At 44.7% G+C, this 57671-nt stretch carries 35 protein-coding genes and 1 riboswitch (2 of these 36 running past the window's edge); of the genes, 7 read left to right on the top strand and 28 right to left on the bottom strand.

Translation table 11 applies throughout. The features are described from left to right. The 14 genes from idi to fbp all read right to left on the bottom strand — a co-directional run. Nucleotides 1-148, bottom strand: partial view of an isopentenyl-diphosphate Delta-isomerase gene (gene idi / locus FHW88_RS02930; protein WP_317171306.1) — the beginning only. It extends 395 nt beyond the left edge of the window; only the first 148 of its 543 coding nucleotides appear in the window; the start codon lies at nt 146-148; its stop codon lies beyond the left edge, outside the window. Nucleotides 149-327: 179 nt separating this feature from the next. Beyond that, the gene (locus tag FHW88_RS02925; RefSeq protein ID WP_090531377.1) at nt 328-1764 is read right to left on the bottom strand and encodes a SusD/RagB family nutrient-binding outer membrane lipoprotein; all 1437 of its coding nucleotides are present in this window, start codon (nt 1762-1764) and stop codon (nt 328-330) included. 5 nt (nt 1765-1769) lie between these two features. Next, a complete protein-coding gene (locus tag FHW88_RS02920) occupies nt 1770-4952 on the bottom strand; it encodes a SusC/RagA family TonB-linked outer membrane protein (RefSeq protein WP_176623035.1) in 3183 nt (1060 codons plus the stop codon). A 335-nt stretch (nt 4953-5287) separates the two neighbouring features. Further along, nucleotides 5288-5857 (bottom strand): TlpA disulfide reductase family protein, encoded by a 570-nt coding sequence (locus FHW88_RS02915; protein ID WP_176623033.1) that lies wholly within the window; start codon nt 5855-5857, stop codon nt 5288-5290. Nucleotides 5858-5978: 121 nt separating this feature from the next. Continuing rightward, nucleotides 5979-6092: riboswitch (SAM riboswitch) on the bottom strand. 304 nt (nt 6093-6396) lie between these two features. Continuing rightward, entirely contained in the window at nt 6397-7185 is a 789-nt protein-coding gene (locus FHW88_RS02910) for an isocitrate lyase/phosphoenolpyruvate mutase family protein (protein WP_176623031.1), read from the bottom strand. 136 nt (nt 7186-7321) lie between these two features. Further along, nucleotides 7322-7702, bottom strand: a complete 381-nt coding sequence (locus FHW88_RS02905; RefSeq protein WP_176623029.1) for a YybH family protein — start codon at nt 7700-7702, stop codon at nt 7322-7324. A 71-nt stretch (nt 7703-7773) separates the two neighbouring features. Then, nucleotides 7774-8589, bottom strand: a complete 816-nt coding sequence (locus FHW88_RS02900; protein WP_176623027.1) for a helix-turn-helix domain-containing protein — start codon at nt 8587-8589, stop codon at nt 7774-7776. Between the two features lie 186 nt (nt 8590-8775). Next, the gene (locus tag FHW88_RS02895; protein WP_176623025.1) at nt 8776-10917 is read right to left on the bottom strand and encodes a family 43 glycosylhydrolase; all 2142 of its coding nucleotides are present in this window, start codon (nt 10915-10917) and stop codon (nt 8776-8778) included. A 37-nt stretch (nt 10918-10954) separates the two neighbouring features. Further along, nucleotides 10955-12937 (bottom strand): alpha-L-arabinofuranosidase C-terminal domain-containing protein, encoded by a 1983-nt coding sequence (locus FHW88_RS02890; RefSeq protein WP_176623023.1) that lies wholly within the window; start codon nt 12935-12937, stop codon nt 10955-10957. 14 nt (nt 12938-12951) lie between these two features. After that, on the bottom strand, nt 12952-13911 hold the full coding sequence (locus FHW88_RS02885) for a family 43 glycosylhydrolase (RefSeq protein ID WP_176623021.1): 960 nt from the start codon (nt 13909-13911) through the stop codon (nt 12952-12954). Nucleotides 13912-14467: 556 nt separating this feature from the next. Further along, nucleotides 14468-15640, bottom strand: coding sequence for an acyltransferase family protein (locus FHW88_RS02880; RefSeq protein ID WP_176623019.1), 1173 nt, complete (start codon nt 15638-15640; stop codon nt 14468-14470). After that, a complete protein-coding gene (locus FHW88_RS02875; RefSeq protein ID WP_255485203.1) occupies nt 15640-17853 on the bottom strand; it encodes an alpha-N-acetylglucosaminidase in 2214 nt (737 codons plus the stop codon). Before FHW88_RS02875 ends, FHW88_RS02880 begins: the two co-directional genes overlap by 1 nt. A gap of 138 nt (nt 17854-17991) precedes the next feature. Next, nucleotides 17992-20469 carry a TonB-dependent receptor gene (locus tag FHW88_RS02870; RefSeq protein WP_255485202.1) on the bottom strand — a complete coding sequence of 826 codons (2478 nt, stop codon included), beginning with the start codon at nt 20467-20469 and terminating at the stop codon, nt 17992-17994. Nucleotides 20470-20595: 126 nt separating this feature from the next. Continuing rightward, entirely contained in the window at nt 20596-21639 is a 1044-nt protein-coding gene (fbp, locus tag FHW88_RS02865; protein WP_176623017.1) for a class 1 fructose-bisphosphatase, read from the bottom strand. 419 nt (nt 21640-22058) lie between these two features. On the opposite strand from fbp, the gene FHW88_RS02860 reads away from it, so the two are divergent. From FHW88_RS02860 to FHW88_RS02830, 7 genes are read left to right on the top strand one after another with little or no spacing between them, the layout of a single operon-like run. Beyond that, complete coding sequence (locus FHW88_RS02860; protein ID WP_176623015.1) at nt 22059-23225, top strand: iron-containing alcohol dehydrogenase; 1167 nt, start codon at nt 22059-22061, stop codon at nt 23223-23225. 9 nt (nt 23226-23234) lie between these two features. Further along, nucleotides 23235-24167: a dihydrodipicolinate synthase family protein gene (locus tag FHW88_RS02855; protein WP_176623013.1), complete on the top strand. Its 933-nt coding sequence runs from the start codon at nt 23235-23237 to the stop codon at nt 24165-24167. After that, a complete protein-coding gene (gene pdxA, locus FHW88_RS02850; protein ID WP_218117120.1) occupies nt 24164-25204 on the top strand; it encodes a 4-hydroxythreonine-4-phosphate dehydrogenase PdxA in 1041 nt (346 codons plus the stop codon). Before FHW88_RS02855 ends, pdxA begins: the two co-directional genes overlap by 4 nt. A 4-nt stretch (nt 25205-25208) precedes the next feature. Continuing rightward, nucleotides 25209-26375: a four-carbon acid sugar kinase family protein gene (locus FHW88_RS02845; RefSeq protein WP_176623011.1), complete on the top strand. Its 1167-nt coding sequence runs from the start codon at nt 25209-25211 to the stop codon at nt 26373-26375. Next, nucleotides 26372-27937, top strand: coding sequence for a sodium:solute symporter (locus tag FHW88_RS02840; RefSeq protein ID WP_176623009.1), 1566 nt, complete (start codon nt 26372-26374; stop codon nt 27935-27937). Before FHW88_RS02845 ends, FHW88_RS02840 begins: the two co-directional genes overlap by 4 nt. Before the next feature lie 9 nt (nt 27938-27946). Beyond that, nucleotides 27947-29368, top strand: coding sequence for a sialate O-acetylesterase (locus tag FHW88_RS02835; protein ID WP_176623007.1), 1422 nt, complete (start codon nt 27947-27949; stop codon nt 29366-29368). Nucleotides 29369-29370: 2 nt separating this feature from the next. Beyond that, entirely contained in the window at nt 29371-31683 is a 2313-nt protein-coding gene (locus tag FHW88_RS02830; protein WP_176623005.1) for a DUF5703 domain-containing protein, read from the top strand. 211 nt (nt 31684-31894) lie between these two features. Here the strand turns inward: FHW88_RS02830 and FHW88_RS02825 are convergent, their stop codons facing one another. The 14 genes from FHW88_RS02825 to FHW88_RS02760 all read right to left on the bottom strand — a co-directional run. After that, nucleotides 31895-33937 carry a glycoside hydrolase family 127 protein gene (locus FHW88_RS02825; RefSeq protein ID WP_176623003.1) on the bottom strand — a complete coding sequence of 681 codons (2043 nt, stop codon included), beginning with the start codon at nt 33935-33937 and terminating at the stop codon, nt 31895-31897. Nucleotides 33938-33941: 4 nt separating this feature from the next. Beyond that, nucleotides 33942-37283, bottom strand: coding sequence for a glycosyl hydrolase (locus FHW88_RS02820; protein ID WP_176623001.1), 3342 nt, complete (start codon nt 37281-37283; stop codon nt 33942-33944). Further along, the gene (locus FHW88_RS02815; protein WP_218117119.1) at nt 37280-40588 is read right to left on the bottom strand and encodes a glycoside hydrolase family 2 TIM barrel-domain containing protein; all 3309 of its coding nucleotides are present in this window, start codon (nt 40586-40588) and stop codon (nt 37280-37282) included. Before FHW88_RS02815 ends, FHW88_RS02820 begins: the two co-directional genes overlap by 4 nt. After that, nucleotides 40585-42783 (bottom strand): alpha-L-rhamnosidase C-terminal domain-containing protein, encoded by a 2199-nt coding sequence (locus tag FHW88_RS02810; RefSeq protein WP_218117118.1) that lies wholly within the window; start codon nt 42781-42783, stop codon nt 40585-40587. The genes FHW88_RS02815 and FHW88_RS02810 overlap by 4 nt, the downstream gene beginning before the upstream one ends. Before the next feature lies 1 nt (nt 42784). Further along, the gene (locus FHW88_RS02805) at nt 42785-44374 is read right to left on the bottom strand and encodes a sodium:solute symporter family transporter (RefSeq protein WP_176622999.1); all 1590 of its coding nucleotides are present in this window, start codon (nt 44372-44374) and stop codon (nt 42785-42787) included. 8 nt (nt 44375-44382) lie between these two features. After that, nucleotides 44383-45462: a Gfo/Idh/MocA family protein gene (locus FHW88_RS02800; protein WP_176622997.1), complete on the bottom strand. Its 1080-nt coding sequence runs from the start codon at nt 45460-45462 to the stop codon at nt 44383-44385. Between the two features lie 2 nt (nt 45463-45464). Continuing rightward, nucleotides 45465-46178 (bottom strand): L-rhamnose mutarotase, encoded by a 714-nt coding sequence (locus tag FHW88_RS02795; RefSeq protein ID WP_176622995.1) that lies wholly within the window; start codon nt 46176-46178, stop codon nt 45465-45467. Beyond that, nucleotides 46175-48097 carry a hypothetical protein gene (locus FHW88_RS02790; protein ID WP_255485201.1) on the bottom strand — a complete coding sequence of 641 codons (1923 nt, stop codon included), beginning with the start codon at nt 48095-48097 and terminating at the stop codon, nt 46175-46177. Before FHW88_RS02790 ends, FHW88_RS02795 begins: the two co-directional genes overlap by 4 nt. 9 nt (nt 48098-48106) lie before the next feature. Next, nucleotides 48107-48991: a sugar phosphate isomerase/epimerase family protein gene (locus FHW88_RS02785; RefSeq protein ID WP_176622993.1), complete on the bottom strand. Its 885-nt coding sequence runs from the start codon at nt 48989-48991 to the stop codon at nt 48107-48109. Further along, nucleotides 48988-50394, bottom strand: a complete 1407-nt coding sequence (locus FHW88_RS02780) for an alpha/beta hydrolase family protein (protein WP_176622991.1) — start codon at nt 50392-50394, stop codon at nt 48988-48990. Before FHW88_RS02780 ends, FHW88_RS02785 begins: the two co-directional genes overlap by 4 nt. Before the next feature lie 283 nt (nt 50395-50677). Further along, nucleotides 50678-51811: a sialidase family protein gene (locus FHW88_RS02775; protein ID WP_176622989.1), complete on the bottom strand. Its 1134-nt coding sequence runs from the start codon at nt 51809-51811 to the stop codon at nt 50678-50680. A gap of 4 nt (nt 51812-51815) precedes the next feature. Continuing rightward, nucleotides 51816-52541, bottom strand: a complete 726-nt coding sequence (locus tag FHW88_RS02770) for a DUF3826 domain-containing protein (protein ID WP_255485200.1) — start codon at nt 52539-52541, stop codon at nt 51816-51818. 12 nt (nt 52542-52553) lie between these two features. After that, nucleotides 52554-55307 (bottom strand): alpha-L-rhamnosidase, encoded by a 2754-nt coding sequence (locus FHW88_RS02765; protein ID WP_176622987.1) that lies wholly within the window; start codon nt 55305-55307, stop codon nt 52554-52556. A 3-nt stretch (nt 55308-55310) separates the two neighbouring features. After that, nucleotides 55311-57671, bottom strand: partial view of a glycoside hydrolase family 2 protein gene (locus FHW88_RS02760; protein WP_176622985.1) — the 3' portion only. The gene runs 426 nt beyond the window's last position; the window shows 2361 of its 2787 coding nt (coding positions 427-2787); its start codon lies beyond the right edge, outside the window; it ends in the stop codon at nt 55311-55313.

The following is a 57671-nucleotide window of genomic DNA, read 5'->3' as shown; positions in this document are numbered from 1 at the left end:
GCTGTAATAGCAGCTCTCCTTTTTTATTAAAAATAAAAACTGAAAAGGCACGGTGCAGGCTCCCCTGAAGATGCGCTTCCATTTTTTCCATAGTACCTATTTCCTGATCATCGCGATCAACCAAAATCACGGTTTCTTCTATCTTCACTCGCTATAATTTGTTGTTAACTTCCTGATGAGAAACGCCGATCTCCGGAATTTTGTATTATTTTTTTATTAATCCTGTAACAAGGTCATATTGCAAATTTCAGTTTTATTTTCAATAAAAAACGGATTTCCTTTTAAAGAAATCCGTTCGCGGTTTTATTATATAAATTATACCCGTATCTAATTTACATCAAACCAAAGCTTGGTGGTAAGCGCATCAGCTCCCTGTGCTGCCACCGCCGATTGGTAGTTAGTTTTGTTGAGCGATTGTTCGGTTCCCGGATAAATAAACCTTACAGGTATTTTACCATTCAGGGTGCCGGCGACTGCAGGTTGTAATTGCGGATAATCAAGCCTGCGCCATTCGGTCCAGCCTTCCAATCCCTGGCCAAACAAGGCTAACCATTTTTGCTCGCCAATTGATTTTTTATAATTAGAGGCATCATATTGCACTGCCGGTTGCGCTATATAAGTAGCGATATCAGCGGAAGCAATACTGTATTGTGTCAATGCAGCAGTAATCGCCTGACTGTATAATGAAGCGGCATCTTCGGTAGTAAAACCGCGAGCGGCAGCTTCAGCCCTATCAAACAAGCTTTCGGCATAGCTTAATATTACAGCAGGGGCATGTGGTGCACGAAAATAAGTGCCTGGTTTAGAAGTTTTGGTGAAGCCGTAATTGCTGGCATCGCCCACCAACAAACCGTTTGGCAAGCCAACATAAGTTTGAGGTGTGGGGTCCTGCGTTTTGGCTGCGTATATAGATAAGCGTGGATCATTAAGTGCAAACAGCTTATCAACTATTGTTTTGCTGATACGGTAATCATCGCGCGTATCAAATAGGTTGCTCACGGGATTTTGGTTAGGCGAGTCGACATAAGTGAATTGTGCTGTTTCAGCATTCGAACTGATGTATGAACCGCCTTCGGCCTTGATATCGTCCAATACTTGCTTAGCTTTTGCCGGCTCTCTGTCGGCAATACGCAAGGCGATACGAAACCTTAAGGAATTGGCAAATTTTTTCCAAGAAGCAATATTATTGCTGTAGATCACATCGCCCGCTATGGCTTTGCCCGAAGGATCGAGCGCTGTTTGAGCTGCTTTCAAGTCATCCAGCAAAGCAAAATAAACGTCCTTCTGAGTATCATAAGCCGGGGTAAGATACTGATCGATATTGGTGGCCTGCTTGTAAGGAATATTCCCATAAGCCTCTGTTAATAAACTGAATGTCCACGAACGTAGCACCAGTGCGACACCTTTATAGTTAGTATTACCCTGAGCATCGCCAATTTTAATGATCTCATTGAGATTTACAATGCTTTTTGAATAGCCCGTACTCCAGAGTTCTTCAAAGGCGGTACTGGCATAAATATACCGGTCTGGGTCAGTATACTGAATTTTAGACCAGTATTGAACAAAAAGTAAGCTGGCATCCATGTTATTGGCAACTCCCCAATAAGTATCAGAAGTGGCTTTGGTGGCAGCAGTCAACAGGTAGTTGGGCTGTGCTGTTTGTGAGCCGTTAGGGTTTTGATTGATCCTGGCAAGTTCCTTTTTGCATGATGTTATCGATAATAAGACCACGCCGGATAATATGCTGATATATTTAAGTTTCATGATGTTTAAAATTTAAGGTTTACGTTAAAACCGATGTTACGTACGGTTGGCAGAGTGAGATCTTCCAGGCCCTGGCCATTGCCTGCGTTAAAGGCTGTCTCCGGATCGATGTTCGGCGCGTTTTTATGAATGATCCAAAGGTTACGGCCAACTACCGAAAATGTAGCGCCCTGAAAACCTATTTTATTCACCCATTTAGCCGGTAAAGAGTATCCCAGCTTTACTTCACGAAGCTTGATATATGAGGCATCATAAACAAATGCTTCGTCAATATTGGTAAAGCCTTTGTAGTATGATTGCGCGGGGATAATGGTGGTATTCGGAGAACCATCGGCCTTAACCCCTTTAAAAATCATCCCATCATTATAAACGGTTACACCCGCCGGAGCTGCGCCGGTTACCTGCACCGCCGGATTTGTTGTTTTATTATCCGGATAGTAATAGCTTAAACCACCATTAGCAGCACCGCGCCCCGGTAAGGTAGAGGCCAGTACGCCGGTATAGGTACCAGTACGGTTGGTGTTTGAGTAGATGGATCCACCGAAACGCGCGTCAACCAGGAAACTCAGGTTAATGCCTTTGTAGGTAAAGCTGTTATTGATGCTTCCTAACCAATTTGGAGTGAATTTGCCAAGGTAACGTTTGGTTGTGTTGAATACAGGTGTACCGTTAGCATCGATAACGATTTGCCCGGAAGCGTTACGCGTATAAGCTGTACCATAAAGTGCGCCATAAGGTTGGCCAAGTGCCGCGGTTACCTGTACAGTTCGGTCAGACCCAATTGGCAGACTTTGCAAACGGCCTTCGGCATCAAGCGAAGCAACCTTACTGCGGTTTAACGAATAGTTAGTAGTGATATCCCAGGTAAACTCCTTTGATTTAATTGGCGTTATCCCCAATTGTATCTCAAGACCTTTATTATTAAGGCGCCCCCCATTGATGATTTTTTGACCAAAACCCGTGGCCGAACTAACCTGAACCGCAAGTATCTGATTGGTACTATTGGTATTGTATGCACTTACATCCAGATGTAACCTGTCCTGAAAAAAGCCTAATTCAAAGCCAGCCTCTGCCGATGTTGTACTTTCTGGTTTCAGTGTGTTATTGGCATCTGTAGCCGGTAAACTTTGCTGTGGATTAGCATTGAAAAGGATTGATGAGGCAAATACATTCCTTAACTGGTAAGGATCGGTAGCCTTACCCACTTTAGACCAGCCACCTCTTAATTTAGCATAGGTAAGCACATCGCTTTTAATGCCCAGCGCTTCGGATAGTATTAAGCTTCCGTTTACTGAGGGATAAAAGTATGACATGTTATCAATTGGCAATGATGAAGACCAATCATTACGTGCCGTTACGTTAACGAAGGCATAATTCCTGAACCCAACCTGTGCCGATCCGAACACACTGTTAGTTTTAAGTTTAGAATAAAAGTTTGTTGAAACCAGTGGATCACGCGAATTACCCATGTTATATAGTCCCGGAATTGCAAGTTTAGGTGCTAACTGATCATTTTGTTCGAGTGTTTTTACCGAGATATTACCACCAACAAATGCATCAAGCGAAAAATCATTGTTTAGTTTTTTGGTATACTGCAACCTGCCTTCCGTATTATTTTCATTTACGCTGTAAGCATCTTCCTCATATGAGCCAAACGGTGTTCCATTAGTGCCATAAGCAACCTTGATTTTACGGCGGTCATTATAATAATCGGTACCGGTACGGAAGTTTGCCGATAGGCCATCGATGATCTTATAATTCAATTCAACGCTTCCGATCAGGTGATTTTTGTGCTGACCAACCGTGTTTTCATAAGCCAGCCAGTATGGGTTGCTATAGTAACTGTTATTCCAGTTAAAAGTGTTTCCATTGGCATCCTTGTAGTTTTTAAGCTTGTTGATATCAACCTGGCGCCCAAACCAGGTAAACTGCAGCATGGTACTGGTTGCGCGTTTTCCATAAGCGCCCGGCAGGTTATCAGCATCATCTTTAATATAATTAACAGTGGTATTTACTGTTAATTTAGGATTGAAACGGTAGCTTGAATTTAAAGCGAATGAGTTACGTCCCTGCGATGTATTTGGGACAATACCGGTTTGATGCAGGTTATTGTAAGATACCCGGAAATCACTCTTTTCGTTACTGCCCGCTAATGCTATACCATTATTAAGCGTCACGCCAGTCCTAAAAAAGTCTTTTACGTTATCGGGATGGGCGATAAATGGCACAGCCTGTCCATTGGAATAAAACTGCGGGATCAATGAGCCATCCAATGCAGGCCCCCAGCTTTCGTCAACACCATCGTTAACGCCACCGCCCTTACCGTCAACATAACTGAATTTACCATTTGAACCCTGGCCGTATTCATTTTGATATTTGGGTAATACCTGCACATTTGAAAAGCTGGTATTAGAGTTAATGGTAACCCCAAGCCCTTTTGCTCCTTTACCTGTTTTGGTACGAATAAGGATAACGCCTGCTGCCGCGCGTGAACCGTATAAGGCTGCAGCATTCGGGCCTTTTAACACGCTTAGCGACTCTATGTCTTCAGAATTGAGATCAGAGAGGGCATTAGCGAAATCCCTTGAACCACCAGATCCTAAAAACTGGGTATTATCAACAATAACCCCGTCAACTACAAACAAAGGCTGATTATCTTTAGTGATAGAAGTTTCACCACGGATAACGATACGTGATGAACCCATATCGCCCTGGCTGTTGGTAACCTGCACACCGGCAATTTTACCGGCCAGCGCGTTTACAAAGTTGGTTTCCTTTGCCTCAGAAATATCTTTCGATTTAAGCCCTTGTACCGCATATCCCAGCGATTTTTTATCCTTTGAGATATTGAGGGCCGTTATCACTACCTCATTCAGAGAATTTGGTGCTTCAACCAAAACCACGTTTAAGGTAGTTATTCCTTGCGTAATCGGGATCTCCTGGGTTGTAAAGCCAATGTAGCTAACCCTAAGCACATCATTAACATTGGCGTTGATGATAAACTTACCATCAACATTGGTTTGTGCGCCCGTGGTTTTACCTTTAACAGATACGCTGACACCCGGCAACGGCAACCCATCGGATTTGGCGGTTACCTCCCCGCTTATTTTAACGGATTGCCCCGCAACCGTCTGGACGAGAATAAAAGGCAATATAATTGCCAGTAATAGCTTGTAAATTTTTAACATGATAATTAATAATTGAGATTAATTTTTGATGCCTTTACCGGTACAAAAGACATGGCTATCGCCTTAGCGGGCATAATTTGCCCGGCTCATAAGCCTATCGTAACTGTAAAGAATTGATTAGGGGATGGTAATTATTAAGCTAAGACAAACTGCAGCAAGCCCGCATTTAAACACCATGCATGCTGTAAATGATTAACAGCAACAATGCATGCTTTGCATATTGAGACAGAAGGATTTGCAGATTGACTGGCTTTCCGAAACGAAAGTTTTCTTGTGTAAAAAAGTAGATTCTGTTTTCATAAAACGGGTATTAAATAAGTACTGATAGATTCTTTTTAATTGATGGACGCTGTTTTGTTGTTTACCAAAGCGTCCACAGCTTTTAACATGGACGCAAATTCCTGTTTATCGTACAAGCGGGTGAGGTAAACAATTTTCCCATCCCGACCGATAACCACATTGCGGGTAACACCGCTCTTTTTGCTGGCAAACCGGCCAAAAATCTCAGCACCAGGATCGAGTGCCAACGGATAGCTTATATTCATGACCTGGTGAAAACTTTTTACTTTGTTGAGCGGTTCATCGCGGTCAACGCCTATTAACACAAGGCCTTTATCTTTATAAGCCTGCCAGATCTCTTTTTCCAAATGCGGCATTTCTTCTCTGTATACGCTGCACCAGCTTGCGGTAAACTGCAGGATAACCACCTTACCATGCAACTTCGTTAAAGAAGTTTTTGTACCATTGGTCAATACGAGCTCAAAATCGGCAGGAGCAAGATCACCGGTTTTTATGATATAACCGCGGTCGTCAGCTGTCGGATCAATTGCCTTGGTGATCTGCGCAACAGCCGGCAATGTTGTTATGAAAAGCAAACAGGTAAAAAGTAATTGTTTAATGTTCATTGCTATACAGGTTAAACCGTAATATCATCCCGGTGATATTTTCAATATTTTAATTAGCAAGAAAAATGAAGAGGGAAAAGAAGTATACAACACCTTGCACTATACAAGGCCATAGCGTATTACATTATCTTTTCTACCCTATTTTGGGCAGACAGGAATTAGCACCTTTATAACAGTGGGCTTACAGGTTGCTAAGACATCACAGGGCCTTTCCCTCAGTCTTTCTTGATAATTAAAATATTCAAAGAACCGATTTGACGATGCAAATATATATAAATTCTACTAAAACCATAGACTTTATATAATTATTGCAATAAAATGAATTAACACTTTAAAATTCTGCAGGCTTATTTACAGAATTTGTTTACTGATTGGAGTAGCTGAAACTTTTTGAAGATAAATTCCATAACAACAAAAAGTCCCTAACGTTCGCTGCCGGGACTTTAACCTAAACTTATTTTGTAGATTATTAAACTACCTTATAATAAGGTAAAACAAGGCAATTAGGTTTTTAATTATTTAGCACTTTTATTCGCCTGTTAACTGGCAGTCCCGTTAAAAAGGGCTGCAAAGCTATTTTCGGCTGTTATTTTTTCGATCAAATTTTCCAGTGACCGGTAGATGTTCATATTCAAAAATGGGCCTGCGCTAATCCTTTTAATGCCCGCATTTTGCAACGCTTTAAAATCCGGAAGGCCAGGCATACACATTACGCTAACCGGGAGGCGCGATAAGGCCGTTATTTTTTCAATATCTGCTATTTGGGTAATGCACGGAAAAAACAAACCATGCACACCTGCACCCTGGTAAAGTTTAGTACGGGTCAAAGCGTCTTCCAGTGCGTTAGATAAACCAAGCAGAAAGGAATCGGTCCTTACATTTATAAATACCTCTACCCCTGTGGCGGTTAACAATGCAGTTATCTGTTTAAGTTTTGTGGCAAAGCCTTCGGCACCAACAATACTTCGCTGGCCATTCACCACTATCGAATCCTCTATATTGATACCCACAACACCAATATTATATAGTTTTGTGATGTTACTGCAGATAGCCTCCGGTGTTTCACCATAACCACCTTCAAGGTCGACTGTTAGCATGGCTGATGTTGTTGCAGCTATGCGTTTAACAACAAAAAGGTAATCCTCAAAACTCATCTCTTCGCCATCTGCAAAGCCTAATGAGCTGGCAACAGCCGCGCTTGATGTGCCGATTGCTTTAAAATTTAATTTATCATAAACCTGGGCGCTTTGTGCATTCCATACATTGCCAACTTGTAAAGGTTCGGTTTGATGATGCAGGGCTAAAAATTCATTGAATCTATTTTTCATGTTCTTGTTTTTATTTTATTCTCAAAATTAGGCTGGGCGCTTTTCTAAAAATTGTATAAAACGGAAGAGATTAGTGAAAGGTGAAACAAAAAATGGCCGGATAAATCCGGTCATTTTTTGTTTCAGATAGAGAAAATCAGGCTACGAGATTAGCCTCAGCTCCGAATGCATGATCGATGACAATTTTCCAGCTGCCGTCGGGTTGTTGTTTCATTAACTCTATCCCTTTTGCGGCAATCTGTGTTTTGCCATTGTCGGTGACGCTCCACTCCGACCGGCCTACCGCTACATCGCCCGATTGCAGACAGTAAACGGTTTTGATTTCCATTACTCCCGGAACCGCACAGATGCTTTTAACGGCCTGTTCAAATTGAGCCTTGCCTGATACTTCTTTTCCCGGCTCGGGAAAAATAATACCGTTGGCATCATACACATTCATAACTACATTTACATCTTTGGTGTTAAAAGCGGCTGCAAGTACCGCGTGCACCTCCTGTGGTGTTTTTGCTGATTTCATTTTGTTGTTTTTTTTATATCAGCAAAACTATGTGGCTCGAATAGCCCAAAATTGTATAAAACGGAAGAGTATTAACTGCCCGCTAACGCCTGGTTTATAGGCGACGCCTGAGCAGCAAATGAGTTAGGTGTAAAACCTGTAAAAAGCTTAAATTCCTTTATAAAATGTGCCTGGTCAAAATAACCGGCGCTGTAGGCTACATTCGTTAGCTTTTCTTCATTAGCGCTAACCAGGTTAAGGCTATGCTGAAAGCGGTTTATTTTGTAAAATAATTTTGGCGGTAAACCTGTATACTGCGAAAAAAGGGTATTAAGGTGCCGTGAGGAAATGTTATAACGGCTGGAAATAGACAGGATATTATCGTTGCTGTAATTCTTTTTAAGACTACTGACAATATCCCCGATAAATTTGATCTTCGAATGCTTTTTTTCGGTTGCCGATAAACGGCTCCGCAAATAATCTTCAATCATGGCCACCTTCGCATTCAGGTCGGCGGTCTCCAATAATTTTAAATAAAGCGTTCTTAATTTAGGTCCGAATACGTGCGTGGCATCAACAATTTCGTTGTTAAATTCTGATACATTTTCATCAAAAAAGTAAGCAGCCGAATGCGGGTAAAAACGGAAGCCGAGCATAATATTGCGCCCTACAGATTGAATGGGCAAAGGTTTAGTGATCTGGCCCCAAAGTTCAACTGGAGGAGTGGTAAAAAATGTATCACCTTTCTTTGATTTCCAATTTCCGGCACCGAGGTTAAAGATTACCTCCATGGTACCGCTCGGGAACACAATATCATCGTAGCTTCTGTCCGAATCAGATTCATACAGATAGAAGCACTTGATGTAAGGCTGCAGCCTTGGCTCCGGAAGCATCTCTTTGAAAACCATGATTACAAATATAGGATACAACGAAGTCGTCAAATTGTAAAAAACGGAACATATTTTTAGTAGCTTAAAGCGGAAGGCGCAAAGCTTAAAGCTAATACGTGTTTAATTTTATATAAAACAAAAGCTGCCATGTGAACCTTCAATACGTTCACATAGCAGCTATACCATTATTTATATAAACCGAGGTTACTTTTTAACCTGTACAGGTTTTATACCTTCATGTGTAGGGGGTATCTGTTTGATCAATCCATTGCCATCAAATTCCATTTTATCAATACATACCTCACGGTTGTATCCTGCGGCATCCCCCATGGTAATCCCTTTGGGATAGTTGAACCTGTGATAAACAATATACCATTCATCTGTACCAGGGATCTGGATCACCGAGTTATGGCCGGTACCGTAAATACCTTTTGCTGCATCTTTGGCAATAACCGTGTTTTGCTGAGGAATCTCTATTGGCCCCAGCGGAGATTTTGCAGTGCCGTAATGCACACTATAATTAGGACTCCGGGTATCATTTTCAGACCACATGAAGTAATAAATTCCATTGCGATAAAACACATAGGTGCCTTCGTTATAATGCGAGTAAGGAGTAAGGATTTTGGTAGTACCCGGTTTTAATGAAATCATATCATCGTTTAACTCGGCCACTGCCATATAGCCATTGCCCCAGTACAAATAGTTTTTACCTGTTTGCGGATCGGCAAAAACATCGGCGTCAATCTGCTGTCCGCCTTTAACACCTTCGGGCAATTGCGCCACCAATGGTTTACCTGAATCTGTAAACGGACCCGCCGGATCATTTGCCGTTGCAACCCCTATCTTTTGTGCAGCAGCGAAATAGTAGAAGTATTTATAATCGTCACCAATCTTTTTTTCGATAATACAGGGTGCCCAGGCATTCTTCTTCGCCCAGCTTACATCCTGCGGCAAATCAAGAATTTTGCCCTCATCTTTCCAGTTAACCATATCATCCGAAGAAAAAGCCTTGAAATACTTGCCCGACCAGCCATCAAAGCCGTCGCTGGTTGGATAGATATAAAACTTGCCTGTTTTTTCGGCGTACAGGATCTCCGGATCGGCATAATATCCTGCTATAGCCGGGTTATGGGTTTCCTGGGCGGTAACTTCAAAAACCTGTGCTTTTTTACCGTTTATCGTTACCGAATATTTAACCGGCCCCTTCGTAAAATCCTGCGGTTTCAACGGGCTGACAGTAACGCCGGGAAACAAGGTAAATCGTGGATTAAATAATTTTAAACTCGTACCCGGCTTTACAGGCAGGCGAACTTTATGGCTCGCCGAATCTAAAACGATATTGATGGTTTTAATTTGCTTGTTTATCGGTGAAAGTATGACATCTTCCGGCGTTTCCCATTTAGCAGTCAGTGCAGCGGCTTCCTTTGAAGTTATTGGCATCACCGTACCGTGGCGCGGATGGAAATTCATGGATACCTCATCGTCAATCAGTTTGAAATTTTCAAGATCGGTCGTCCTGGTAAACTGGTATTTACCTTGGGTATACATATCATACATCAAAATATAACCGCTGCCATCGTTTAATTTAAAAGTACCCGCCCCTTCTACCGGGTCTTTGGTTTGCTGTACGTATTTATCACGCAATACATAGCCAGAAGTTAGCTTATTCGATACGGCTATTTTTATACCTGCACCTGATCCCTCTGTTTTGAAAAACAGGTAGTATTTATTGTTTTTATAAACAATATCCCCGTCTATACAGGCACCGCCATCCGGCTTAAAGAAAAGCTGTTTAGGCTCGGTTGTAAGGCCTGTAAAATCTTTATTGGCATAAGCATAATAGATCTTGTCTGCCTCTTCGCCAAAACGCATCGACCAGTAGATCATATACTGTTTCTTCTGCGGATCATAAATGGTTTGCGGTGCCCATACCCTGTTCACACCCGCAAATTTTTCATAAAGTTTGGTGATATCAATTGTTTTCGAACTCCAGTGTACCAAGTCGGTTGATTTGAGCAATACCATGGAATAATCCGGTCCCCAGCCATATTTTTCGGTGTTCATGTCTGTGGCAACCATATAAAATGTTTTACCGTCGGCAGCACGCATGATATGCGGATCGCGAACACCGCCGGTAGCGCTGATATCGGCCGAATTCAAAACCGGGCGATTGTTATTCAGCGCACGGAAATGATAACCATCGTTACTCAAAGCAAAACGAATTTCTTCGCCACCTTTGCTCCCTGTGAAATAAGTAAACAGGTAGGCGCTGAATTTTTGCTGCGATTGTGCCATGACCGCCGTGTAAAAGCTGACCAAAACGCCCAGTAAAACTATTTTTTTCATGTATAATTGGTTTGTTTTTTTCGAATATTCAGGATAATTATTTGTGCTTTTCTATCTCTCTGCCGCTAATTCTGACAACCGTCAATGAATAGGCAGGTACGGTGAAAGCCCACTTCTTTTGCAATTTTATTACTGATGATTGTGGGACGATGGCTTGCGAATTATCGGCAGAATTCTTCACGTCCGGATTGCCTGTAATAACAGTGACTGTTGCCGATTTGGGTAGCTGACCAATTTTTGACAGATCTGCCTCTCCCGAAACAGGAGCATTACCGGCATTGGCAATTTTCAGGATCAGATCCCCAGTCACAGAGTCGCGCACGGTTGAAACACCTGCCGTGGTGTCAAGAGCCGCTTTTTCGCCTTTCAATTTTATTACATCCGGTAAATACTCATTACCCGAATTGGCAGCAAACTGCTGCTGAACATAATAGTTTACCGTTGGGAAAACCTTGCTACCATTAAAATATATCAAATTGGGGTTCCATGAAGTATGGCCTATCCGGGCAATAAGCGGTGCATATGACGCCATTCTAACCACGTCTCCGTTACGTTCTAAACTGGTCATATAAACCGCTTCTGATAAGGCATTAAACAAGGTATTACCCCAGGAAGCATATTCTCCTATATAAACTTTTGACCTGAGCCTGTTGTATGCATCATAACGCTGGGTATTTTTTAAAAACCATTGCGGCTTTTCATAATAATGCTCATCAACAATACCAACCGAAAGCTGATCGGCCAATTTCCAGCCTTTATCAAAATCTTCGCCCTTCGGACTTGGCCCAACCGTACCGATGATTTTAATTTCGGGATGGGCTTTGTGCACTGCATCATAGATCATCCTAAACCGTTCTTCAAATACGCCGGTGATCTTATCTTCATTACCGATGCCGAGGTACTCCAGGTTAAAAGGTGCCGGGTGCCCTGCTGCAGCACGTTTTGCGCCCCATGTAGATGTAATGGGCCCGTTAGCATATTCTACCAGATCGAGTACATCCTGTACATAAGCTTTCATTTCTTCCATCGGGATACCTTTTTGCCCTGTAGAACCTATTCTCCATGTACCGCCAGAGTTTTGACAGCTCACTCCTGCCGCAAGTACAGGAACAGGCTTTGCACCGATATCCTCACAAAACTGAAAATATTCAAAATAACCTAAACCTGCTGTTTGATGATAGTTCCAGATATTACGTTGCTCTACCCTTTGTTCAACCGGTCCTATGGTATTTTTCCAACGGTAAATGTTGGCGACGCCATCACCATGGGTAAGGCAGCCACCGGGAAAACGCATAAACTTTGGTTTTATATCGGCAATAACCTGCGCCAGGTCTGCCCGTAATCCATTTTTATGATTCTTAAAAGTTTCCTCCGGGAACAATGATACCATATCTATCCCGATCTTTCCTTTCGCTTTAATCAATAATACCAGTTTGGCACTATCATTATCAAAATTCACATGAATTTGTTCCGCATATTTTTTCCAGCCTTTATCAGATGTCGTAAATGAAGAAGAGCCTAATTCTTTACCCTTGCGGTCAACCAGAGCGACCTTTACGGGTAAAGACTGATCTGAAATCACATTTAAAAAAACGGAAAAATCATAGTTTTTACCCGCCTTTACAGGGATCCCATCAAACCCTGAATTTTCGAGCCCCACTCCTTTTTGCCCTTCATCCTGAATATCAAGTAAAATGTAGTGCGGGTTATTGGGATGTACCGGGGCAGCCGTTTCTACAGAAATGGTACCATAACCAAACCCATCTGTTTGGTATTTCCAGGCGGTCATCGAATTCCAGTCGCGGTTATCGGCCGGGTTATATTCAAATGAGCGGTTCTGGATAAGTTCGGCATAAAGGCCTCCATCGGCGGCATAACTTAAATCCTCAAAAAAGATCCCGAAAAGGTCAGGACTGATCTTCTTAGGTTTTGTGACATCGGCTTTTTGTTGCGCCAAAGCGCCAAACCAGCTAAATGCCGGTATTAATAACAACGCGGCACGGCCTATTTTTTTTATCATAACAGGTTATAAGGTTAATTGAACTTTTGTACTCCTTTTGTGCTTACTTTTTTGATATTACCATCCGCGTCAAAATTTAAACTGTCAAGACACAACTGCCTTAATACAAATGATTCCTTTTGCGGAAAAATGCGGTGATATAAAATATAGCGCTGTCCTTTTTCTGAAAATGTGGTATGATGGCCGGGGCCAATTACGGTACTGTCGGCAGAAGTACTTAATATAACCCGGTGCTCATTCTCCTGAAAAGGCCCAAGCGGACTGTTTCCTTTGGCATAACCCACCTGGTAAGTGGCATCAATGGCTTTACCTTCTGAAAACATAAGGTAATAGGTTTGATTGCGTTTAACCATATGTGTACCTTCAAAAAAATGAGGCGTGGTGATGTCTTTAGGCGCTCCATCAAACGAAACCATGTCATCCTTTAGCTTTACAGCCATGCAGTGCCCGTTGATCCATTTATATCCCGATCCCCAATACAAATAAACGCTGCCATCGGTATCAATAAAGCAATCCGGGTCGATATTATGCACCTGCGAATAATCTGTGGATTTTACCATGGGCGTATTATCGGTCTTTAAGTTTTCCCAGGGTCCAAGGGGCGTATTGCTCACGCCTCCCCAAACCTCGCCGCCTACAGCTACATACATGTAAAATTTATTGTCCTTTCCTTTTACTACAGATGGTGCCCAAACCATTTCGTTGAGCGAGGTTGGGCTGGTACAGGCCTGTTTGGTTGGCCAGTTGATATGATGGCGCGTGAATTTTATAAAGTCGGCAGTTTCCAGCACGGCCAGTTCTTTATCGCCCCAGGGATCTATTGTGGTATAAATGAAATAGCGGCCTTTATCTTTCACAATAGTAGGATCGGCGAAGTATCCCCTGGTTATTGGATTTGGGATCATTTGTTTTTGCGCGCGTGAAGCTGTGCCAATCAAAACAAGTGTAAACAAGAAAAGTATGCGCCTGGTCATAATAAAGGTAAAAACAATTCAATATTAAGTGTTATTTTAACAATTAACTAATTTAATACGATTTTATCTTAATTATTTTTCTGATTTCGTCACTCGCAGACTCAAGTTAGCTTACAAATTAATAGTCAAATGGCTATAGCTAATTGAGTAACCAGCGTAAGTTGAACCCCTCTGGGGTTCGGATAAGAGGTTGAAAATTGTCTACTACAACCCTTTTCCCCTTCTGGGGGATTTTTATAAACTGATAAACGATACTAATTGAAATGTACTTAAGGACAGGTGCACCAGAGGGGGATTTTTATAATTTGACAAATGATATTAATTGAGATGTTCTTAAGGACAAGTGCACCAGAGGTGCAAAAGGTTTGTAGCATAAAAAATTATAGAAATATCCTTTGCCCCAGAGGAGCAAAACAACACGCATTGCAGATTAAACAACAATGCATCTTTAAGGGAAAATTTAAACCTACGAGAGCCGTTGAAAGAATTCAAACTACTTTGACCTTGCATGCGGGAGACGCAATTATGTGTCTCTACATTCAAACAGCTTCTTAGTTTATATTTTCAGGAAAATCTTATTTCGGTATAAAAAGTACAACAAAGCAAGCTGTACAAATACAATAGATATAGCGGCCCACACCGGTTGCCAGCTTTGAGCAAGATGACTTATTATTCCCCCGAACAAAAAATTAGCTGTATGCTGAAAATCAACCATCCCTTCAGATGCCAGGTAGATCAGGATAGAGTTTACCCCGATGAGCACAAAAGGGAATGCCCATTTTTTGTATCCGGCAACGTCAATCACGAGGTAAAATACAGACAGGAAAATCAGGCTCCATCCACCTACAAACATTACAAACGAACTTGTCCATAAACGTTTATTGATGGGGAAAGCAAGATTCCAAAGCATCCCTAACCCGATAAATAAAATACCGGCTGCTAATAAACAAACACCCTTTTTCCACATTGGCCATTTTGCAGATTCCAGCTTCAGGAACTGGCCTGTAAAAATCCCCAGCATGGCGGTACCAATAGCGGGAATGGTAGATAAGATACCTTCAGGGTCATGCACCTTATCATGCAGGCGACCGGGAAGTAATAAACGGTCGATGTAAGATTCCAGGCTGCCGTTCATGGTTAAAACCCCTGCCCCGTAACCAGGTACGGGGATCAGTTCCATGGCAGCCCAATAGCCCAACAGTAAAATGCCAAACCATAAAATTTGCCCCCGGGTACCAAAATTCAGATAAATTACACCCGCAAAAAACCAGGCCAGGCCGATACGTCCAAGCACACTCGCAAAGCGTGTATTCTCTAAACCGTTAAACTTAAACAAGCCGTTAACAACCACCCCTAAAAACAACAGGATAATGGTACGCCTGATCATGGAGCGATAAATTTCGCCTTTGGCTGAGGACGGCAACAGATATGGGTGAGCTACCCCATGTTTAGCAACTTTGTTGCCCATTGAATAAGGCATGGAAACCCCGGCAATAAACAAAAACAATGGAAAGATCATATCATAAAAGGTGATCCCATTCCATTCGGTATGATGTAGCTGTCCCGACATCCATACCAACAGCGGCCAGCCGGTAGCTTTAGCAAGCGCATGCACTACCCCTTCCCCACTCATGATCCAAAACATATCAAACCCACGAAGGGCGTCTAACGATAATAACCTTGCGGGCTTTGCCACGGTAGTTGCAGATTTAGCTGTCGATGTATCCATTACTTAAGATCGTTACCCATGTTTGTTCTGTATTTTTCATAAAGCTGCTTTGCAACAATGGTGCTACTGCCGGCAGGAGCAACGGGATAAGTTTTGGATGAATTAACCCATTGCCATTCCCAGTTGCTTATCGATTTATCAAATTGTTTAAAATCGGGTTCTTTACCTGTTTTAAATGATCCCTTCAATAAATCAAAGAATTTTTGCCAGCGTACTTTATAAAAGTCATTGAGCAAACCGCTCCACTGCCTGCACGAGTATTCATGCAATGGACTATCAGCATCGCCCCAAAGAGTCACCAGGTTACGGGCATTTTTTTCATAAAGCGCTTTTTCGTTCGGATTTGTTCCCCAGTTCCGGGCATCGGCTATCCAGGGGCCCAGCATAAAATCTTTACGAGTGGCAAGCAACCTGTCCATATCGGTTATCAGGTTAAGGTATTCGGCCGTATACTTGTCAAAAGCCTTTTCATCCTTATCCTTGTAGGCTTTGATCCATTTTAGCTGCAGCGGCCTGCCGTAATTAGCTAATATCTGCCGGGTTACATCTACCAGATCGTAGTTAAAACCACTGCTTTGTTTACATGCTGGGATGGCGGCGATTATTTTATCCCAGGCGGGCAGCAGATCTTTCCGGTTGTAGTTTAAACGGGTACGTGTCCATATAGCAGCCGAATCAAGCGTTGGCCGGCCGGTAATGATCGATTCGGCACCGTCACGAATATCCTTGCCGTTAAAAACGGTAGTTCTAAGTGTTTGCCAGGCATCAAGCGCATCCTGGCTTTTTACGCCATAGCGGTTAAATAAATACTCCGGCAGCCATTGATCAAGATCAATGGATTTGTTTTGCCAGGTATGTTGCGTCATTAACTCATAAAGTACAGGGGTTTGTTCAATAGCTTCCATGGTTAAGCCAATCCCCACCATTTTCCCCGATTTAGGATCATTAAGGGCCTGCGCCGGCTGCGTAGCTACTGCCTCTATCCTGCCAAACAAACTATTGTTCCCGCCGTAGTTATGCAGCATGTTCCAGATCCAGGGTTTGCCGTAAAATGCTTCAGTCCGTTTCCATATCGGTTCATAATCGGTATTGAGGTCAAGTACGATCATATGATCATCAGGTACAGCATTCAGTAGCGCTTTGATCTGTTCGTTTTGCCAGAATTTGCGGTCGCTAAAAAATAACCAGCCCTGCATTACCCAAACAGCTTTCGGATCAGCCCCTTTCATACCGTCATAAACTCTCGCGCTTAGTTCCGAAAGAAATTTAGGATCGTTTGATGGCGGCTCATTCTCGTTAAAAGTATCGGCAGAGTACAAATGATCGGTACCATAAACCCTGGTTTGTTCCTGTATAAATTTCTTTCCGATCTCCGCAAATAGCGGGTCTTCCGAATCCAGGATATATGTATCGGCAAAGCCGTTGTTCCAGTTGGTTTGCTTTAGCTTAGCGTTGGGGAAATGTTTTTTAAACGATGCCGGCACGTGCCCTGTAAATGCGGGCAGTACCGGTTTTATACCCAGTTCGCGTTCGCGGTGCAATATTTTGAGCTGCAAATCCCTGTGGCCGGTTATCCAGCTTGAGGGCAGCGGGCCGTCCCATTTATCGATATTGCCCATATAAAACCAGCCAAAATATGCTGGTCCGGTAAAAAAGTCCTGCATATCTTTATTGCTAAAGCCCATCCCTTTATAAACTTTATCCCATACATACTCCTGCCCGGTTATCGCCAGCGGCATATTGATTCCGTGCAGGGCCATCCAGTCAATTTCTTTTTCCCACCGTTTCCAGTCCCACCAGCTCATACTGTAACTATAGGTGCAATAGTTAAGATAGTACCGATACTGGTATGGTGTAGTTTTATGAACCTTTTGAGCTGGTATGGGCAACTTTACAGGAAGGTTCAGATTTGTACCGTTCCATGTAATTTGGCAATGTGCGTATTCGGTAAGGTAATAATATAAGGCCGATGCTACCGCGATACCATTATTGCCCCTCAGTACAATTTTACCTTTGGCACCTTCTACTTCAAAAACATCTTTGGCCTCATTTTCAGGAAGCGATTGAACAATAAAATTTTGTGCATAACCGGGTACCACACGTTTAATTAAAGCATAAGAAGCCGGTACATGAAGTTGTGCCCTACCGCTGACCGTTTCACCGCATATGCCACACAATAGCATACAAATGAAAACCTTTGTTTTATATATCATTTACTTTAGATGTTTTTATGATTGTTGAGTTTTAAGCATGTCCACCGATAAATTTTGACATCATCATTGGACACTCACACGATGTACAGAATCTCAGGGCAATAAAAACAAAAAAAGCCATATTTTATCGAAAATAAATCAAAAAGGGAAAACAGCTTTAAAACTGATATTTCGCCCGATATTGTAAATGCCGAGATTGCCATTTGGCGACGACCGGTAATACTCAAAATACTTTAAACGGTTAAGATTAGATTGATAGGCTTTATCAAACAAATTATCCACCTGTAAAAAAAATTCGCAAACAGGTTTGTCCGATTTATTTTTGATAGTAACGCCTGCTCCAATATTAAACAAGGCGTAGCCGGGTGTAGCCGTCTCCGTATTATCCAAAGCATAAAATCGGTTCTGCGTGGTGTAAGCATCCATTTCAGCCTTAAAGTAAATCTTCGAAAAAGCACCATACGCTTTCTGCAAACTGGCCTTAAACTCCGACCGGATATGCAGTGGCGGGATAAATGGCAGATATTTAGCTGCGCCGTTAGATTCATCAATAAGCTGTTTATTGCCGTTGATTCCCGTTACATAAGCCAGGCTGTTGTTAAAAGCCAGCCATTTAACATTTTGGGGATGCACATTTAGCGTAAACTCGGCCCCATACAAGCGGGCACTGCTTTGCTGGTATTGATAAGTGCTGTTACCCGGTACAATCACCACAGGATTGCCATTGGCATCAGTAAGTTTAGCCTGGTAAATGTAATTGTTGATATGATTATTGAATAACTCGGCGATCAAGTCAACATCTTTCAGGTAGGCGATGAAGCCCAGATCTTCCTGTAAACTAAATTCAGGGTTGAAGCTGCGGTTGCCTAAATACACGATATGTGCACCCGGGTCGAGCCCGTTTGAACCTATCTCGGTGATATTAGGGGCACGGTATCCGCGCGCGATGTTGGCTTTAAACAATAAGCGTTCGCTGATATTATAGGTTATTCCCAAACTACCCGAAACACCCTGGTAAACATGTCTAAAAGCCGGAAACTGTAAATGGGCGCTTGCGGTATCCGGTAATTTCACATGCTGCTCAAACCCGTTTTTGGAGTTTGGCCCCACATAAAAATCGTTCCAGCGGATGTGCCTGTTATCATACCTGATGCCACCCGAGATATCAACTTTCCCAATAGTCTTTTTGGCGAACAGAAAAGCCCCGGCATCAAACAGGTTATAATCCGGGATCGGAAAATCTGTCGCAGCCTTGCTGCGGTTGGCCTGGTACATACCATTTAAGCCGAGGCTACTTTCTATACCTGCAATAGCCGGCAGGTTATATTTAAAATCGTAATTAAGAGTATTGAGCATCACATACAAACCCGGCTGATCAGGCAATGTAGGGTGGTTATATTCCCTGCGGATGCTTTTTTGTAAACCAAGCGAAGCGTTGATGCTACTACCTTCGCCCAATTTAAATTCATTATGCGAATAAATCCGGTAATGCTGAATACGCTGGTGCAGCGGAGTTATACTGTATGATCTTAACTCGCCATCACTTACAATTGGCCTGTTCCTAATATTGTCGGTACTACTTTCGGCTACTTGCTTAGTAAACTGCCTTGTAAGCGAGTCCCTGCTGCCATCGGGAATCTCCTGTCGGTTGTCGTAAACAGTTGCAGCAATTTGCGAGTACCCCCAATTTTTATCAACCCTGGCCATACCCGATAAATTGAACTCCCGGAAACCTGTGTTATACACATAACCATCAACACTATTATGATAATCATGCGCTGCTTTCGCAGTTGCCCGGAAGGCGTACCGCCAGTCGTTCTTCTTATAAGATAAACCCAATGAGGTACCGATCATTCCATTGTTGGTATGGTAATCGGCAGTATAGTCACCTTTCAAAACATTGTTTTCGCCAGCCGGCAGATAAGGGATCATGTTGATCACTCCCGCCAGTGCATCCGAGCCGTAGGTTAAACTTGCCGGTCCTTTCACTACTTCTGCGCGACCAATACCGTACTGGTCTATCTCAATACCGTGTTCATCGCCCCATTGCTGTCCTTCCTGTCGCACACCATCATACAAAGTTAAAACTCGATTGTAGCCCAATCCCCTGATAAATGGCTTGGAGATATTAGGTCCGGTAGTAACCGCATTAACCCCCGGCACCCCTTTAACTATAGCATCAATAATGTTGTTATTTACATTCTGATCCATCTCTTTCCGGGTCATTACCGCGATAGGTATGGGATTACTTCTTAATTCTGTTTTCCTGGATACTCCAGTCACAGTTACTTCATTCAATTTAGAACTGCTTTCCTGGAGATTACCATTCAATACGGTAGCTTCCTCCGGTTTTACGCTTACATTGTAACGCCCGGTTACATACCCGACATTAGAAAACACAACCGTGTATGTACCTGCCGGAACGTTTTTCAAATGGTAATAACCCTTATCATTTGTTGTACCCCCAATAGAAGTTCCGAAAAGGGCAACGGTAGCAAAAGAAAGCGGTTCACTACCCGCGGTAAGCTTTCCCCTGAGGGAACCATGCTGGGCAAAAACCACTACCGGCATTAACAAAAGAGACAGTAAAAACAACACCTTCATTCGCTTTGGCATATTGTAAACAATATATAAAACAAATAAAAAAAATTAGTCTTACCTAATTTTTATATCAAAGCGCATAAAATAACTTCATTTATCAGCCCGATAATAACCAAACTGTAAACAGAAGCTCTTTGCTAACTAAATAACCTGTTTATGTTGGGTTATGGCTGACTGTTGCGAAGAAAAGGCCAGCATAAAATCTTCGGCCCGCTTAACCATATTTTCTGAACCGATAAAAATAGCCGAGCGCTGGTGAAGTTCATTAACATCCAAATCAAGGATCCGCTCATAACCTGTAGACGCTAAACCACCCGCCTGCTCAATAATAAAGGCCATCGGATTGCATTCATAAACCAGTCTTAGTTTGCCATTTGGATATTGCGCGGTAGTTGGATATAAAAAGATTCCGCCTTTAATCACGTTGCGATGGATATCCGCAATCATTGAACCTGTGTACCTTGAAGTGTACGGACGGTTGGTAGCGATATCTTCAACCTGGCAATATTTAATATATTTTTTTACGCCTAAAGGGAAATGGGTATAATACCCCTCATTAATAGAATAAATATAGCCATCCTTAGGCATTTTAATATCAGCGTGCGACAGGCAAAACTCGCCTATTGATGGATCAAGTGTAAAGCCGTTGACTCCTTTGCCAGTTGTATAAACCAGCATTGTTGATGAGCCGTAAATTACATAACCGGCCGCTACCTGCTCAGTACCTTTTTGCAATACATCTTCCAGTTTAGCTGCACCTTCGGTTGATTTACGGCGATAGATAGAAAATATGGTGCCCACACTTACATTCACATCAATATTTGATGAGCCATCAAGCGGGTCAATCGCCACAATATATTTGGCATGTTTTGAGATCTCCGATTCTATCAGGATATGTTCATCATTCTCTTCAGAAGCCACAACGCAGCATTCACCACCACTGCGCAATGCCGAAATGAATTGTTCATTGGCATAAACATCCATCTTTTTCTGACGTTCACCATGGGAGTTCACAGAATCGGTTTCGCCTATGATATCGATAAGTCCTGCTTTACTAATCTCGCGGTTAACAATTTTAGCGGCAATGCCTATATCCCGCAAAAGCCTTGACAGTTCGCCTTTGGCAAAAGGGAAATCTGCTTGTTTCTCTATAATAAATTGTCCTAACGTTTTTACTACTTTCATGGAGATATGTATTTAATTGGTTAACAGAAATATTAAAAAATACCGGAGTTTAGCCGGATGATTTATAATTAGGAGATGGCGGTTTGACCACCGATGAATATAAGCATTAAAAGATAAACGACCTTTATAAACTGGGCCCTTTATCCTTATATTCAACTTTTTGCTAAGTTACCGGCCTTTAGTTGCCGAACTGTCATGCCCCGTCTCCTTATATTTTAGCGATTATTTACTACTCCAACTACCTGTTAAAGCAAATTACAGGCAGATCATATCATAATAACTTACCGGCAGATATCCCTTTTGATAATATCGTATAATAATTGGATAACGGTTGGATAAAAATGGGAGGCGGCATTATCCATCTTTGTTTTATATCAAAACCAATTAACCAGGGCCAGCTATTATTAATATATAAGTATATGCCGCAAACTGTACATCCTTATCGCGACATCACTATCCGGTTTCCGGGCCAGGTAATTGTTGGCAAAAACTCGCTTTTTAAATTAACCGGTGATGTTATCAGCGGCGGGTATAAATCAGCTTTAATTATTACCATCAGTCCGCTATTAAATAAACTTAAACCACTTTTGGCTCAATTTAAAGAAGCAGGGATTAACGCTCGTGTTGATACCTCCATAGTACGGGAGCCTTCGTTCAAGGATTTTGGAGATTTGCTTGCATCTGTAAAACATACTGAAGCCGATGTGATCATAGGCATTGGCGGCGGCAGTGTGCTTGATGTGGCTAAGCTCATAGCTGCGCAGATTGACAATAATCAAACATTGGCAGATATAACAGGAATCGGTTTGCTTAAAAATCGCAATAAAAAACTCATTTGTGTACCTACAACAGCGGGTACAGGCAGCGAAGCATCACCCAACGCTATATTGATAGATGATGCGGATAACCAGAAGAAAGGCATTATAAGCCCTCACCTGGTTCCGGATGTGGTGATCATTGATCCGGCATTGATGATAAGTCTCCCAACAGAGGTTACTGCGGCCACAGGTCTTGATGCATTAACCCATTGCCTTGAAGCTTATACCAATCTATACGCACATCCTTTTATTGATATGTATGCGCTTGAAGGGATCAGGCTTATAGCTGATAACCTGGTTAAAGCAGTAAATGACGGCACTGATGAAGATGCCCGTACACAATTGGCTATTGGCAGTTTAATGGGTGGCTTTTGTTTAGGGCCGGTTAACACTGCAGGCGTACATGCGCTCTCCTATCCGTTAGGCAGCATGTACCATATTGCCCATGGTTTATCAAACGCGTTGTTACTGCCGTTTGTAATGGAATACAACATTCCGGCAGCACCTGAGCGATATGCTGCCGTTGCCCGTGCATTGGGTTGTAACAGCAGCATCAACGATTTTGAAACGGCTCATGCCGGTGTTGAAAAGATCAGGCAGCTGATTAAGGACTGCGGAATCCCCGCAAGCTTGAAAGAAATAGACATAGATAAAAACACCATACCCCAAATGGCCGCCGATGCCATGAAAATTACGCGCTTGCTTAAAAACAATCCGCGCCCAATAAATATAGATGACGCTGTTAGCATTTACGAGGCTGCTTATTAAAACATACTAATGAAACTAAAAAAGAAATATAATGGCCTGGTAGTGCCATCAATTACGCCACTTACCAATAACTACAAACTTGACCACGAAGCGGTTGAAAAAATATTCGACAATATTTTCAACTACGGCGGTGTGCCTTTCATATTGGGTACTACAGGTGAATCAGCTTCGCTATCATACGAGCTTAAGCTTGATTTCATTAAACTTGCTGCCTCAATAAGGCAGCCCGGCCGACTGCTGTATGCCGGTATCTCATCAAACTGCCTGGGTGATTCAATTGACTTGGCCAAACGTTGCGCCGATGAAGGCATTGACGTTGCGGTAGCCCATTTACCAGCCTATTTTACCTTAACCGAATACGAAATCAAAACGTACTTTGAAACGCTGGCAAACGAAGTACCTATCCCGCTGATAGTTTACAACATCCCCGCTACAACCAATGTATCGATAAACCTGAACCTTCTTGATGAACTAAGCCACCACGAAAATATTGTTGGCACCAAAGATTCGGAACGAAATCACGAGCGTTTAAAGGATTCGCTGAAGTTATGGGCGCACAGACAAGATTTCAGCCACTTTTTAGGTTGGGGTGCGCAATCTGCCCACGCGCTTTTTACCGGCAGCGACGGCCTGGTGCCAAGTACAGGAAACCTGTTCCCGGATATTTATTACAAAATGATAGTTGCTGCCGACAATAACGACGAAGCCGCCGCGCTGCAACTACAAAGGCATTCCAACCTTATCGGTGATATTTACCAGGGCAAACGCCTGCTGGGCGAGTCGTTGGCAGCATTAAAATCACTAATGCAAAGCGCAGGATTGTGCCGTACTTACATGATGCCGCCTTTATTGCAAGTTACTGAAGCCGAAGCTGAAGACCTGCAAAGAAAACTACAGCGTATGCTTAATGTTGAAAATCTTAGCTTACCGATTTACCAATGACAGCCGAAAAACCGATCATAGCCATAACCATGGGCGATCCGGCCAGTATTGGCCCTGAAATAGCCGTTAAAGCATTATTGACAGAAAGGCTGTATGAGATCTGTCGTCCCGTAATCATTGGTGATACCGGTGTTTTTTTTGACATCGTAAAGCGGTTGGGCTTCGATGCGCGCATCAATTCGATAAAAGATATCCGCAACGCAAACTTTGAGTTTGGCAAGCCTGATGTATTTGATCTGCAAAATGTGGATATGGAACAGTTGCGGTTTGGTGAGATATCGGCAATGGCAGGCAATGCCTCATTTGAAGCAGTAAAAAAAGCGATTGAACTGGCTCTTGACGGAGAGGTTGACGCAACGGTAACCGGGCCTATCAACAAAAAATCAATTAACGAAGCCGGGCATCATTTTGCCGGACATACCGAAATTTATGCCCATTATACCGGTACAAAAAAATATGCCATGCTACTAGTTGAGCATAACATGAAGGTGATCCATGTATCCACCCACGTATCACTAAGGCAGGCCTGTGATCTGGTTAAGAAAGACCGCATTATTGAAGTAATCGAACTTTTACAGGATGGCCTTATTTCCCTTGGAGAAAAAAACCTGAAGATAGGTGTAGCCGGACTTAACCCCCATGCAGGTGACTCAGGTTTGTTTGGTACCGAAGATGATTTTGAGATCCTCCCTGCTGTTCAGGAAGCAATAAAATTAGGTTACGATGCAGAAGGTCCTGTACCTGCCGATACTTTATTTTCCAAAGCATCAACCGGGTATTATGGTGGTGTGGTAGCTATGTACCACGACCAGGGCCACATCCCCTTTAAGCTTACCGGTTTTAAATGGAACGCCGAAAAGCAGCAAATGGACAGCGTGAAAGGCGTTAACATCACTATGGGACTGCCTATTATCCGCACCTCGGTTGATCATGGGACAGCCTTTGAAATTGCAGGCAAAGGCGTGGCCAGCAGCGATGCTATGATACTGGCAATTGAATCGGCGGTACAGTTGAGCAAAAACCGGATAAAAGTATAAGTATATGATCGCTGTAATTGCAGATGATTTAACAGGAGCCGCCGAGCTGGCGGGCATAGGTCTTAACCACGGGTTAAGAACCGAGGTGAGCACTACTGTTGATGAATACTGCGATGCCGACCTGCTTGTTATCGCTACCGATACCCGTTCACTGGCTGTAAATGAAGCGAAGAATATTGTTCATGATCTTACCATCCGATTACAGCGGTTAAAACCCCGGTTTCTTTTCAAGAAGATAGATTCCGTTTTACGGGGGAACATTATTGAGGAACTGCAAAGCCAGTTGACGGCATCAGGTTTAAAAAGAGCTCTGATTGTGCCCGGCAATCCTCACCATTCAAAAAAAGTCATAGGCGATACATTTCACTACAATGGCCAACCTATTCACCTGAGTGATTTCGCCAACGACCCAACCTTCCCCGCCTTAAGCTCAAATATTGTTGAATTATTGAGAGCTGATCAAAGTATCTCATTAATAAAAAAAGAAGACAAATTTCCATCTACGGGAATTATTATAGGAGCAGCTGAAAATGAAAATGACCTTAAATACTGGATCAGCCAAACAGATAACAATACGCTTTTGGCGGGTTCAGCAAATTTGTTTACCACGCTACTTGAATACTTAACATCACCGCAAAAGATCGAAACCCCTGACCCGGAAACCACAGGCAGGCGGCTGTTTGTATTTGGCAGCACCTTTTACCAGGGTAAGCTGAATCTTCTTGATGGTAAACACAATAATATCCCGGTACACTATGTACCTGCGGCCACCATTTGTGCCGAAACCAGCGGCGATAATGTGCATGGCCTTTTTGCCAGTCATGTAGCATCGAGCGTTGTAGCAGGCAACAATGCCATCATCGCCATAAATCCCGATTTTATAAAGGATATAAAGGTAGACCCGATATTGCTGAGCCACAAAATGGCCGCTATTGTAAAACAGGTTATTGACCACACGGATCTTCACGAATTGCTGATTGAGGGCGGCGCAACGGCCTGGGCCATACTTGAACGTTTAAACATCAAAAAATTATATCCCTCAAAACTAATAGCTCCGGGAGTTATTCATATGCGCATAGCGGGCAATAACCAATTATGTTTAACTTTAAAACCCGGCAGCTACCCCTGGCCTGCCCCCGTTTGGGCAACCAATAATTATACCTGCATATGAAACATGAAACCCTGCACCTGGCAGATTATATCATCATAGCCCTGGCACTGGCCATTTCATTAACCATCGGTCTTAAGTTTTCAAAAGGACAAAATTCAACCAAAAAATATTTCGTATCACGCGGTTCCATCCCGGCATGGGCAATAGGCATGTCGTTAATGGCAACACTCATCAGCAGTGTAACCTTTTTAGCCTACCCGGGTGAGGGCTTTGCCTCTAACTGGATCCTGCTTGTTCAGGGTTTAATGGTACCTATTGTATTGCTGTTGATGGTATGGTTTATCGTCCCCCTTTACCGCGAGGTTATAGGCGTAAGCACCTACGAGTACTTTGAAAAACGCTTTGGTTTGTTTGCGCGTTTTTACAGCTCTATCAGTTTTGTATTAACCCATTTTTCAAAAATGGGTACTGTGTTTTTTCTGCTGGCACTGGCACTATCCAACATGACCAACACCAACACATTCGCCATTATCTGGGTGATAGGCTTTGTGATCATCGTTATCACGCTTATTGGCGGCATTGAGGCCGTGATCTGGGCCGATGTTGTACAGGGCTTTTTATTGATAGGCGGCGGCATTGCATCATTCATCATTCTCATCTATTCGATAAAAGGTGGCTTTCACGAGCTTTGGCATATCGCCAGCGTAAACCATAAAAACAACTTCGGCCCCTACTCCTGGAATTTCAAGAAACTCACATTTATCGTGATGGCTATAAATGGGGTATTTTACGCCATCCAGAAATACGGTACTGATCAAACCATGGTGCAACGTTACCTTACGGCTAAAACCGATAAGGCGGCTATCAGGGCATCGATATTAGGTGTAGCACTCACCGTACCGCTATGGGCATTATTCATGTTTATCGGCACCGCGTTATTTGCCTATTATCAGCAAAACCCATTACCGGCGGGTATTAAGGCAGATGCTGTTTTCCCCTATTTCATTATGAGCAAACTGCCTACCGGTGTTGTAGGATTGATATTGGCGGCGTTAATTTCAGCGGCTATCTCCAGCCTCGGCGCTGATCTGAATTGCCTTTCGGCCATTGGCGTAGAAGACTACTACAAAAAATTCAGGCCCAATAAATCGGATAAAGAATACCTAAAAGCAGGACGATGGATAGTAGTACTGGCCGGATTTGGCGCGATGGGCATAGCTACCCTTTACCTGCTTGCGGGCGACGAAGGTGCATTAGGCATTGTATTTACTTTGTACGCTATATTTTCGGGCGGTATTGCGGGGATCTTTTTATTGGGGCTGTTCAGCAGCCGGGCCAATCGCCAGGGGGTGAACATCGGCATTATTGCCTGCATCCTGTTTACGGGCTATGCTTTTTTAACATCAACTAAAATTGGTTTGGGTACGGACAAACACATCTTGCTTGATTTAGGCAGGTACAATTTCAATCAGCATAAATACATGCTCGGGGTGTATAGTCACCTGGTGGTAATCATATTAGGCTATGTGGCCAGCTTGTTTTTCCCTAAACCTGAGTTGAATAAAAACCTCCTTTTCAGCGGATGGCTTGAGGCCAAGCGCGCCGGAAAGCTCACTAAATAATTTACAGCAATGAAAAAATTACTGGCGTTGGGCCTGGGTTTGTTCGTGTTTATATCGTTGCAGGCTCAGGTAAAATCGGCATCCATTTTTACCGATAACATGGTGTTGCAGCAACAAAGCGAGGCGCCAATCTGGGGCTGGGACAAGGCAGGCTCAACGGTTACCGTTAACACCTCATGGAACAAAAAGAGTTACAAAGCTAAAGTAAATGCCAATGGCAAATGGCTTGTTAAAGTAAGCACCCCGGTTTACGGCGGCCCGTACACCGTTACTATCAGCGATGGTAATACCATCAAACTAAACAACGTGCTTATTGGCGAAGTTTGGCTTTGCACCGGGCAATCAAATATGGAGATCCCTATGAAGGGGTATAAAAGCCAACCAATAAGCGGTTCTGTTGATGCTATACTTAAATCATCTAACGCCAACATCCATATTTACACCGTTCCCCACTCATCAGTAACCGAAGTACAGGACAATAGCAAACCATCAGAATGGCATGTCGCCTCCCCCGAATTTGTCTCCAACTTTAGTGCTACAGGTTATTATTTCGGCAGATTATTAAATGAGGTACTTCATGTACCTATAGGTTTAATCAGCGATTGTTACGCAGGGTCAAGTGCCGAAGCCTGGATGGATCCCGATGGGTTGAAAGATTTTCCCGAGATCAAAATCCCGGCCAAAACAGACTCCATCAAAGCTGTATCACGCACGCCTACTACCCTGTTCAATGGTATGCTGAACCCGGTAATTGGTTACGGCATTAAAGGCTGCATCTGGTACCAGGGTGAATCGAACTACGACCGTCCCGATCAGTATGAGAAGCTATTCCCGACCCTGGTAAAACGCTGGCGCGAGCTTTGGCATCAAGGTGATTTCCCTTTTTATTATGTGCAGATAGCCCCGTATGATTATCCACAGCTTCCACCTTACAATAGCGGAGGTAAATACAATTCAGCCTATCTGCGCGATGCTCAACGGAAATCACTAAAAACGATACCTAACAGCGGTATGGCCGTTTCGCTTGATGTAGGCGAGCAGGCACTCATCCATCCTCCGCGCAAAGAACCTATCGGCACAAGGTTGGCTTACCTGGCGTTAGCTCAAACCTACGGCATTAAAGGCTTTGATTATGCGAGTCCGTTATATAAAGAAATGACGGTTGACGGCAACCGGGCTACCATCAAGTTTGAACATGCAGAAAATGGATTGACCTCATTCAACAAGCCCATTCAAAATTTTGAGATAGCCGGTAAAGACAAAATGTTCTATCCCGCCCAAGCCATGATATCGGGCAGTGTAATTATTGTATCTTCACCTTTGGTAAAAGAACCTGTGGCTGTACGATACGCCTTTAAAGATTTTGTTGTAGGCGATCTGTTCGGCACTAACGGGCTCCCCGTTTCCTCATTCAGAACCGACGACTGGTAATTATGAAAAAACTCCTGCTGCTCTGCTTCCTGTACTGTAATATCGCGTTAGCTCAAAACAAAAGCATCGAACAATACAATGAAGTGTGGAGCAGCCAAAGCCAAAACTCAGGCCAGTCGATGCCCTGCGGAGGCGGCGATATAGGGCTGAATGTATGGGTTGAAAAAGGCGAGCTGCTTTTTTATATCGCCCGGAGTGGCACCTTTGACGAAAATAATGCCATGCTCAAACCCGGCCGGGTAAGGATTAAACTATCGCCCAATCCTTTTGATGGCAACGATTTTAAACAGGAGCTCAAACTTCAAAATGGGTCGGTACTCATCAACGGAAAAAACGGCGATTTAAAAGCTGAAATAAAGCTTTGGGTTGATGTTTACCGCCCGGTGATCCACCTTAACATCAGCAGCAATAAAGCCATTAAAACCGAAGCTATTTTTGAAAACTGGCGTTATCGTGACCGGGAAGTGAAAGGTCTCGAAAAAAATGAAGGCTCATGGAAATTTGCCCCGCGCAATGATGTAAAAACGCTGAAGGATAATATCGCGTTTAAAGGCAATGCCATTCAATTCTGCCACCACAACCTTGATTCCACCATATTTGATGTTACGGTAAAGCAACAGGGGATGGATGGGGTTAAGGATCAGATGTACAATCCGCTTAAAAACTTAACCTTTGGCGGGTTGATGCAAGGCAAAAACCTGAAAGCAGCCGGGAATACCAAAGGCCAATACCTCAACACCGATTTTGAAGGCTGGAAACTGGAGAGCATTAAACCGGCAACCAACCAGGATATCGAGATCTATCTCAATACCCAACAAACTACATCTGTAAATGAATGGCAGCAAAGCCTTGAAAAGGTAGTTAAAGAAGCTGAAAGCAATAACAAAACCGCGTGGCAAAAAACAGCCGACTGGTGGAAACAGTATTGGGATAGAAGTTTTGTTTACATCAATACAGCTAAGCCCGACAATGATACCACAGCCTGGCAAACCGGTAAAAACTATCAGCTTTTCAGGTATATGCTGGGCTGCAATGCTTACGGGCAGGCACCCACTAAATTTAACGGCGGGTTGTTTACCTACGATCCCGTATTCGTCAATCCTCAATATGCTTTTACGCCCGATTTCCGCAACTGGGGCGGTGGCCTGATGACTGCCCAAAACCAGCGGCTGGTTTATTTCCCGATGCTCAAAAGCGGCGATATTGATATGATGAAACCGGAATTTGACTTTTATCTCCGTTCCCTTAAAAATGCCGAGCTACGCAGCAAGGTTTATTGGGGACACAATGGGGCCTGCTTTACCGAACAGGTGGAAAATTTCGGTCTGCCCAACAGCGCCGAGTATACCTGGAAGCGTCCTGCCGATTTTGACAAAGGGCTTGAGTACAACGCCTGGCTTGAATATACTTGGGACACGGTATTTGAGTTTTGCCTCATGATGCTGGAAACGGAACGGTATAAAGGCGATGACATCCACCAATATATTCCTTTTATTGAAAGCTGCTTAACCTTTTTCGACGAGCATTACCAATACCTCTCCCGCAAGCGCAGCGCCAAAGCATTGGACGGCAAGGGGCACCTTGTGCTCTATCCCGGCTCATCTGCCGAGACTTTCAAAATGGCCTATAACTCCAACTCAACCATCGCTGCCCTGCAAACCATCACCAAGCGGATGCTGGCCTTGCCGGATAGCTATATAAATAAAGAAGAGCGCATTAAACTGGAAAGCTTGCTGAAACGCATCCCTCCTATTTCGTTTGGCGAGGTTGATGGTCATAAAACCCTTACCCCGGCAAAATCATGGGAGCGGGTTAACAACGAGGAAAACACCCAATTTTACCCGGTGTTTCCATGGGGGATCTTCGGCTTGGGCAAACCCGGATTGGATATAGCTTTGAACACCTGGAAACTGGACACCCTTGTAGCCAAATTCAGGAGCGGTATAGGCTGGAAACAGGACAATATTTTTGCGGCCCGCTTAGGTCTTACCGGTGAGGCAGCCAAACTAACCACCTTCAAACTCAAAAACTCGGGCAGGCGTTTCCCGGCATTTTGGGGGCCGGGTTTCGACTGGACACCCGACCATAACTGGGGTGGCTCAGGCATGATCGGTCTGCAGGAAATGCTGATGCAGGTAGATGATAAAAAGATCCTGTTATTCCCCGCCTGGCCAAAGGACTGGGATGTGCATTTTAAACTTCATGCGCCTTATAATACCACTGTTGAGGCTACGCTGAAGGATGGGAAAGTAGTTGAGTTGAAAGTTTTGCCGGAGGAGAGGAAGAAGGATGTTGTGGTGATGTTGAGGCAATAAAAATTATGCACCACACCCACGCCGCCGCTCAGCTCCAGCCGAGTGGCTATTATCAGGGCGGCCTCCGGCCGCTGGGGTTAAACTTTGATTAAAAATAGCTTTTACCCTTACGCTACGGCGGCCAGAGGCCGTGTAATAGTTGCCACCCGGCTGGAGCCGAGCGGCGGCATTTTCTATTGCAACCTTTCGCCTGTCGCCTTTAACCTCAAAATCACCTATCCAGCGGCATCCATGTTTCCATGTCCACATGCCCACGGTTACCCCAGGCATAATATGGGATCAACCTGATATCAATAGCGTTTTGTTTGGGTGCCGATATTTCTTTATAAAGCTGGTTACTCCAATTATTTTCATCGCGAAGATCAGCTTTACCTATTAGGCTCATGATCTCGCTGTTATCTATCCGGATCATTTCGGGTTTAAGTTGATTGTTAGCGGATATCGCTACACTGAAAACCTTTTGCCCTTTAGCCAAATCTGCCGATTCGAGGCAATAAACCACCGGGCCGCGTTTTACCGCTACCTGGTTGCGGGTTTCCTCAACCAGCGGGTTTGCTTCCATCATAGTAACCGGCATTGGCAGGTCGAGATCAATTGTCATTCCTTTTCGCCAAACGGCGTTAACTTGCGTATAAGTTCCAGGCGTAGTATCTAACTGCGGCACCGGCTGACCTTCGAGTTTGATACTTGCGCCCTTACACCAGCCAGGGATCCTCAAAAATACCGAGAATGCTTTATTGCCCGGTACTTCATCAAACCTGATATGGATCTTCCCATCCCAGGGGTAATTTGTAGTTTGAGTCATTTTTACCGGGGTGCCATCTTTCAATTTGGCTGTGATGGTGTTGCTGCCGTACAGGTTAAACCATAGCCCTTTATCAGATGTACCGTAGGCATAATCGCTTACCTCAGCAATGGTTCGCACCACATTGGGCGGACAACAGTTAGAAAGTTTGATATACCCTATCCTATCCTTAGACCAACGCTGCTTAAAGGGCAAACTATCCGAATAAGCCAACGGATTGGTGTATAAAAAATTACGCCCGTTAAGACTAATCCCCGAAAGCACGCTGTTGTATAGCGCCAGTTCCATCACATCGGCATATTTGGCGTCGCCGGTTACCTGCAGCATGCGCCAGTTCCAGAGTACATTGCCTATGTTGGCGCAAGTTTCGTTGTGCGCTGTAAAACTTGGCAATTGGTAATCCCGCCCATAAGCCTGATGTACCTTTTGCACCTCGTTAGGATTGTAAGAAGTACCATCCGGCGAAACACCGTCATACAAGGCCCCGCAACCACCGGTAATGTACATTTTGCGGTTAACCACATCGTTCCACATTATGTTTAAAATATGCATCAGGGTTGTATCACCTGTTTCGGCATACACATCGGCAGCACCGGCGAAAAGATAATTGGCCCTCACCGCGTGCCCCGTCGCCTGTGTTTGCTGCCGGAAAGGTGTCCTGTCCTGGTTGTCGTCTGTACCATCCTTCATCAAACCCCGGATATCGATCAGGTTTTTGGCCAGCTCCAGGTATTTGGGATCTCGGGTAGTGCGGTACATCTCCACTACGCCCATATAATGCGAGGGGCAAATGGCATTTCGCGCCAACTCGGGCGAGGCCGTTTTATAAAACTTATAGAGATAGTCGGTTGCCTTAACAGCCACTTTCAACAAAGTAGTTTTGCCTGTAACCCGGTAATGAACGCAGGCGGCGGTCATCAGGTGACCAAGGTTATACGTTTCAAAATTAAGGCGATCGTTAAAAGCTTTTTCCTTGCCGCTGTTCTTCCGTTCTTCAATAAGGGTTGGCGTGTGGATATAGCCATCCGAGCGCTGCGCTTTGGCAATAACGGCTATCGTTTTATCCATTAGCGCATCCAGCTTAGGATCGTGTGTATTAGCATACATGCTGGCCACAGCCTCAAACAGTTTGTAAAAATCACCATCATGAAATGGCGGGCCTTCGTGCGAACCGGTGTCTAAACCGGCGGCTATTTCAAAGTTGCGGTAGGCATGACTGATCTTTGGATCGGTATAAACCCGCCACAGGTTAGGGATCATGGTATCACGGCAAACTTTGAACCTGTCGGCCCAAAAGCCGCCTGTCCACTGTACTGCGCCCATATCAAGGCTGCTTAGTTTGGCGTAACTGCTTTTACTGGTGTTTACCAGGGCTTTGTTTTGTGCAGATAGTTTTAATGTGCAGCTTAACAACAATGCTATTCCAATATATTTAAAAATCTTATTCATATCATTAAGGGATATAAGTGAGCAACTTCACGGGGCTTAACAAGCCGGCCGGCAACAATGAGCGCCCTTCCAAACGGTAAGGCGCATTTGTCCATGTAATACGTTTACTTTCGGGCAGGGCATGATCCCCCATCAGGCGGTTGGCCCAGGTGTTGGTTACTTTGATTACCAGTTTATTTTCGCCTGATTTGATGGCTTTGCTGAGATCTACCCGATACGGAAATGTCCAGGCTGTGCCGCAGTTGATACCATTCAAATACACTTCGGCCAGGTTGGCAACATTGCCCAGATCAAGATAGGTTTTGCTCCCAGTTTTTCCGGTAAACTGAAAGGTATGATTGTAGACCGCTGTTCCTGAATAGTACTTTATACTATCGTTGGCGTTGCGCGACCAATCATCACCTTTATCGAACATTACTGATTTCACAGGGCCGCCAAATTTAGGGTCGAACTGTACCTGCCAGTTTGTAAAAGTTTGAATACTTTTAAAGTGCCCCTGTTTATCTTCAGCGCTTTTTGCAATTGAAGAAGCTTTTCTAAAAACGATAAAAGCAGATCCATTGGCAGCTAAATCAAGACTGATATTTGTACGACCGGACTTGTTCACATTGCCCAACTGTTTTATCTCCCCTGTTAAAGGATCCCATAGTTCAGGAACTCGATCTGTTACTCTCAATGACAGTTTGATGGTTCGGTTTAAAGCCTGTTGATTTGAAATGAAATAAATATCAAAGCCATCAGCGCTACGATGTGTCCATGCAATATCTTTTGCCGTTTGATTAGCTGAATCCGTAGCTATCAGATCGCGGGAGAGGCCTACCTCATCAAACGTATCTTTTTGATATGGCCCTATGAGTAACTTTCCTGAAGAGCCTTTGGATAAAACAGCTTTCATCCGCTGATCGCCCAATAAAACGGTAGCACCATCATTTACCAATTGCAGAAGCTTTTTTATCACTTCTGCCGATAACTGCCATGGCTGAGGCGACATCTGGCTTACACCCGGTATTATCAGCATGGCATAACTTGCTCCGCCGGGCAAAATAATCCTGCCGTTTTTAACGGTAGCCAGGCGCAAAAGGGCATCTTTATTAAATGAATCATAGTTATATCCCCTCAGCGGGTCTATCCAGTTTTCGGGCAGCACCATATTTGCCGAGTGGCTTGCATCTTCAACCGAATTGATGATCGGTACACCTTTGTTGGCTAAGCGCTCCTTTTCCTGCTTCACACGTTCGGTGCCGAAGATACCGGGAAGGGTATTAACCAACCTGTCGGGCAAAATTGCGCGGCGTGGTGTTTCTTCGCCTGTAAAAACAGCGATATCGGCAACCGGATGCCCTTGTTGCAGCATAGCCTGGCAACGACTGATATAATCAAACCAGGCCTTGCCCGGCTTCCACCAGGTTTGATCTCGCTGAAAAAATAGGCCGATACCATCCAGTGTCATACCCGGCTTACGGTCAAGCCAGGGGTTATGCACATTTACGTGAAAAACATAACGATTGATGCCAAGGGCAAAATTGCGGTCGGCAGCTGTTTTAAGCATTCCGGGGTGCTCGTCCCATAATAACCGCAACTCTGTAAAAGCCTCGGCCTGGATAATATTTTTACCGTAGATGTGCCCGCCCGAAATGGCATCCAGCATATCATTGGGCTTATCATGCGTAGGGCTCCTGAACCAAAATTCCCCCATCGGAATATCAGCCTTTTGGTAATGCAGCATGCCATCGCTCATCATGGTTGGGGCAACGCTTTCGGCAGTAAATGTGCAACCTTTTTCGTGCGCCAGCTTAGCCATGGTACCGTAGAAATTATCTACCAATAACTCGGCTACAGTTTGCCTTACATCTGCCAGTATTTTTTCGGATTTTTCCGCGCTCTCCATCGGCACACCGGCCATTAGCGGCAGATATGGCAGCAGGTCATATCCCCTCCGCTTCTGAAATTCAGCAGCAAAAACCGGCGACCAATTCTGGCTCCCGCATTCCCAGCTATCTATGTGAAATATCTTTAACACCCGTTTAGCCAAATCCGGGCCAACCTGCTTTACAGCCTCACCAAACCAATTATCAAACTGTATTTTGGCAGCTTGGGGATTAAACTTGTCACACTCCAAACCGATGCCACCACCACCGGTAGCATTGGTATGCCCGGTAGAAGTGTGACCGATACGAATGATAGTCCATTTACCTGCGGGAGCCTGCCAGTTAAGTTTACCATCTACTCCTAATTTATCAGTAAGGTTGATTACCTTCTTTTTATCTACACAAAGATTAGCCGGTAATTGGGCATCTGTGGTTTGTTTACTTAGACGCCATACCTCGCCGGTTTTACTTTCATATTGATGGATCCGGGACTCGCCCAACAACTCAATGCCCGACAATTTCAGCGTCGGCTTCCATTTGGCAAAATCTAAATCCTCAGCTCCTGGCTCCGAACCTTCTTTATTATAAGTAAACCTGAAATATTTTGCCGTTGTTGGGGCGATGGCATTTGTGATCTCGGCATCTCCATCCTGCCAGCCATGACGTGGAGGCTCCAACCTGCCTAACGATCGATAATTTTTACCATCATCGCTTACCTCAAGCAACAACCTTTGCGACTGATAATTACTTGCCGAATTATGAATAACAAGAGAGCGACAGGTAAAGGGCTTTTCAAATTCAAGTTGCAGCCAGCAATGGTCGTTGCTGGTAAAGTTTTTGATATTTCCTTTTTCAGTGAGATATTGTACGTCGGTATTAGGCAAGCTGGCAGTTACCTTCGGATGCTCGTCGTAGCTACTCTGTCCCTCGCCGGGCAACGAAGGATAAGCCAATATTTCAATGTCTTTATAATAGCTTTTATAGTGCTTTGGAACAGGCAAAGTATCATGATAGGCTTTGCCGCCTTCAACCTCAATTTTTGACCATACCACTTTCTGCATGGAAAGCTCCGGTGTTATCCAGGGGCCACCAGCCAGTGCAAAACCATCGCTATCGTGTATGGCCAGTTTTAGGCCTATCCTATCCGCTTCCTGCATGGTAAATTTTACCATTGCCCACCACTCCGGGCTTAACTGATTAATTGATGGGGTAATAAACGGCGGATTAGCCGGGCCTTTGATGGGCATTAAATAAGCACCCGCTATTCCGGCCTGCTTCATAGCCTGCAGATCAGAAGTGATGCCCTCCCTGCTTACAGCACCCTGCATCCAGTACCAAAACACCCATGGTTTTGCCGATTCGGGCGGATGCAAAAATGCCTGCTTCAAACCATCGTCTAAGGGCGATGCTTTACGCTGTTGAGCTATCCCCGGTAAAAACAGGCAGCAAAAGCAAAATATAAAAACGTATTTCCTCATGGCTTCCTGTTAAATTTGATCTGATATGCGGTATTACTTGCCGCATCCGGTTTACCTTCGTAAGGTTTCAGGTAAAAACTATAGCTATAATTTTTGGCCGGGATCCGGTATTGCTCCAACGGCTCTGCCACTTCCGACCAGCTATCGTTACCTCCTACGCCCATCTGTACCAGATCGATATTCAACAGGATAAAACCGGCATCTTTTAACTTGTTGGTGTGCTTCGCCTTTTGAATGTTTTCTTCTGTATAAGGCCAGGCACTCATGCTCAGCAGGCTATCCGCGGTGATCAGCAAGCCCCCAGTTTTATGGTGCAGCAGCATCCACCGGACATCGGTGCGGTTACCGTTTTCCTGCGGAACTACATAAGGTTCCATGAATTGGCTGATGGTTTGTGAATAGATACCTGCCTCCGAACCTGCACGCCTGTCGATATAGTTTTCATAGGGGCCCCGGCCATAATAGCTGATATTGCTATCGGCCTGCGCAATGCCCATTTGCATGCCAACCTTAGGCAGGTTTGGCAAACCCGGTTTAACATCAAGAGCATAAGCAACATTCAGTAAACCATCGCCCCGAATAGTGTAGTTCACTTGCACCGAAGCGCTATCGTTAAGCATTGAATAAAGGCTTGTAATTACAACCGCACCATCTTCAGTTTTTTGACTCGAGAGTTTTTTCAAAACAGGTGACGCTTTAAACCATGCTGCAAGTTTCTTTTCCATTTTCCAGCCACGATGATCGTTATCTGTAACCGGGCGGGTAAAGTGAGGCAATAGAGGAGCAAATACCTGCTGATTACCTTTGTACACGTACGAGGTTAAAGCGCCATTTGTTTTGCTGATGCCTATCTCAAAATCTTTTCCGCTGATGTGGTAAGCCTTGTCATCTTCGGATAGTTTGGTTTCCGGATAATGCTTGGCATCCACATTTGTAGTTGATGTTTTAGGCTGGGTTAGCTGAATTTGGTCGCTTGCTATTTCATAGCCTTTGCTGGCCCAGGGCTCATCTTCGGCAAGGGCAAAATGAATATCGGCCAGGTATTCGTGATTGGGTTTTAAACCAGGCAGGTATTGTTTAATGCTGATGGTTGTATCGTGCCCGGCTGCAAGTTTGATACGGGGAATTTGTTTTTTCAGGATGATCTCTCCGTCTTCTCTTAATTGCAGGGTAACGTCATAATCGCCCAGTGAAGCTACGCTATGCCAGTTTTTGATGTGGATAGTTGCTTTATCGGCATCAACCAGTTCACAAACCGCAGGTTGAAAAACATGCTTGCATTCGTAAATGGCAGGTTTCGGGCGACCGTCGGATGCTACGATACCTTTGATGGTAAAATTATCAAAATAGCGTTCGCCATAATCACCGCCATAGGCATAGTATGCCTTACCTGTCGAATCATGTTTTAATAGTCCCTGGTCTTTAAACTCCCATATAGCCCCTCCAATAACCCTTTTGGTCGATCGCCATTGATCCCAAAACTCCTTTAGGTTTCCATTGGAGTTGCCCATCGCGTGCGAATACTCTACAAAAAATATCGGGCGGTTATCGCCATTCTGCTGATTGGCCAGCAAGGGAGCTGTATAAATGCCGGGGTACATCCGGCTTACAATATCTACATAAGGCTGATCTATAGGATTCTGTAACCTGTGCGAATGATCATTAGTTTTTGGATAGCGCGGATCGGTTGGGTCGACATAACCTTCGGCCTGTGGTGTGCCTTGCGCCGGCTCATAATGAACCGGACGGGTGATATCAAAATCATGAATCCAACCGGCCATTGCCGCATGGTTTGGCCCTCTGCCGGCCTCGTTACCCAAACTCCAGATAATCACACTCGGGTGGTTTTTATCACGCATTACCATGCGGGTAGCCCTGTCGAGGTAAGCGCCGGTCCACATGGGGTCATTACTAAGCTTTGAACCCAAACCATGGGTTTCAAGATTGGCTTCGTCGATAACGAATATGCCATACTCATCGCACAGATCATACAAATACGGATCCATCGGGTAATGACTGGTGCGGATGCAGTTAAAATTGAAACGTTTAATGGTGCGCACGTCGTTGAGAATATCTTCGCGCGATAATGCTTTTCCTTTTGCGGGATCATGATCGGGCCGGTTTACGCCGTACAGGTAGGTTACTTTACCATTGATCAGCAGCTTGCTGTCTTCTTTGCTAAATTCAATACTCCTGATCCCCACTTTGCAACTTTTAACCTCCACGGTTTGGCCCACGCTGTCGACTAATGATAAAGTAAGTGTGTACAGGTTAGGCTTTTCATCGCTCCATTTTTCCGGGTTTTTCAGGGTGGTTTCGAGCAAGCCGAATTTTACGTTATCCAATCGCGGGTAGATTTCGTTGATGATACTTTCAACGCTCCGCTCCAACGGTTTTTGTAATACTTCGTTGTTGTTTTTATCGAAAAGCCTTGCTTCAATTTTATATCCGGGCACAGCCTTGCCTGTGAGGTTTTCGATCCGTGGGCGGATGCTGAAAACGGCATCTTTGTATTGCTTATCCAGTTTGGCCTGCCATTGAAAATCGGCTATCCGCAATTTAGGTTCAGCCAAAAGCATTACCTCGCGGTGGATCCCGCTCATACGCCACTGGTCCTGATCTTCCAAAAAATAACCATCGCTCCAGCGGATCACCTGTACCGATACCACGTTTTCGCCAGCCTGCAGGTATGGGGTAATATTAAACTCCGATGGTAAAAAGCTGTCCTCCCCATAACCCAAAAACATACCGTTGAGCCAAACCTTAAAACCAGAGCTTATCCCGCCAAAATGCAGGGTAAGGTTCATGTCCTTCCAGTTGGCTGGCAGGGTAAACGTACGCTGATAACTGCCAACGCCATTATAATCCTGCGGCACATGAGGCGGGTTAACCGGGCGGAACGGGTAAACCGCACTTTTATAAATGGGTTTATCATAACCCTGCATCTCAATGCTTGAGGGAACGATGATCTTTTTCCAACCGCTTACCCGGCTTTTATAAAAATCTTTCGGCGCATCGGCCGGTTTAGCAGCGTAGCTAAAATCCCAATAACCATTCAGGGACAACATCCTGCCTGATTTTTCCCTATCGCCAGCCAATGCATCTTTGATACTGCTGTATGAATATGCCGTAGCGCGTGCCGCATCCCGGTTTATGCCATCAACCAAAGGATTTTCCCAAGGTTCGGCATCATAAACCGTAGGCACGTTAGGGATGGGCACGGGCGTTTTATCAACCAGTTGCGCGTAAAGCCCTGTTGATGAAAATGCTGTTAAAAGCAGGATAGATAAGAGCCGTTTCATCATTTTTTTGCGCTATAGTTTATGGTGTACTGTTTTTGTTTTTGGATGGTAAGTTCATAGGTTCCGTTTCCTTTAGCGGTTATTTCACCCTCCTTACAAACCGGTTTGGAGGTGCTGGTAAATCGCAACAGGCCAGTTCCGGTATTGCTGCTCACTTTAATTTGTTTGGTACTGCATGATACCTTGATATCCCCATCAACAGTTGGCACGCTGCCTTCCATCCATTGCAGACCACCCAATTTAGGCTCGATCACATATTGCTGATAGCCCGGCGCAGTTGGTTTTACGCCGAGATAATATTTACCCAACAGGTATATCGGGCTGGCGCCCCAAGCATGGCAAAGGCTTTTACCAAACGGACGTCCGTACATGGCATAGCGGTCGGCACCCGTTTTGGATGGATTGTATTCTTCCCAAAATGAGGTAGCGCCCAAATTGAGCATGCCTCCCCAGTAGTCCTTCATTTCTTTAAGCACATAGCTTTGCTCACCCATGGCGCAAAGGGCTTCCAGTTCGTAAAAGCGCATGTAGGGCGTAGTTATCTTCTGGATGTTATCATTCAGCAGTACATATTTTTTTATTTCCTGCTGCTGGCCGGGATTGAGGTAGTTAAAAAATATCGAGAACATATTAGTATAGCGGGTTACATTATCGCTTTGCTTGCCATCAACCAGGCTGTGCACAAAAGCGTGTTTATCACTATTCCAATACAGGGAGAAGATCTTTGATTTCAAGTCGGCCGACAGTTTCTGGTACTGCTCATTGCCTGCTTTGTCATCCATGATATTGGCGCAAAGGGCCATGGTTTCGAGGCTGCGGCAAAGTAGCAACTGTTCAAAGCTTACCTCTCCTTTTTTGCTGAGTTTATCGGCCCAGTCAATAAATACCCAATCGCCGGGGAGGCCTTCCATCAGGCCATTTTTATCGCGGCGTTGCAGGCAGTAGCTCATCAGGCTTTGCATGCGGGGATACATCTGTTTAATGAAACTCTTATCACCGGTGTACTGGTAGTAATCATAAATACCCATGAACCAGTAAAAAGTGTAATCCATAATGGTATTGATATGGCTGGTTACGGGGTCTTTACCACGCAACGCATACAAGGTGCGGGTAACCGTTGGCGAATCAAAGTACAGGTAATAATTCATCAAATAACTTTGATAAGCATCGCCCGACCAGATCCACCTGTCACGCTTGATGCCGTCGATAAAAAACTCGCGGGTATTCAGGTGCAGGGTATAAGCCGAAACATCCCAGATCTTATTAACCAGTTCATCGGAACATTTGAAACCGCCACGCTGCTCAACCGGCGAATATTCGTAAAGCATCGAAACATCATCGGCATTAACATGATCATCAAACAATACATTGATATAACGGAAAGCACGCGAACCCTCCATGGTATAATCAGTTTTTTGCGGCTGATCAATATAAACGCTATCCAACAGTTCGCAAGCGCTTAGGGATAAAGCTTCTTCTTTTGATTCACCGTAGCAGAGTTTAATATTGCCCTTGCCTTTTAAGCCGATAAGCTTGGCGTAACCAAATGTTTCTTTTCCAAAATCAACCAAAATGGAATGTTCCTTCCGCTCGGTTTTTTCCGGCTTATGTTCCTCTGTGGGTAGGCGGAATGCTGAGGGCAGCTTATCTGCCGAGTCAAAATTCCAGTTGCCGGCATTTACATATTTTGTGGCCGAGATATCTGAGGTTTTCCCCGATTCGTCAATCCATTCCTTGTCCTCATAAGTTACCAGCCATGAAGTATCTGACACCAGTTGCTGCCCCTTAACAAATATAGAAGGGGCAGCAGCCTGGTTATAGACTTTGAGACTAAGCCTGTGCCTGCCAGCCGGCACATGGATATTTTTAGGGTACCCCGCCAATGCCTTACCATCAAGCTTTACATTGTATTGCCCTTCAACAGCCAGTTCAACGGTTTCTGGATTGGCAAGCATAAAATCCTTATGAAAATCAACCAGTACATAATGGCTGTCCAGTTTCCAGAATGGCGGAAAGAAAGCACCTCGCTCGGTGCGTCGGTTTTGCATCCGGTTGCTCAGCCACACTTCATAATCGCCGGGATACCAGATCCAGGTAGCCTTTTGCGCTTTTGCCATATCAGCCAAAAACATGAAGCTTAACAACATGATGAAAACATGAAGCCTGTTAAATTTTACATGGGTAGATATTTTATGCATTTTAATGTCCGTTGAAAATGAGGTATAAAGCGATCATAATTATAGTGAGGAGTCCCCAGGCAATCTTCACGCGTTTAGTAGACTTTAAAGTGTGTTCCATTTCAGATTCCGTTGCAACGTAAACGGCAGGTGTTTTATCAAGCAGCGAAATAAACACGGCAGATGCCGCCAGGAACACAAATATGAAAAACGACAGCATCAGGTAATGCGGCCAAAAGCTATACTTATCGGGCGGTAATACCCACAGGTACACCACACCAGTCCCCAAACTAAAAGCCGAACCTGCCGAAAGGATGATATTTACCGCTTTGCGGGTAGTGCGTTTCCAATAAACAGTAAGGAGGAAAACTACAGCCAGCGGCGGCGCAATAAAGCCCAATACCGATTGAAATACGTCGAACAAATTAAGCCCTTTGATACTGTCGATAGCCAGCGCCATGCCTATGGCAAACAGGCATCCACCAATTACCGTGTAGCGCCCTACCCTGATGAGGTCTTTGTTAGTAGCATTAGGATTGATCTTTTCAGCATAAATGTCCATGGTGAACACCGTACTCAGTGAGTTGAGCGAAGAGCCGACGGTACCTATCAGAACGGCAATCAACACTACAATAACCAGCCCGTTCATCCCCGGAGGGAAAAGATTGGTAACCATAGTCATGTAAGCTAATGCCGGATCGCTCAGATGCGGGAACAGGATAAAACACAAAATTCCGGTGAGGATAAACAAGGGCAGCGATAATATTTTGAGCCACCCAATAAAGTTAACACCAAGTTGCCCCTGCTCCAGGTTTTTAGCACCCAATACCGATTGCACCATAGCCTGATCTGTACAGAAAAAAGCGACAGCCGATACCGGGTAGCCCAGCAAAATTGCATACCATGGATATTTAACATCGCTGGCCGGATGGATAAGGTTCCAGTAATTTGCGGGCGTTTGATGAAAAACTGCCGACAACCCACCTGCTTTGCTTACGCCCAAAACAGTCAGCGTTAATGATACGCCGATAAGCAGCAGCATCTGGAAAACGTTTACTTTGGCAATAGCTTTTAGGCCACCGGTAAACGCGAATAAACCCGCGAAAGATACCAGCACAATAACCGATTGCCACATGGGAATACCCAATATCTGCCTCACTAAAAAGCCGCCTGCAAACAGGCCCAATGAAAGCCAGGAGATCAGCATTTTGATGAGGGCATACCAGGCCAGGATATTACGGGTTGAATCTCCGTAACGGTTCCCCATAAACTCGGGCATGGTTGATACTTTTGCAGCAATATATTTTGGCGCAAATACCAATGCCAGCAGCATCAGAAAAACAAAAGCATACCAGTCGAAATTAACGGCAACTATGCCCGTGCTGTAACCTATACTGGCAAAGGCCAGCAACATGGAAGGTCCCACATTGGTGCCCCACATATTGAAGCCAATGCTCGCCCAACCCAATGATTTATTGGCGAGGAAAAGCGTTTCGTCTGTTTTGTTTTTATTACTAAAGCTGGCGCGAAACCCGATTATCATCAAGACAATCAGGTACACAGCCACCACCGAGTAATCCAGCAGCGTAAGGCGCGATACGATATTGCTCATGCCTAATATCATGCGCTTAACTCATTTACCGTTAAATTAAACTCAGTAAGAATGTCATCAACCTTTACAGGCTTACCAGTTTGCAATGATCTGTCCATAGCCTGAAGCAGGGCAATAGTGCCTATCCCTTCCTTAATATCAGGGTAAGCGGTATAGCCTTCGGTGATGCTATCCGCAAAGTATTCGAGGTAATTTTGATACTCCCCGGCGTGGTGGCTTTTGCCCTCAAACCTGAAGTAGTGTTTCAGCTTATGCTCCCAGGTAATGATCCGTTCTTCGCCGGTATTATCGGTGATGGCATAGCGCAGGTCCATATAATCGCCCTGACTGCAACCCTCGGTACCGCGTAAAATGCAACTCATTTCGCTGTCGCGGGTAACGGGTTGCACCGGACCGGTATAACAACCACTTACCCGGGCAATGCGGCCGTCCTTAGCTTTGAAAATAAAATGCATGGTATCCGGATTCTTCAAACCACCTTTGGCGCCGTTAGCGCTCAGCATACCGTAGCCCATTACCTCTTCAATCTCCGGCAAATACCAGCGAATAAAATCAACCGGGTGACTTAAGCCACCGTACAGCCATTTAAAAGCTTGTTGTAATGACCATGGCTTCTCTAAAAACCAACGATGATCGGCATGGTAATAAGCCTCAACCGTGATCAAATCCCCTATCAAACCTGCCTCATAATCTTTACGCTGCTTTTTCATCGGTTCAAAAAAGCGCGAACTCTGACCTACAAATACTTTTTTGCCGCTTTGCTCAACCAATTCAAGCAGCTCGGCAGCTTTGCTCAAATCATCGATAAATGGTTTGGTACATACTACATGTTTACCATGCAGCAGAGCCTGTTTAACATGTTCGGCATGCAAGTGATCGGGTGTGTAAATGGCAATGATATCTATTTCGGCATCATCGAGCATGTCCTGGTAGCTGGTGGTGTATTGATGAAAGTTAAACTCCTCCGCGCGGTGTTTGCACATTTCAATATTCATATCGCATACCATTTTTAGTTCAAGCTTTTCACTTTTCAATACTGCCGACATGGTACTGCGCCCTTCGCCTAATCCTAATATTCCTATTTTCATTTTTATAATGATCGTTTAGTGTCGCTATTGTCCGTTACCTGTTTAAAAAACACCCAAACCTCACCTTTCCGGGTGCCGGGCACACCTTCCTGGTATTTCTTCATCAACCTGTTCCAATCATTTACCCGCGGATTATTTTCGATGGTTTTAGGATTGAGGTCCTCAAGCTTTTTTCCTTTCGGGATACTGATCACCAGCATCAATCGGCGCCCATTCCTGAACACCAGTAATTGCTGAAAACCTGCATTACAAAAACCATTGGAGACCTCGGGCCAATTTTTAAACTGCGTGGCGTGATAATCGATGTATTCGTGTTGCATGCGCTCATCAGCAACAAGGTTTGCTGTTAGGATAATGTTGTCCCATTGTTTGGCAATGCCCTTACCACCGCAACGAAGCCTGCGGTCAAAATCATAAAATGGATTACTATAAACCGTAACCTGGCATGAGGGGTAGGCTGCCTGGGCGTTTTTTTTGATGGATGCTGTGTTTAAATGCTTGCCATAAACTATGAGATGGTTATCCCAATGGTAAACGGCCGAAGCCGGCAGCCCCTGCTTGCGGGCGATATTCAACAACGGAGCGTAGTTGAGGTGCTTACCCTGCGGACCAGTCACTTCAACAATAGTATAAGGATTTGAAGCTGCCTTTATATTCAATGCAGGCAACAACAAGACCATTGTAAACCATACGATATATGCTCTTAATACTTTCATTCTGTTTTATGATTGATGGGCCAATTATCCTGATTTACCTTACGGTATTGAAACAGGTAATTATAAGTCGCTTCCAACCCCGCGGCATTCTTTACAGCAGCATCAACCTGCGGACCGTTATTTTCCCAAACATTACCGGGTCCATTAGCATTCTTCAGGAATTTATCTGCCGGGCACCAGTTGTTTTTTATGGTGATGTATGACGAACCTTCGTCGGTATACAGGTAAAACCAATGCTGTGGATCATGCGCGTAAGGTGCTTTGTAAATGCTATCCACATAATTATCACTGATAACCGAACCGGGCTGTGCAGATAGTGTGTAGATGGCCGCCACATCGTACATATTGCGGGCGTAATGGTGGATTTTATTGGCTATGATGCGGTTATCGCTCATGGCGTTAATAGTCTTAGTCCATCCCCAGCCCATACTGATGCCGGTGTAGTTTACATCGCAAACCTCGTTATGCGTTATGCTGATACCCCTAACATAACCCGCGCCGATGCCGACACAGCCCCAGTCTTCATTAGTAGCATTGGTGATTAAATTATTGGCGATGGTATCATTGGTGCAGATCTCCCGTTTATCGCCTGGGTTATAAGGCAGGTGCACTTCCTGTGCCTCGTCGGAGTATACACCGTCAAGTATCGCGGTGCCGCCAATATCTTTAAACAGGCTGCCTTTAATTATATCATTATGTGTGCCGCGCTGAAAATCCAGTCCGGTTGAAGCCATATGCTCAAAACCGCAACCGTCGAAGGTAATATGTGAAGCATAAGCCACCTCAACCGCTGCCTTTGGCCTCCCAACCCATGCCTGGTTTTCCAATCCTTTTTTATCGGGCGTACCGGGAATTTTCAGCTTGTAAGCATCCAGCATATACATCCCGGCCTGATGCGGCACCAGGCCCTCTTTGGATGGCCGTAACCAGCTGCTGTGTTCAAAGCCGATATTCTTAAAGCTGATATAATTAACGGGGTTATCAAGGGTACCCTGCATTTTAACGAGGGTTTCCAATTGCGGAACGATTACCGTGGCCATTTGCAGATCTTCGCCCTTGCGGGGGATGTAGTAAACCTTGTTAGTCCTGCGATCATGATACCACTCACCGGGTTTATTCAAAAAGCTGATAGCATTGTTGAGATAAAACGCCGAGTTTCCCGTTTTTTTGGAGATCCAGGGTGCGGGCCAGGGGTGTTCTGACTGGATGCGGCTTTCGGGCTGATAAAATGACAAGCGCGCGCTATCGCCCATTACCTTAACAGTCTTAACCCGTAAAATAGCAATAGCCCACCACTGGTGGATAAACATCTCCATACCTTCAAGGTGAGATGTGTCCGCCGACGCCGACCATGGAATCACACAAGTTTGCGTTTTATGATCCCAGGAAAGGATGCGGTTCATAAACGGTGCTTCGGTATCCCTGGCGCGGACTGCCTTTTCATTATTAACCCATAGCTGCCTGAACTGCGAAGGTTCATCCCCAATAACCGGGGCATCGGCGACCCATACCTTGCCCTTGGCTTCCGCCGGCAAACCGGGGACTGCATAATCAACTTTATTCCAGCCGTTTACTTTAATACCGCCGCTTAAAATAGTTTTACCAATGCCGCCTCCCTCAATAATGGTTGGGCTATCGGCAGTACCAGAATCTTCAGGGCGGATAAATAACGGTTCATCTAACGTATAAACTCCAGCCGCCACTTTGATATAAATGCCACCTTTTATTGATGGATCATTTAGCCGTCTCAGTTCACGGGCTTTCCTGATGGCCATGGCTACAGTTGCCATCGGCTGTTCGCGGGTGCCGGTATTTGTATCGGAGCCTTTAGGCGATACCCAGATTTCGGCCGCAAAGAGGCTACCTGTCAAACTAACATTTAACAGCATTAACAAAACAACTATGCAGCGGATATTCATTTACGTTAATTACTTAGCCTGAAATATTGATTTTACATAGGTGGTATTCGCGCTGAAATTCCACTTCACGTTACGTGGGTCTTTGGCATCGCGAGAGCGTTCAATCACTAACCAGCCTGTCCAGCCCATTTTATCTAAAGTGGCTTTTACATGCTCCATGTTGATTTTAGGGTCGTTTTGCAGCCAAGTGCCATCATCGTTGGTACAATGGATCTGAATGATGTATTTTTTACCCAAAATTTTCAGCTCGCTATCCAGATCGCGGCCGTTCCTGATGGCGTTTTCAAAATTGAAATAGCTTTTGATGGCAGGCGAGCCTATATCTTTCAATAGCTGCAACTCGCCTTTGGCATCCAGCGCTGTTTCAATGCCTATTACAACTCCTGCCTTTTCGGCTATTTTGCCAACCTCTTTCAGGCGGGAAACAATAGCCGGGCGCAGTTCTGGAAACTTCACCAGGTCGCCTTTGATGCCCATTGGCAAAAAGCCAACTTTAACCCCCATTTGCTTCATGGTGTTGATACAGTCGGTAACAGCTTTCACCGCTGTTGGCCGTTCGGCAAATGATTGGGCGAAAAAACCGGTCATGCCCATGGATGGGATTTCCAGGTTCAGTTCTTTTGCCTTGTTCAGGAATACATTTCTGATCGAATCCTTCGCCAGTTGATTATCAAATGTTTCGCGGTCGCCGAGGCCGCCCATATCTACTTCAACACCATCAGCACCAATCTCCTTAGCCAGTTGAAATGCACTCAACTTTTGCCGTTTAAGGATCATCAAATCAACTACCGCTACTTTATAGCGCTGCTTTAATGAGGTTTGAGCCATTGCAGGAATACAGAAGGTGCATACCATTATCGCTATCCATAAACTTAATATCAACCTGTATTTCATAACTTATTCTTTGTTGCCTGCGAAAATACTTTCTGTAACTGATCAAAACCTTTGATGGCATTGGCGGGGAGCTTTTCGCCTTTATTCCCAAATACATACATGGCAGGTTCTTTTTCAATGGTGACTTTATTATCATCGAAATTGCCGCTACTGTCTTTAATTTTATTAAGATCCAAGTGAAAATTTCTAGCTACGAAAGCATACAACGCAGCCCTTTTTGACGGCCCGAAATCATGGCCTTCATTGGGCAAGTGTACATTCTCTACTTTGTTTGTAACCCCATAATAGCCATAGATCTTTTGTAGGTAAGGAAAATCATGCTTGGGCATATTTGCAGTCCAGTCCTGCCCGTCGGAGATCAGGAGTTGAGGCCTTGGAGCTGCCATAGCTGCCAGTTCTACATTATCTGTTCCGTTGCCGCATTGATGGATAGGCATGCCGCTTTCGCAAGGACATCCTCCATAAAAATAAGATGACACCGACACCACCGGAGCGCTAAGTTTGATCCGGTCATCCAGGGCAGTCATTAAAACGGTATGGCTTCCGCCTCCCGAGCCGCCGCTAATGCCAACGCGTTCCGGGTCGGTTTCTTTAAGTGAAAGCACATAATCCAATATCCGGATGGCGCCAAGCGCCTGGATGGTCTGTGCCAGGCTGCGGCGATGGTCTTCATCCTTAAATTGCAGCAATGATTCGCCCCAGGCAAAAAGATCATAACTGTAAGCCATCGCCCCCATCCGCGCCAGCGATGCGCAACGGATCTGGCAATCAGCACGGTAACGCTGATGTTCCCAGTGCCCGTCCGGACTTAAAATCACCGGGATCTTCCCTTTTATTTTGGATGGCTTATACAGCGAACCATTAATGTATAATCCGGGCAAAATTTCAATAGCGATATTCTCAACCGTGTAACCATCAAAAGTTCTTTTAGGGGTAATGATGGGTTTGGAAGCAGGCTTTGCAGGCAGAGGTGACAACTCCAAAGCTTTATAAAGCTGAGGTTTTAATATCGCTTCGCGTTGCTCCCAGGTATCACGGTCGTGATATTGAGCGGCTATCCTGTCAAGTTCCTTCCAGCCATCGCTTACCGACCAGCGGAAGTATTCATACTCTTTTAATTTATACCTGCCGGGAGCCTCTTTATTCACCTTCAAATCGAGCGGGGTAAGGATGTTGGCAAGTGTGGTATCCACATTGGGCCGGAAGCGCCATTGGGCATAATTAACCCATTTGCCCTCAACCTGGGCGGTAGTGTATCTGATCTTTACATGATATTTGTCCTGCACTTCATCAAGCACCTCCTTCAGGGTTTTCCTGTACATGGCATCGGTAGTTTGCTGCGCATGCGCGGCAAAACTCATCGCTGTGAGGCAGGTTAGTAGTGTGTAGATCAGTTTTTTCATTTTTTTATTTTTTTGTAGAGACGCATCACATGCGTCTCCCGTGTGCCAGTCATATTCGCTTATCCTAAAGGAGACGCATGTGATGCGTCTCTACATTTTACCGTATTATCACGTCCCATCAGGGTCTCTTGCAGAGGACCCTGATGTACACGCCATGCAAATTCACTGTTCATACGGAGCTGTCACCCTGAGCCTGTCGAAGGGTCGCGCGTAAAGGCCCTGCCCACCATGCTTCGAGAGCCTCAGCATGACACCCCGTTAATTTGCTGCCATTTCCTCCACCTTACAAATCCTTAGTCTCCCCAACCGGTACCGGCGGCGTATAACCATCCACCTTTGGCCAAATACCATCCTTTATTTCCTTCATTTCCAATTTCGACGGATCAATAACAACATGTTTTATCTTTTGCCTGCGCCAGGTGTAAACTACATGCACCATACCATCCGAAGCTTGAATCACCGATGGGTAAGAATACTGGCTGATTGGTGAATCCTCCAGGATCGACGCTGCGTACCAGGTAATACCATCTTTAGATACAGCGACATTTAATGGCGTGCGGGCACCTTTAGCCAGGTTTCCCGGCGGCAAAACGTGGTTATAAACCAATAACTGCCTGCCATCTTTCAAGGTTACCGCGTCGGTACCGGAATTATTATTTGGCAGACTGGTCTTTTCCAAAGGCGACCATGTTTGTCCCCCATCTTTGGACCATGTGCTCAATATCGCCCTGTTCTGACTGCGGCAAAGTGCCTGCAGCCGGCCATCTTTATAAGTTAAAATACTCGGTTGTATAGCTTTCATATCCTTGCCATCGCTGATAGGGCCTATCATTGTCCAGTTTTTACCGAAATCTTTGGTGGCCTCAAAATGCACCTGCCATGCTTTGCCTTCGGTACTCACCGGACTTAACAGCGTACCGTTTTTCAACAACACCGGTTTATTTTTAATCGGCCCTAAAAAGCCATCGGGCAAAGCCCTTTGCTCCGACCAGGTGATGCCGCCATCTTTGGATGTTTTTACAAAGCCTTTCCATTTTGCCGGGCTTGGGCCTATTTTGTAGTAAAGCTGTAATTCGCCTTTAGGCACCTGGTACAATACCGGGTTCCAGCAGGCATAGCGTAGGGTATCGTTTTGAATGCCATTGGCTACATTAATACCCTCGGTCCACTTGCCGTTAACAAACCGGCTAACCCAGATACATACGTCGGGGTTGCGCTCTTTGGTGCCGCCAAACCATGAGGCTACAATACCGGTTGGTGTTTCGGCGATGGTTGCTGCGTGACATTCGGGGTAAGGTGCTTTTTCATATATAAACTCGTCCTTCACAATCCCCTTGCGCCATGGGTTCTGGGCATAGGTATTGACCATGCATAAACAGCTTACCGCACCGGTGAACAAGATTTTCTTTAGCTTCATAATATTATTTTTGAGTAGCAACCTTATCTTTTGCCGCTTTATCAGCTGCCTTTTTCGCGATGATCGCTTTGGTATAATCGCCGTATAGTTTGTGCCAGTTACGGCCGTTGCTGTTGAGGTATTGCTCGTTTTTGGTTTTGTAGATTTCAAAAATGGCCGATACCTGTTTGATATTCTTAAAATCGACAGCCTGTTCGCGGGCCTGCTTCAGGTTAGCGAGGATCGCTGCTTCTTCAACAGTTGTCAGATCCGGTACAATCGCTTTATAACCGGCCAGTGTAAAGGCTACCTTACCAATGGTGTATTTATCAAGTACGGCTTCAACCTGTTCTTCGGTAAGGTCGTTACGCAAACCAGCCATGAGGTTTTCATGTACCGATTTTGGCAGCGACGAATTAATGATAATCTGCCTGTCCATAGTACTCAAAGCTTTGCCGGTAGCCGGATCAATACCTGCCGGTACTGACTCATACGAATGACTGTTATTCCAGTCGCGGATGGCTTTGAGGTGGGTTGCAATTACATTTTTCACCCGGGTAGCCTTTGCTGTGTCCGTAAGCGACAAGGAGGCAACCCAATCCGAGGCTTTCTTATCCACTTCAGCATCGGCTTTGGCCAGTGCTTCGGGAGATGGAGCTGCTTTAGTTGCCTGTTGTCCCTGGGCTTTCAACGTGCATGACAGCGATAGTAAAACTATCAGCATAGCACCCGCTCTATTTAATTTTTTCATATCAATACTACGTTAATATTTTACTTCAAAATCATAGTCCCCCGAACCAATGCTAAGCACCGCTCTCCCATTGTCTATTTTCACTGGTTTAATATCTTTCATGGCTGATATTTTTTTCCCGCCCTCAGTTACTTCATTCATATTTTTTGCCGGCACATAAACCAATGCCGAACTATTTGGCGGCACAGTAACATGCCAGTTAAAACTTCCCTTAGTATGGGTATAACTGCTTTTCACAATACCATAAGCCGTTTGGTATGAGGTATTAACACTATCTAAACCATTAATAATTGAAGGCTGCATAACCACTTGTTTAAAACCGGCATTTACCGTTTTTATCCCGGCTATGTCCTGATAAAACCAGGCAATCAGATCGCCAAGCAACATGATGTGGTTGCGTGAATTCATGGCCGGGTTGGCGGTATCGCCGTTCCATAGCTCCCAGATAGTGGTTGCCCCCCTTTCGGCCATATAGCCCCAGCTTGGGTAGGTGGTGTTAGAGGCAATTTTCCAGGCCAGATCGGGTCTGCCAAATTCGGTAAGGCCGCGCATGAGCCACTGCGTGCCTATTACGCCGGTACTGATATGATCATGGGCTTCGTTGATCTTAGCCACAATATTTTTAAATACTGCCTGTTTATTGGCTGTTGGCGTGATCCCGAAATACAATGGCAGCAGGTTGGCGGTAACCGTATTGTTGCTGTATTTAGATGTGGCTTTATTAAAATACTTATCGTTAAACGCCCTGGCTACATTTTGCTTCGTACTGGCAAAAAACTGTGCATCAGCAGGTTTATGCAACATTGTCGCAAACTTTTTCATCAAGCCGGACAAGTGATAGTAATAAGCTGTAGCTATCAGCTGTCCGTTAGTATTCAATGATGAATCTTTGGCGTGGATCAGCTCTAACGATTCGGGGGGTACACACCAGTCGCCATATTTATCTTTGGTGACGATGTTATTTTTCATGTACTTAACCCGCATGTAATCCATCCATTTTTTCATGGAGGTGTAATGCTTTTCAATGGGCGCTTTATCGGCAAACTGGCGGTAAAGCATATCGGCCACCAAGATATAAGTTCCGGGCCAGGTCATGTTATCGCTGTAATAATTCCAGTAAGCAGGCGCCACATCAGGGATGGCACCATCCGGCTTTTGCGATTGCGCTATATCATCCAGCCATTTAGCATAGAAATTACCGTTGGCAAATACAAAGCTCTCGCCAAGCGAACCTACCGCCCTGTCGCCCAGCCAGGGCATGCGTTCGTTACGTTGAGGGCAATCTACAGGCATACCTTTGTAATTGCTCAGGATGCCCCAATATGCATTGTGATAGATCTCATTGACGATAGCGTTAGATGTTTCAAAACGACCTATGGTCGGCAAGGCATCGTAAACTACCTGTCCTTCAAAATCGGCCAACTCGGGCTTACCGGGATAACCGCTAATCTCCACATACCTGAAACCGTGATATACAAATACCGGATGCCAGGTTTCTTCTGCCCCACCTTTAAGTGTATATACATCGGTTACTTTGGCATCACGAAGATTTGCAACATAAAGTTCATTGTTGGGTTGCAGTGTTTCCGCATAACGAAGGGTTACTTTATCGCCCCGGTTTCCTTTTACACGCATCTGTACCCAACCCGCCATATTTTGCCCCAGATCCAGGATCCATACATCTTTTTTAAGCTGAGTTATATTAATAGGTTTGATGATATCCATCACCCTGATCGGCTCGTTCATCTGCGCGTCAAGCTTGCCACCGGGAGCCGGCACCAGTTCGGCTTTAAGCCATTGGCTGTCATCAAAACCCACGCTGTTCCATCCCGGAAACCCTTTAGTGGCATCATATTCTTCGCCATCATACTCGTTATTGGTGCGGATGGGGCCATCGGCAGTAAAATGCCAGTTGTCATCGCTTATGATGGTTTGCTTTGTCCCGTCAGTATATTCCACCTCCAGTTGCAGCAGCATTTTAGGAAACCCAAATTCTTTGATCTTTTTAGGCTTATATTTTGGCCGCATGGTAAAATAACGGCCGTTGCCCAATACCGTTCCGATGGCATTATCGCCTCGTTTCAGATAACCCGTAACATCAAAAGTATTGTACTTAACCGATTGGGTATAGTCGGTAGGTGCTTCGGCCAAAACCTGGTCGCCGATGGCTTTCCCATTCACATACAGCTCGTAATGTCCCAAACCAACTATATAAGCAGTGGCGCGTTTGATCCCTTTATTTAAACTAAACCCGCGACGGTAATACCGGGCCGAAAGACGAGAGAACTTGGAGATGCTATCCCAGGCAAAACCACGATCGCAACCAATCCACTTAGCTTTCCAGTCAGTAGGGTTCAAAAGCCCTACGCTCCATTTAGCTGGTTGGCTCCAGGCACTTGCTCCATTGTTTGTCCAGACCCTGACTTTCCAGTAACATGCAGCACGGCTGCTCAACACTTTGCCCGCATAGTTGATCATGATAGATTCAGCAGACTTTATTCGATGCGAGTCCCACAGATCCCCCTGCCCTTCCGTTAGCTTTTCGGGAGATGAGGCCACTAAAATTTGATAGGCCACCTGGTTGGTATTCCGCGTGTCGCTGGTGATCTGCCAGCTAAGCCGGGGCTTACCGGTGCCGATGCCTAAAGGATTATTCAACATTTCACATTTTAGGTTTTGCAGGCCGATATGCGCATCCGCATAGCAGTTGCCCAGGCAGGTTAACATAACTGCCACAGCCAAACTGATATGTGCGAACCTTCTCATTGATTATTTACCCGAAAAGTCGAAATACAGGTTCAGCGAAAGCGCGTCTTCTATATTCCTGTCGTAATTAAAATATTGGTTTTTTTGCCCGCCCGGACCCAGTTTTTCAGGCTTTTGCGATTTGGTGCCTATCGGCGTTATGCCATGCATAAACGAGATATCGCCCGATGGGAAGGCCGGAGCTGTGTTGTAAACCTTTGCCGGATTTGCAGGTGTAAACAGGCGCATAAAGACATCGCGGCTGTTGCAAACAATGGTTACCGGCTGCCCGGTGGTTTGCAATTTCATCCAGTACAGGTTGGAGTAATAGCCTTTAAACTCCGGGTAAACAACTTTACCCTGCCCAGTTATGGTATTGTTGTAGGTTTTATCCCAAACCCCCAATGATGTACCTTTCGTACGGTTTTTCCATACCCTGTAAGGACCATCGCCCATGTAGGTAACACCTTTGATATCTTTTTCGGGGAAGGAAAAATTAACGCCCATTAATGTGGCATCCTCACCAATTGGCCAGTATTTAACATCAAGCTGCACCCAGCCCGATGGGTAGATCGTCCACCTCAACAAAGGCTCGGATTTTTTGGGCGGGAATACGGCTTCAACCACGAGGTTATCGCCTTCGTAATGATAGCTGAGCTTTTCAAAACCTGTTTGATCCTGCCCTTCAACTAACACAGGACCATTGTTAAAAGGGATATCGCCCTTGGCGTTTTTCACACTAACCAATATGCCCGAATTGCGGTTAAACGCCAGCTCGATCCCGTTACTGGTTTTCACCTTGTACAGCGAATCTGTTTCAGCAATTACAGCCTTGCTTCCGCCGGTTTTGGTAATGATGCGCTTAGTGATCTTATCATGATTGCTCACCGGGAAGCTCCAGGTAAACAGTTCATGCTTGTTTACGTCAAGGGCAGATACATAAAGCACATCGAAATTCTGCCAATCTTTAGGTAATTGTAGCTGCAGGTTTCCATACTGCCCCGGCGCAACATCTGGTGAAGCAATAGTACCTGTTTTATTTACTGAACTGGCTCCATTAAGTGTTGCCAGTTTATAGCTGAATGTGCATTGTTTAAGATTTGTATAGGAATATCTATTCTCTAAACGTAATGTTCCATTGAATGCCGGAGTTATTTCGCGGGGTTCGAGATAAACCGGGCTCCAGATTTCCTTAATGGTATAATAACTGCCTTCTTTTTCATGGTAAGGGCCAACAATACCATCGGGACCATGATCGCCATCGCTGTCCAATTCTCCGTTTTTATCGGTACGCACCACAGCTTCATCGGCAAAATCCCAGATAAAACCACCTGCCGAAATTGGTGTATGCCACATTTGTTTCCAGAAATCATCCAATCCGGCACCCGCGCCGCCATCGTACAAGCCGTGTAAAAACTCGGTCGGAAAAAATATATCGTGACCGTTTATACCTGTATTGGTACCGTAGTCATAATTGATATAATGCTGGGTATTTGTTCCTCTGAAAATCCCCCATGGATGGATTAGCGGGCGTTTTTGAATATCGAGTTCATCAAACCAATGATCGAGGTTAAAATTAAACCCACCCTCATTACCATTGTCCCACAGCACGATGGACGGATGATTGATATCTTTTTCGATCATTTCCTTAGCCAATTTTGAACCAACCACATCATCATAGGCATGGTGCCATCCGGTAAGCTCGTCCAATACAAAAAGGCCCAATGAATCGCATACGTCCAGGAAATGATCATCGGGCGGATAATGCGACATCCGTACCGCATTCATGTTCATATCCTTCATCAACTGAACATCCCCGATACTTACTTTTTTATTTAACGCCCTGCCTGTGGTTGGCCAAAACGAGTGACGATTTACGCCTTTAAATTTGATTTTTGCGTTGTTTACATAAATGCCATCATGCTCCCTCAACTCAACCGTACGGAAGCCAATCCGTTGTTTTACAGCATGAACGGGCTTACCACTTTCATTCAGCGTAAACACCACATTATACAGGTTAGGAAACTCTGGCGACCATAATTTCGGCGAAGCAATATGTGTGCTGATATTGGCAACAGTGTCACCCGCATTAACTTTTATAGAGAAAGGAGCACCAAATTTTTGCCCCGCCAAGGTATACACCTGCCCTGTTACTGTGCCGCTTTTTACAGATACCAGTTTTAGTTGCGCTTTTAAATTACCATTAGCTTTAGCGTCAACGGCATAGTAACTGATGTGCGTTTTAGGGGCAGCTTCTAAAAACACCGGCCTGAAAATTCCACCGAAGATCCAGAAATCACCTTTACGTTCGGCCGCGTTTACCGATGCATTGGTGGAGTGTTTGGATACCGTAACCTCAAGCAGATTGGATTTGCCGTAGTTAAG

This window comes from Mucilaginibacter sp. SG538B (assembly GCF_013376065.1).
In the GTDB taxonomy this organism is placed as follows: domain Bacteria; phylum Bacteroidota; class Bacteroidia; order Sphingobacteriales; family Sphingobacteriaceae; genus Mucilaginibacter; species Mucilaginibacter rubeus.
The sequence above is the reverse complement of the archived record's forward strand: the minus strand, read 5'-3'. Positions and strand labels throughout refer to the sequence as shown.

What these genes read in the sequence shown, in the direction of transcription:
- FHW88_RS02895 (WP_176623025.1), bottom strand. Translation starts at nt 10,917, where the DNA reads ATGAAAAAAATAGTTTTACTGGGCGTTTTGGTCAGCTTTTACACGGCG.
- FHW88_RS02815 (WP_218117119.1), bottom strand. Translation starts at nt 40,588, where the DNA reads ATGATGAAACGGCTCTTATCTATCCTGCTTTTAACAGCATTTTCATCA.
- FHW88_RS02800 (WP_176622997.1), bottom strand. Translation starts at nt 45,462, where the DNA reads ATGAAAATAGGAATATTAGGATTAGGCGAAGGGCGCAGTACCATGTCG.
- FHW88_RS02845 (WP_176623011.1), top strand. Translation starts at nt 25,209, where the DNA reads ATGATCGCTGTAATTGCAGATGATTTAACAGGAGCCGCCGAGCTGGCG.
- FHW88_RS02770 (WP_255485200.1), bottom strand. Translation starts at nt 52,541, where the DNA reads ATGAAAAAATTAAATAGAGCGGGTGCTATGCTGATAGTTTTACTATCG.
- FHW88_RS02820 (WP_176623001.1), bottom strand. Translation starts at nt 37,283, where the DNA reads ATGAGGAAATACGTTTTTATATTTTGCTTTTGCTGCCTGTTTTTACCG.
- FHW88_RS02925 (WP_090531377.1), bottom strand. Translation starts at nt 1,764, where the DNA reads ATGAAACTTAAATATATCAGCATATTATCCGGCGTGGTCTTATTATCG.
- FHW88_RS02870 (WP_255485202.1), bottom strand. Translation starts at nt 20,469, where the DNA reads ATGCCAAAGCGAATGAAGGTGTTGTTTTTACTGTCTCTTTTGTTAATG.
- FHW88_RS02920 (WP_176623035.1), bottom strand. Translation starts at nt 4,952, where the DNA reads ATGTTAAAAATTTACAAGCTATTACTGGCAATTATATTGCCTTTTATT.
- FHW88_RS02900 (WP_176623027.1), bottom strand. Translation starts at nt 8,589, where the DNA reads ATGGTTTTCAAAGAGATGCTTCCGGAGCCAAGGCTGCAGCCTTACATC.
- FHW88_RS02805 (WP_176622999.1), bottom strand. Translation starts at nt 44,374, where the DNA reads ATGAGCAATATCGTATCGCGCCTTACGCTGCTGGATTACTCGGTGGTG.
- FHW88_RS02885 (WP_176623021.1), bottom strand. Translation starts at nt 13,911, where the DNA reads ATGACCAGGCGCATACTTTTCTTGTTTACACTTGTTTTGATTGGCACA.
- FHW88_RS02880 (WP_176623019.1), bottom strand. Translation starts at nt 15,640, where the DNA reads ATGGATACATCGACAGCTAAATCTGCAACTACCGTGGCAAAGCCCGCA.
- FHW88_RS02890 (WP_176623023.1), bottom strand. Translation starts at nt 12,937, where the DNA reads ATGATAAAAAAAATAGGCCGTGCCGCGTTGTTATTAATACCGGCATTT.
- FHW88_RS02790 (WP_255485201.1), bottom strand. Translation starts at nt 48,097, where the DNA reads ATGAATATCCGCTGCATAGTTGTTTTGTTAATGCTGTTAAATGTTAGT.
- FHW88_RS02795 (WP_176622995.1), bottom strand. Translation starts at nt 46,178, where the DNA reads ATGAAAGTATTAAGAGCATATATCGTATGGTTTACAATGGTCTTGTTG.
- FHW88_RS02825 (WP_176623003.1), bottom strand. Translation starts at nt 33,937, where the DNA reads ATGAATAAGATTTTTAAATATATTGGAATAGCATTGTTGTTAAGCTGC.
- FHW88_RS02780 (WP_176622991.1), bottom strand. Translation starts at nt 50,394, where the DNA reads ATGAAAAAACTGATCTACACACTACTAACCTGCCTCACAGCGATGAGT.
- FHW88_RS02905 (WP_176623029.1), bottom strand. Translation starts at nt 7,702, where the DNA reads ATGAAATCAGCAAAAACACCACAGGAGGTGCACGCGGTACTTGCAGCC.
- FHW88_RS02765 (WP_176622987.1), bottom strand. Translation starts at nt 55,307, where the DNA reads ATGAGAAGGTTCGCACATATCAGTTTGGCTGTGGCAGTTATGTTAACC.
- FHW88_RS02875 (WP_255485203.1), bottom strand. Translation starts at nt 17,853, where the DNA reads ATGATATATAAAACAAAGGTTTTCATTTGTATGCTATTGTGTGGCATA.
- FHW88_RS02910 (WP_176623031.1), bottom strand. Translation starts at nt 7,185, where the DNA reads ATGAAAAATAGATTCAATGAATTTTTAGCCCTGCATCATCAAACCGAA.
- fbp (WP_176623017.1), bottom strand. Translation starts at nt 21,639, where the DNA reads ATGAAAGTAGTAAAAACGTTAGGACAATTTATTATAGAGAAACAAGCA.
- FHW88_RS02785 (WP_176622993.1), bottom strand. Translation starts at nt 48,991, where the DNA reads ATGAAATACAGGTTGATATTAAGTTTATGGATAGCGATAATGGTATGC.
- FHW88_RS02840 (WP_176623009.1), top strand. Translation starts at nt 26,372, where the DNA reads ATGAAACATGAAACCCTGCACCTGGCAGATTATATCATCATAGCCCTG.
- FHW88_RS02915 (WP_176623033.1), bottom strand. Translation starts at nt 5,857, where the DNA reads ATGAACATTAAACAATTACTTTTTACCTGTTTGCTTTTCATAACAACA.
- FHW88_RS02835 (WP_176623007.1), top strand. Translation starts at nt 27,947, where the DNA reads ATGAAAAAATTACTGGCGTTGGGCCTGGGTTTGTTCGTGTTTATATCG.
- FHW88_RS02830 (WP_176623005.1), top strand. Translation starts at nt 29,371, where the DNA reads ATGAAAAAACTCCTGCTGCTCTGCTTCCTGTACTGTAATATCGCGTTA.
- FHW88_RS02775 (WP_176622989.1), bottom strand. Translation starts at nt 51,811, where the DNA reads ATGAAGCTAAAGAAAATCTTGTTCACCGGTGCGGTAAGCTGTTTATGC.
- pdxA (WP_218117120.1), top strand. Translation starts at nt 24,164, where the DNA reads ATGACAGCCGAAAAACCGATCATAGCCATAACCATGGGCGATCCGGCC.
- FHW88_RS02855 (WP_176623013.1), top strand. Translation starts at nt 23,235, where the DNA reads ATGAAACTAAAAAAGAAATATAATGGCCTGGTAGTGCCATCAATTACG.
- FHW88_RS02860 (WP_176623015.1), top strand. Translation starts at nt 22,059, where the DNA reads ATGCCGCAAACTGTACATCCTTATCGCGACATCACTATCCGGTTTCCG.
- FHW88_RS02810 (WP_218117118.1), bottom strand. Translation starts at nt 42,783, where the DNA reads ATGCATAAAATATCTACCCATGTAAAATTTAACAGGCTTCATGTTTTC.